This is a genomic window from candidate division KSB1 bacterium, from assembly GCA_022566355.1.
Taxonomy (GTDB): Bacteria; Zhuqueibacterota; JdFR-76; order JdFR-76; family DREG01; genus JADFJB01.
In genome coordinates, this window is the sequence record JADFJB010000003.1 from 1 (window position 1) to 57,671 (window position 57,671).

Here is a 57,671-nt window from a genome sequence, read left to right on the forward strand (position 1 = left end):
ATGCAACATAGTGAGGTTTTAATTCATTATCAACAGTTGTTTCATTGTGCACTTTGAGAGATTTTACACCCATCTCGTTCAAAGTTTTCATAAGAATATGATCCATCCCACAGTTATTCGGGAGTGAGCGAGTTTTGGATTTGCTTTGATTTCTCAGGGCCTGTCCGAGTAGATGATTTCGTCTCACAACTTCTTCTAAATTTTGGATTCGTTGGATTAGCTGAGATTGTAAATCAAGGGAATGTTCGCCTACTTTTAACCGGGCTATCAATTCAATTCTATTGAATGGTTTAGTCATATAATCATTTGCTCCGGCTTTTAACCCGGCTATTACATCATTCTTAGCAGTTTTAGCAGTCAATAAAATAATATAAGTGCGAATAATCTCATTGGTGGCCCTAAGTTTTTTACATAATTCTACCCCGCTAATTCCAGGCATCATCCAATCAAATATTGCTAGTTTGGGAGGATCTTCTTGCTGCAATATCTCCCAGGCCTGGTTACCGTTGATAGCCAGAATGGTGTCGTACCCAACTTTATTTAAAATAATCTTTAAAAATTGGCCAGTGATCGCGTCATCTTCTGCGATTAATATTTTCATGCATCACGCTTTCATTATTAAGGATTCTTTACGAGTAATTTAATGATCCTCTTTGATCATGGAATATATTTAATCATTTTATTAATCGGTTGAATTGTTGAAAAGAATTATAAGTTTATAATTTAATTTATATAAAATATTTGAAATCGATTAAATTATAATGCTGATGGCATAATTATTGAGATTATTATTTGATTAAATTACAAATTTCTAAATACATTTAAGGCTGGTCAATTGATGAAAAACCTTGATTTTTTCTCCGGCAGTTTTATTTTTCTATAAGTAAGTAACGTTTCTATATACTTCTTCAATATTAACTTACATTTAATTATTAATGATTGTTTAATTAGGAGATATTAACATGAATACCCTCATAAAATTCATTCCCAAAATGTACCTATTCATTTTAATCTCATTTTTAATCTCAAACGGAATTGTCCTGATTTCTTCAAAACTAAGCTATGCAGATGATTCTAAATCTGACCCCAACACAACTGTTAAACCTGAATTATTCCAGGGATTAAAATATCGTATGATCGGACCTCACCGGGGTGGTCGCGTTACCGCGGTGACAGGCGTTCCCGGTAATCCCACAATCCTCTATTTTGGCGGAACCGGTGGAGGCGTTTGGAAAACTACCACATACGGACGGAATTATAAAAATGTATCAGATGGATATTTCTCTGTTGGTTCAATCGGAGCCATTGGAGCAGCAAAGTCAAACCCGGATGTTTTATACGTCGGGACAGGTTCAGCCTGTATCCGCAGTAATGTTTCTACAGGACGAGGAGTTTATAAATCTGAAGATGGCGCAAAAACATGGTCATTTATCGGGTTGCCTGAAGCCGGTCAAATTGGCAAGTTAGTAATTGATCCAAATGATCCAAATTTAGTTTATATAGCTGCATTAGGTCATGCTTTCGGACCTAATCCGGAAAGAGGCATTTATCGCTCGAAAGATGGAGGGACAAATTGGGAACGGGTGTTGTTCATTTCGGATAGCACCGGCGCTGTGGATTTATCTATGAATCCAAGTAACCCTCTGGAAATCTATGCTGTAATGTGGCGTGCCGAACGGAAACCCTGGACCATTATCAGCGGCGCTTTAGAAGGCGGACTTTACAAAACGACTAATGGTGGAGACACATGGCTAAAACTTACAACCGGATTGCCAGGTGGATTAATCGGAAAAATTGCCGTTTCCGTCTCACCTGCAAATCCACAAAGAGTTTATGTATTGGTTGAAGCGCCTGATGATGAAGGCGGACTATATCGTTCGGATGATGCCGGTTTGAGTTTCCAGTTTATTAATCCCCAAAAAAGTCTGACATACCGTCCTTTTTATTATACGCATATTACTGCAGATCCCAATGATGAAAATACCGTTTACATTAACAATGAAGGATTCTTCAAATCAGTCGATGGCGGCAGGACGTTTGACCGCATTCGTACGCCCCATGGAGACAACCACGATATGTGGATTCACCCTGAAGATTCTAATTTTCTTTTCCAGGCTAATGATGGCGGTGTGAATGTTAGTTTCGATGGAGGGAAAACATGGTCTGAGCAATATAACCAGGCTACGGCAGAACTGTACCATGTTGTTGTGGATAACCAGTTCCCGTATTGGGTTTATGGCGAACAGCAGGACAATAGTACGATCATGGTACCAAGCATTCCACCAACCTCAAACCGGCCAATCTCACCGAAACAGTTCTGGCGTGCAGTTGCTGGTTGTGAGACCGGCCCGATAGCTATTCATCCGTTGGATCCAAACATCGTTTATGGTGGCTGCAAAGGGCGATTCAGTCGTTATAATCACGCGACTGGACAAGAAATGCAATACTGGGTCTATCCACATTTTAACTATGGTCATGCTGCCAGTGAAATGCCGTATCGGTTTCAACGGACTTCACCCATTGAACTTTCGCCCCATAATCCCCAGGTGATTTATCATACTTCGCAATATGTTCACAAAACCAAGGATGAAGGTCGAACCTGGGAGACCATCAGCCCCGATCTTACTGCCAATGATCCCACTAAACAAGTTTTTTCCGGAGGGCCTATCACACGTGATATTACCGGTGAGGAAATTTACAGCACGATATATGCTTTCAGAGAATCGCTATTCGAGGAAGGCGTGCTCTGGGTGGGTTCGAATGATGGTTTATTTCACATATCCCGTGATGGAGGAAAAAACTGGAAAAATATTACGCCCAAGGGTCTTCTCCCAGGCGGCAGGGTTCAAACCATCGATCCATCCCCTCATGAACCGGGAAGGGCTTTAGCTGCTGTTTATCGTTATATGTTAGATGACTGGTCTCCATACATCTTTCTTACCAACAACTATGGGGAAGATTGGCAACTGTTAACTGATGGTACAAATGGAATTCCCTCAAATGAGCCAACTCGTGTTGTGCGAGAAGATCCAAATCGGAAGGGTTTACTGTATGTCGGCACTGAGTTCGGCATGTTTGTGTCATTTGATGATGGCGAGCACTGGCAGTCGTTTCAGCTCAACCTTCCAGCCACACCCATTACCGATATCAAAGTTCACCATAAAGACCTTGTGCTTTCAACCATGGGCAGATCGTTTTGGATTATGGATAATTTGAGCACACTGCATCAAATTGATAACAAAATAGCCGAAGCCAAAGCATTCCTTTTTAAACCACGAGATGCGTATCGAACCCGATGGTCGAATAGAAGGGCAGGAGATGACGGAGCGTCTCCTGAATATCCTCCGAACGGCGCCATGATTGATTACTATCTGGCCGAAAAGGCAAGTGAAGGAATCATACTTGAAGTCCTGGATACTAATAACAATATCATACAAACCTATTCAAGTCCGGTTGAAACAGCCACTGGAACGGATTCGGGTGAAGTTGAAATGTCAACAAATATAAGATTTGGCGGAAGATCAACCAAGCTCACCAATAAACCGGGTATGCATCGCTTTGTCTGGAACCTTCGTTATACTGGCCCGGTTTCGTTACAGAGAAATCAATTTGGTGGCCAGGGACCATTTGCAGTCCCCGGTAGTTACCGAGTTCGATTGCGAGTGGGGGATTGGAGTCAAGAACAGAATTTAATAGTCATGATAGATCCGAGAGTGGCAAAAGACAATGTTACCATTGCTGATCTGCAGGAGCAGTTTGATTTGAATATTCGCATCCGAGATAGCATTTCTCAAACGAATAACGGTGTGATTCAAATCCGTTCTGTTAGAAGCCAGCTGGACAGCATAAAAAGTAGTTCTCAAGAAGACAGCCGGTTGGCCGCTAAGTTGGGTGCAACTGCTGACAGGCTAACGGCAATTGAAGAAGAGCTGGTACAAACAAAAGAAGGTAAGGTTGGCGCCCAGCTCAAACCAAAGCTGTATAGACAATTAACCTATCTAAATGGCATGACAACACGTGCGGACCAAAAGCTCGGAAAAGATGCTTTCTTGCGGTTTGATGACATCGAAAAAATTTTAAAAGGACATTTATCAGAATTACAAAAAATCCTGAATGAAGATGTTGCAGAGCTTAATAAACTTTTAAAGAATTCCGGCAAAGAGATAATTGATGTGGATGGGGATTAAATAATTGCGAACAAAGAACATTCTGAGCGGAGTCGAAGCATGTTGTCTATATATATATAACCCACCCTTACGACTCAGCTCAGGTGGTTATGAAATATAATGAACAATCATTGTTAGATAATCATGATGATTAAAAGTTAAGAATCCAAATGTAGTGTGAAAACGATATCAGCCACTGATTAACACAGCGCGGCCTTGGGCCATAACCAAATTATTTAGCCATGGATTTTCACTGATGGACACGGATAAAATCCGTTTAGAAAAAAAAATTATATCATACCATTCAATTTGAAGTTTGTGGAAATGTTTTAAGTTGAAAAAGTGAAATTTAAAGTTCCATTTATGAGTCTACTCTAAAAACCGATTCAATCGCTTTTCTAAAAAAAATTGATACATGAAAACAAATACTTCTGAGAGCGATGGAATCGGTATCCCTCCTTTTTAGAATGAACTCATTTATTAAATCCGTGTTTTATCCGTGCGAATCCGTGGCTATATTATTGTTTTTATTTTAAAGCCGTGTTGTTTGTTGATCGTTGTGTATGATCTTGGCCAACCAAAACTTTGCTAAAAAACACAATGTTATCGCCTTGTAGTACAGACTTAATACTGATCAAAAAAAGACGATATTTATTCGATTATATTGTGTTAGGTCATTCATTTCAATTTTTCATAATTACTCCAAAAGTTTATTAGCCTGACCCATTCATAAACCTTATAATTGGTATCCAAGAAAAGATCATTTCACCCTATTTTCATGCTTAACTTTCTGCTTTTTCATATGTATGTAAATAGATCCCGTCGCGCGACGGGATGACATAATTGGAAGTTTTAAGCTCAAAAACATGATTCATGAATTATCCAGGTTAGGACATTTCGTTGAACACCCGGGAAAAAACTTAAAAAAATGTCAGAATAAATTTAATGAATTGCATTCCTCAAATAAGATATTACATTAAAACTCGTAAGATCAATAGACCTCGTCTAATTTAATGGTTGATGAGAGCGTATGAATAATCGGCATTTTCAATTGATCATCCTTATTGCTTCATTTTATTCCATTCTAACTTACCCTCTGACAGTAAGTGGGCAAAAATTACCGAGAACATGGAAAGCAAACTACCTGGAAAATATATTTGTTGATGAGGAAGATATTTCAATCGCAACAAATAGGTTTATGCAAGCAGTTCCAAGTTTGTTTGAGCAATCCCAGCACAATAGACGCATTTTAAATCGTTTGTTTATAGACATAATCGATATTCTAAATGAAAGCGAATATCAATTGTGGTGGCAATTATCCGGTAATTTGGAAAAAATGCAATTCATTTCTTCTTTTTGGAGACGGCGCGATCCAACCAGATCGACTCTATCCAATGAGCGACTTTTCGAACATTACCAGCGATTATTGATTGCGCGCAAAAGTTATGGTAATTCTTCAGATCGAACTTATGATCATCGCGGTAGTATTTTTGTCCGTTATGGCGAAGCGGATGAATTATTTAATGAAACCCAAATGGCAACAAGTAGTGCCCGTACACAATCGCAAATATTTGATACTGGATTCCGGCCTTCGGTAGAAACCTGGTTTTATTATTCTTTTAAACCAGCTGTAGCATTTGACTTTTTTGAAGATGTAAATGGGTATATCCTTATTAACCAAATTGATTTTGGTTTACAAACACTTACAGATGAAGACGGAAAGATCAACAAACAAAGAGCATATGTTGAAATTGTTAAAAGGCGGAAGTTACTTTCACCATCTTACCAGGCGGCTGATTTTGAGTTTAGGACTTTGAAAAGGTTTGGAAATTGGTCACAAGATGATGGTTTTAGACAAATGGGTTTCTTGATTGGCGTGGAATCGTTTAAGAATAAAAAGAAGAGAGAGGAGTTAAAACACGTCGTTAGCCGAATCTTATCGGATTTACCTTTTGTGCAACATATTTCTTACTTTGAAAATGATAATAACACGGGAACTTATGTAGTCACTTATGGGCTAGAACAAAAAGCTATTGAATCCTATCTTGAGTTACCCAATCAAAATGTGTTAATGAGCACTTTGGTGATAAATTCAAAAAAAATTAATGTTGCAAAACAAAATTCTGTTGTTCCCATCAAATTTTCAGATTTAATATCTGAGAGTACTTATGGAACTTTCGACTTTGAGTTGAGCAAAGGTGACTATTATTTTCTTTCAGAGGCAATTAACAACCCAACCCATCAGCATGGTCAACAAGAATTTATTTTTAATAAGAATAAGAGAGATCAAGGACTTGCAATCAGTTCTGTCCTGCTAGCAGAAAATATTCTTCCGGAGGCGGATTCAATGTCTATCCCAACTTACAAACGTATTATCCGTTCGTCCCTGGCAATTGAGCCGACACCCTTTAGAAAGTTTTCATTAACCGACCCGATATTTGTTTATTTTGAAATTTATGGCCTCAAGAAAGACGGCTCAGGTTCTACTGATTTTCAGATTGAATACAAAGTAAAGGAGGCTAAAAAAGGAGGAATAACAGGTTTCTTCAAAAAAGGTGGTAAAAGTACTACAATCTCGAACCGGCAATCTGGCTCTACTTCAACAGATATATCATATTCACAACTCGACCTTGGGAAGATTGGGAAAGGAAATTTCGAATTAACCGTTCATGTTCGGGATATGGTGGCAGGGAAATCTAAGGATGCTAAAATATCATTCAGCCTGGAGTAAAGATAAAGGCTTAGAATTTATTTATTTTTTGCACAAAGACTTTTTTGAGGTGCGGATATAAAGGTATGTAAACCATGAAAAATAACTTATATCAATTTCTACAGTGGTTGTTAATAGTTCTCATAACACTTCTTATCATTGCTGTCTTTGCTAACTATACAATTGGGTTCTTTACTCAAATAAATAAATTTTTTCTTCTTGTAATGCTTGTACCAATCCTAAAAAAAATAATATCTAATAAGAAACTTCAACAAGTACTAAATAACGATTAAATTGCCCTCTGTCTGTCCCTCGCGCCATTTTCTAATGGCTTCTCACCCCTTGGTTATGAGGCTGGGCAGAGGCAGGTAATTTAAAGGGAAAATAAGTATGGCATCCAAAAATGTTTCATAATAATGCCCATCACCACCCCCTAATCATCCTACACATCAAACTACTGCTATTCCACCAACCGATTATATTTTTTCAGAGCTTCTTTCAAGCGATCTTGGGGTAATGCATAAACCGTATTTCCATTGATACCGGTCATAGTTTCTGCTGCGACCAGGCAATTTAAAATGGCTTCTTCCACTGCTTGAATAGTGGCTTCGAACAACGATGATATTCGATCGTTCGGTAACATTTTTAGATCTTGAACCTCCCTGCGATGCGCCGCGCCTGGATTTGCAGTGGAGAAAGCGATGAAAATATCTCCCGATGTATTACCGCCCTGGCCGCCCACTTTGCCGATTCCTATAGGTACCCGGCGAGCTAATCGCTTTAATTGATGCGGCAGTAATGGCGCGTCCGTAGCGACAACGACAATGATCGATCCGGTCTCCCGGGGCCATGTAAATTCGCCGCGTAAATCGCTAATCTCTTTGCCAACCGGAACGCCGGCAACCGTAAAAGTATTTCTGCCGCCATGATTTGCCTGTACCAAAACCCCGACAGTATACCCGCCTTGCCGTTGCGATAAAACCCTCGAAGCTGTTCCTATTCCCCCCTTAAAACCATGGCAAACCATACCCGTGCCGCCGCCGACATTGCCTTCAGCAACCGGGCCGCTCTTGGTATTATTTAAAGCGGTGAACACATGTTCGGCCTTTACATGAAAACCATTGATATCGTTTAAGCCACCATCGTAGGTTTCTGCGACAACCGGTAATGCCCAAAAGATATCGGAGAATATTGGGTCGCTTATTTTATTTTTATGCTGCCAGCTAATCACGGCATCCCGGACCACACCGACGCTATGAGTATTGGTAATCATGATCGGTCCTTCTAAAAAACCCGACTCTTCCACCCAGGTGGTACCGGTCATTTCGCCATTACCATTGAGAGAGTACCAACCAGCAAATACCGGATCCCACTTTTTACCGCGGGGCAGGATGGCCGTTACCCCGGTTCTGACCGGCCCTTTACCAACAATTAGTTTGCCTTCACCTGAAATCAACGTGACATGCCCGACTTCAATTCCTGCAACATCTGTTATTGCATTGAGTTTGCCCGGATTGCCATCTAACGGAATACCCAGGTCTCTTGCCCTGGGTTTATCACTTCCAAAAACACAAGTCGCTGTCAGAATGCAGAGTAAAACGAAACCGAATATCAAATGTGAGAATCTATTTGTATACTCTTTTTGAATGACTATCATATGCAGCACCTCAATTAAATTATTTTTTTCATCTTTTGATCAAGCTTTTGTGTAAGCAAGAAGTATTTCAACCAGGTCATCTAGTTCTTTTTTCGTATCAAAAACGTTTGGTGAAATGCGTAAGGTATTCAAGCCTTGCGAGGAAAACGGCCTGACAATGATGCCGTGGTTTTTAAACAGTTCTTGAGATAGTTCTGAACTTTTCTTATTGATAACTTCTACAGCATAAATGGATGACGATAATTCCCAGTTTCTTGGAGAGCGCCATTGCAACTGGGGATGATTATCAATGACTTCTACAAAGTATTCCCAAAGCTTTTCGTAGTGCTTCAATTTAGCTTTCATCCCCAATTTTTGTTGGAAATCTATAGCATCCCCAAGAGCAAGAACTTCGGCAAGATTTCTGGTGCCGTAGTCTTCAAAAATACGCACGGTTCCTTTCCAGCGATTTTGTCCCCAGGTCACCCACATCGGTTTTACATGTAGTTGTTGCTCCTTTTTCATAAAAAGCATACCGGTGCCCTTTGGAGATTGTACCCACTTATGAGGACTGCAAGCGTAAAAATCAACATCCATATCCCGCATATCTGTCTGGACCATCCCGACAGCTTGAGCGCCATCTACAGCGATAAACTCCACACCTTTGCTTCGAGCCAGTTCAGTCAACTCTCGTACCGGATGGTTTAACCCGACAATATTGTCTATGTGTGGGAAAACCAGCACCCTGGTTCGATTTGTGATGTTGCGGTCGTATAAATCGAGGACATCTTGTTTAGATAGTTCTGATGAAGACGTAACAGGGAAATCGAATTTATTAACCTGAAATCCTTTATCCTTGGCCTGGTGAAACCAGCAAACACTTGCGCCTGCATGGTTCATTGAACTGAAAACAACCTCGTCGCCCTTGCCTAGTGGAAGACCATTTGCTAATATATTAAATCCCTCGGTAGTGTTATGGGTTAAGGCCACTTCACCGGGCGAGCAATTCAGAATTTGAGCAGCTTTTTTTCGGGTCTCCTCGCGCGATTCTTCCCAGGCGCCGCCCCACATATACAGCCAGGGATTGGATTCGCAAAGTTCCAAGTATTTTTGACGGGCTTTTTGTACTGCGCTTGGAATCGTGCCTATGGATGCATGATTAAAATATTGTACATCAGGACTCAATTGATAGGCTGAACGAAGATGGGTAAAGTCTCCGTTAATTTTTGAATTAAAATTGTCAAGGTCAGCTGCAAATGTTTGCTTTATTTGTGACATTTGATTTGTAATTAAAATTCCAGCAGCCCCGATCGAACTTCCTTTTAAAAAATTTCTGCGGTTCATTATAACTCCCGTTAACTATTTACTCGGTTTCTTGGTCTATTATTTCCTTTAGCAGTTTGATATGTGCAGGTCTCGTTCCACAACATCCTCCCACTACTGTTGCACCTGAATCCAGCCATTTCATAACATGTTCGCTATATTGCATTGGATTTAGATCATAACGTAATGGTATAAATCCATCAGTTTCTTTATCCCCATTAAGCTTCCAATCCTGGGCAATGGGTTTAAAAATATTTGCATAACCGCCGCACCACCTGGTATCCAAAGATGCTAAATGAGGAATAGCGGATGTTATACTCTCAGGCGAAGAACAATTCACCAGGAACCCGCAGACCGGAAGGTCTTGCAACGTTTCTGCAGCTTCTAAAATTGTCTCACCACTGCGTAAATTGCCGGACCTGTCTTCATGCAGAGTCCAGGATACCCAAACAGGTTTTCCGGTACTGCATGCAGCTTCTGCTGAAGCTCGAGCTTCCGTAGCTGAGGAGATGGTTTCACATAAAAATAAATCCACATAAGGGGCCATTAATTCTGCCTGTTCCTGATAAACAGGTGTTATTTTGTCCGGATCGCCAACTAGATCAGGTCGAAAACTTCCTCGCAATGGCGCCAAAGAACCTGCTATCAAAACTTGTTGTCCGGTTGATGTCCTGGCTTGTCGTGCCAATTTGCAGGCTAATTGAATCAATTCCTCAAACAAAGATTCAATTCCAATTTCAGCTAAATCTGCACGTTTGACCCCATAGGTATTGGTAGTTATGATATCGGCCCCGGCAAAAATGTAATCGATGTGGATCTGGCGAACCACCTCCGGTGCCACCAGCAAAGCATTGGCAGACCAGATAGTTTTTGGTACTTCTACGCCACGAAATCTAAGCTCACGTCCAACACCGCCATCAAGCAATATGGTACGATTGGGAAGAAATGGTTGTGGTATAGATTTGTTCATTTCCTATTTTCAACCTTTAAAAACAACAGAAAAGATTTGATTCGTTCAGATAGTTAAATTGAGCTTATTCAATTTTACGAAATATTTAATACAAAAATCAAGTTGAAAATTAAAAAAATGGATTTTTTTTCGGCTATTTACTTTGCAGATGAAATTGGGAAACTTACTCCAGCATACCAATTTCTACCAGGCGCCGGCTCAAAAAACCGATTTCCGAAGGCATTGGGTACGATGGAGTCATTATATTTATTATCGAATATATTGTTGATCCCTAATAATAAATGAACTGAAAAATCGTGTAATTTCCGTTGAAGCCCAAAGTGAGTATCAACTAAAAAATAAGATGAATTTATAAAAGATTGCCTTGATAAATCGCTGCCAACAGGTGGTCCATTCAAATCATTAGCAAAGAAATTGTCATTCCATTTAAAATTGATTGCTGAGTAAAATCCTGAATCGTGTTCATAATTGAATCCGGCAAAAAATCGATGTGGCGGGATGCCTGGAACCTTGTTGTCAGACAATTGTAAATTATCAGGAGAAGATTCTACAACAAAGTCTTTAAAAATAAAGTTCATGTATGAATAGGATAAAATGATTTTAGTCCCGGTGATTGGCGTCCAGGTAGATTTTAATTCAAATCCTTTATTGGTTGCTTTACCGGCATTCCGAAAGAAAATTTCTTCACTGGCAGGATCTTGAACCTGGAACGGAATGAGCATATTGGTAATTTGTAGAGCGTATAATGCCAGATCGTAGTTGATTTTGTGGTCAGCCCAAACTCCTTTTAGTCCAACTTCAAGGCTTTTGATATCTTCCGGCTCCAATGCAGGATTAAATCCACCTGCACCAGATGGTCGATTACTCAATTCCGTAGTTGTTGGAGTTTGAAAAGCGGTTGAATAATTTATGTAAAAACTGGACAAAGGATCAAAGCGGTAGGTGAATCCGATCATTGGACTAATTTGATCCATGTTTCTTTCACCGGAATCATCGACATTGTCCTCTAGAAAATTATCTTTAACTTTGAATTTATAATAATCGTAGCGAGTCCCAATGGTAAAAAATAAATTCTGCCGGAAAACAAATTCTAAATGAATAAAAGGCCCAATACCAAGGACCTCCTCTTTTTGTTCGAGTAACTTGGATCCGAAACGAACCTGGTTAAAAATTTCTTTTTCTTCTAACGATGGATAAAGATTATCAGGCAAACCCAAATTAATAAACTCGGAGCGATCATCGCTTTGGCTTTCAAAATCAGCTCCGCCAGTCAATCTGATAGTGATTCCATTTAGATGCGAGCTCTTGCTGAAGACTCCACGTAACCCACCGGCATGCCTTGAAAGATCGATAATTCTACCCGGGATAAGATTGAAAAGCGATCGTGACAATCCATACATTGTTAGTTCGAATTTTTCCTTTTTTTGGCCATACAACAATGAAACACCACCCTGGATTTGACGAATTTCCTTTCCAGCTCCTTGGTTTTTGACAAATGTTCTTGCTTGCTGAGGAGTTGATTCCGCTGCAGATTTTGATAAGGAACTTGGATTTAACAGGTATGGAGAATCATAATAATTGAAAACTGTTCTAACCCGAAAATGTTTCGATACATTATGATGACCAACGATGTTGACTGAATTCATTTTCGCAGAAGAATGTTCCCGAAAACCATCCAATTTAAGATTGTAAAAATTGACCAGGAAATTATGGCGCTTAAAATTTAAAGAAGATTTTGCCTGTAATTTTTGGTAGCCATAAGAGCCGATAGTGAGTTTGGGTGTGAATAACAATCTTTGTTCAGATGCAAATTCGGTGTGAAAAATGAGCACTCCACCTGAAGCATTTCCATATAGTGCGGAATTGGGTCCGCGTAATACTTCAAGAGACCCAATTGAGCTGATGTCCAGGTTGTTTAATTGTGATTGTCCATCCGGCATGGTCAATGGGATGTCATCCAGAATAATCTTAATCCCACGAACCCCGAATGAAGCACGGCTGCCAATTCCCCTGATGGAAATACGGTCGCCCTGAGATAAATTATTTCGATTATTGACAATGATTCCAGGAACTTCACGCAAAGATTCTTCTAAGGAAAGCTGTAATTTACCACGTTGAATACTTTTTTTGGAGAGAACATCAATTGCATATGGGACTTCATAAATCGGACGTGAAGTACGAACTGCAGTCACTGTTACCGGTTTGAGTTTATATTCAATCTGATCCTTCCTGAGAGAGTCTTGCTGAGTTTGGGCGAGTAATACTGAAATAACAAAGATATTAATTAAGATCGAAATTATTAAAAATGAATACAATCGACGAATTCGGAGAAGTTTGTTCTTAAGCGTTTTAAAAAAATTATTTTTCAAAATTAGTTCAGTTTCCACAGGGTCAAATTTGTTTTGTCTTTAATCAAAATATGATTATCAAATAGTACCGGGTGCGCCCAGGTTTGAGAGTCGGCAACTGTATATTCTCTAATAATATCCAGCTTCTCACGGCTTGGTTTTGCAATGATTAATTTTCCTTCATTTTGTAAACTCAGTAGAAATTCACCAACCCGAATTAAAGCAGCATTTTCACCCACACGACCCTGGCTTTGCCATAACACCTCACCGGATTTTGCATCAACCATTGCATATGATCCTTTACGACGATCTGAAAACAGGACAATAATATCACCGAACAAAACCGGAGAACTCATATAGGTCCAGGTATCTTTGTTCTTCCATACTTCTTCCACCGACCAAGTGTCATTTTTCTTTTCGATTTTCACCCTCATTAATGCTTTCTGCAAGCCGGAAAGGATCAGGTCGTTTTCATAAAAAAGGGGTGTCTGAATATTTTGAAACCATGGCGTTTGAAATGGAATTTGCCATAGCAGCTTACCATTTTCAAATGCAAGTCCTATGATATTTTTTTGAGATAAAGTGATAATTTGCTTTACCCCGGCAATTGTTGCAATAAGTGGAGAGGAGTAACCCGGTCCGTCATTATCCCATTGCCATTTGATGTCGCCGCTTTTTATGTCAATAGCCATTAAGGCGCCTTTTTGACCACCCACATGTGCAATGGCTAAACCGTCATTGACCAGTGGAGACATAGCAGTACCGAAAACAGGCGCCGTTTTACTGAATTGCTCAGTAAACCTTCTTTGCCAGGTCAATGCTCCATTGGTAATATCGAAGCATGAAAGCACTCCATTGATACCAAGGGTAATGATTTTACCCTCTGCAATCACCGGCGTTGATTTTGGTCCTTTACCGTGGCCAAATGCGGCGGGATTCAGCGTGTAAGGCGCCGAATAAGATTTTTGCCAAATGATGGAGGCATCTTTCGGATTGATGCAGAGAAGAACTTCCTCGGTGTTTTGCCGGGTAAAGACAAATATTTTACCATTTGAGTAAATGGGTGAGGAGTGGCCTTCACCAACTTCAATTTGCCAGGCTTGTCGTAATTGCTGGGGCCAATTACTCGGAATTTGAGAAATGGCTGCAACGCCATCTCGATTTGAACCACGCCATTGTGACCAATCCTGGGCAAAAACCGGTTGGAATAAAAGAATGGTTATTCCAACAAAAAATAAAAACTTATGAATTTTCATGTTAATCCTTTTATTGGGTTGATTTTAATATTTTAATCGGAAAAATATTTAAAATCAAGTTAGAATGTAAGAAGTTTAGTTATAATAAGGAACAAATTTCCAGGAAAGAAATTTCTTTTGGATGAAGTATCACGTCGAAATGATCATTCCAAAACACGTATAATCTTTCATTTGATGATTACAAACCTCCCTACTTGTCTATCCCCGTTAATTGTTTCAACGGAAAAAATATATAAACCACTGGAAATTGCGCGGCCGGTCCTTGAAAATAAGTCCCATCTAACTCTGGAATAAAATGGATCGTTGTGTTTTAATGTATGCACGAGATCGCCATCCAAAGTGAAGATTCGAATTGTACTTTTATCAGGAACATTGACAAAGTCAATGGCGCGATTATGGACACCGATCCCTTCAGGTGTCATCGAAAAGATTTTAAAGCCATCTCCGGAAACATAAGGATTTGGCTCAACCCATACTTTTGCAAAACCTTCTAAAAGTTGAGGTGATACATTTACTTTGGTTAGATTTGTGAGAAGATCTGATTCCAATGATTCTATCCCAAGTTCGGTAGCGCCACGATCAAAAGAAATGACGGAATAATAAAACAGTGATCCATTTGGGACATGGTCTACATAATTAAAGGAAAGACCTGTATTGTTTCCAATTGAATTATTTGGTAAGTCGTATTCTGCCAGTAGTTCAAATGTACCGGTTTTGCCGGTTTTGCTCCTAAGAACTCGAAAGCCTTCGAAATCTATTCTCTCGTCTTCTTCTGTGTTTGGGTTATCCGAATAAAACGGGTCAATGAAGTTTAGGGGTAAACTTTGATCTGTTGCATCATATCCGGAATTGTTTGGATCAGCAGCCGACCAGTCCAGGGTTACAGTGCGATCGCCAGGGATAACTTTCAAAGGAGGGGAGAGTGGGGGAATGAGTCCGGTGAAATCCGGGACATCGTCTCCGGTGTCAATTATGCCATCGTTGTTGAGGTCTAACCCGGCAAAACCGTCGTTATCCGTATCGACACCAGGAGTGTCAAAAAAACTGTTTGCTATGATTGCGTTTTTACCAAGATCCTCAAAAGCAGCCGGATCGTAAGAATTCAATCCTCTAGCAACATCCGGATCGCCACTACCGCCAATAATTGCAATAGTAAACAGAATTGAATCACCTGGAGCGAATATCTTAACTGTTTGGCCAAACATGGAGTCGTTCTGTTCTGTAATCGTGGAATCCCTGGTTCCCATTGGACCGACTGAAAGTAAAAATCTCGAAGGATCATTGGCAATAAATCCAAACGGACCCATAGGTACGGGAATCCTGGAGTCAAATTGATTATCGTCTGTATCGTATTGATTCCAGTCGATGGAGCCATTGCTCATAAGAATGTATTTTTCAGGATCATCTACCGGTGTGCCAATGGGATCTCCGGAATTGGGATCGCCGGTAAGGACATTGGGTGTTATGGGGCCCCAATCTTCCTTAGAGTTTATATCAGAGTCACTCATCCACCAGTTAAAGGCAAGCGGAGCTGCACGCGAAGTCGGCCGTAAAATTCTAAACCCGACTACGCCTGCCATACACCCTTCACCACCATCGGTTTCGACAACCCAGGCTGTATTGACGACATCACCAAAAGAATTGACAGCCATAAATCCAGTAGCATCACTTTGATCGCCAGCATTCCCCCTACAACCCATATCGTTGTCAGCGAAAATACCTGCATAAAAATTCCTGATATAGTTATTACCGACATTTATTATCACCAGGTCGAAAAAGACAATATCTTCGGCAAATGATAATGAAAACTGGTAACTTTTTTCGATTATTTCCAAACCAAGGGAACGTTGGTGTTTGGGTGGAGAAAATGAAAAGTTGGCTACATTCAAAAAAGTATCTGTATAAACAGCTATAAAATCTTCCTCCGAGACCGCAGATGGATGGTAGAATTCACTACTAGTAAGTGAAGAGCGAACTTCGATTGCCGAACGACTGTCCGGGTAATGAGGAAAGGTCTCAGCGAAATCTACAACACTCCAGGCTGAAGTGCCTTCGGAGACCAGGGTATCCAGATCACCGGAATCATTCAAATCCGGCCCATTTGTTCCGTCCGATGGCACAATTCCGCCGAACCAAAATCCACCACGATTTATGTATCTGGGCAGGCCTTGAATATCGGTACCTGGCCAAAGTACACCTGCTGACTGGTTCCCGCCAATTTGACCATAATTCGTAATCGTTACCCAAAGCTTGCCGGTCTTGTGAATTTTTGAATCGCTAAAATAGTTAGAAAATTGGGCAGGAAGTTCTCTGGTTACGCAAACAGTAGAGATCAGTAATAATGAATAGCATACGATCGCTTTCATATAAAATTCCCCAAAAAAGGTTAAAAAAATGGCTCCATCAAATAAATAAAAGATGGAGCCATTTGAGACTAAGGATTATTAAATCTAAAAGCCTAATAATACGGAGAATCTTACCAAGTCATCAAAGTTTGTCATTTTGGTCCAGGATACATCGAATCGGCCGTTAACTCCGCTTACATCGAGATTAATGCCTGCGCCAAAGGATAATGATTCGGCAAAACCGGATCCATCTTCAATCTTGATACCATCATCGTCCAGTATATCATTATTTTCTTCGTCAATTTTAAAGCCAGTGCGAAGGAAAATCAGGTCATGATAACCATATTCGAGGCCGACGCTCTGGTACCTGAGGTTATCGTTAGGTTGATTTAATTGGCCTGTTAGCCACAATTTACTGTCATCGGAATACATTAAGTCGACTGCCACACCAAACCTGAAAGTTAATGGCATAGGAAAGGATTGGCTTTCGAAGCCCACATCACTTTCGCTACCGAAAGTAATATCAGGTCCAAAATTTGAAATTGACATCCCCAAACGTGCGTGTCGATAGCCAGCAAAGTATATGGTGCCAATATCAAATGCAACCGTTCGTGAGTCGAAACCAGCTAAATCCTGGGCAATAAATTTTGCAGTGCCGCCTATGGCAAATCTATCCGTTAAGCTTTTGGAATAGGTTAGCCCGATGGCAATTTCAGTGGCGCTAAAGTTCTCACCTGTGGGTCCCTGGAAAGCTACCGTCACCGGAATGTCCCCGGTGGTCAACGCGATGAAACTCAAGGCGAATGTTCCCATGGAATTGGTCGGCAGTATAAAACTACCAAAGTAATGTGCCAAACCTGCGGGCAAGTTAGTATGATTGAAAAAGGCTTGCCTATTCTCAATTAAAGCTAAAACTCCAGGATTATAGAATGCGCCGCTGGCATCATCTACAAGAGCAACAAATGTTTCACCCATACCGGTTGCCCTGGCGCTTACTCCAAGCTGCAGAAATTGAGCCGCTGCAGTTCCAGTCCTAGATGCACCGCCCAAAACTGTTATGGCACCTTGATTATTATCTTGAGCCAAAAGTGAGAATGGAAAAAATGAAACCAGCAACACCAGGGCTAAGAAAACTCGAATTGATTTTTTTATTGTTTTCATAAAGGACTCCCTACCTTATCGATAGTTAAAAGTTTTTTATTCATTTAATTTCTCATGGTTTATTATTTTATTACAACAAACCTACCGACTTTTTGATCTCCATTATCAGATTCGACTGAATAGAGGTAAATGCCGCTTGCAATCGGTCTGGTGTTTCTTGAAAGTAAGTTCCACCGAGCTCGGGATGACATAGGATCGTCATGCCGGATGGTATCGACCAAATCACCATCCACGGTAAATATTCGAATGGTGCATTTTGCCGGGACATTTACAAAATCGATAACGCGGAAGTTTTCGACTGCAACATTATTCGGTAATCCAAAATCCTCAAAACCGGAACGCTCTATATAAGGATTAGGCTCAGTCCAGATCTCTTGATCACCAAAACCTCCTGAAGTCTCTGCTGCTGGTGAGGCGGCTATTTTAATTCCATTTATTAGTGGGCTCGAGGCTAAGGTTTCGATTCCAAATGAGGGGGCGCCGCGATCAAAAGAAACTACTGCATAAGTGTATTCCAAACCATTTGGAACGTGGTCAACATAAGTGAAAGATAAACCTGTGTTGCGGCCTAAGTCATTATCCGGTAAATCATATTCTGCTAATATTTCAAAGGTTCCTAAAATACCGGTTGCACTTCTTAATACGCGGAATCCTTCGAAGTCCTTACTTTCATCTTCGGGTGTATTCGGATCATCTGAAACAAATGGATCTTTAAAGTTCAATGGCAAATTAGGATCGTTTGCATCGTAGCCCGGGCTTGAGGGATCTGCTTCCGACCAATCCAGGGTTATTGTATGGTCGCCAGGGGTAACCTTGAGTGGTGGTGATGGCGGAGGTGGCGGACCTGTAAAATCAGGAACCCCGTCCCCGGTATCGATAACGCCGTCACCGTCCAAATCGTCACCGAAATAGCCATCTCCGTCGGTGTCGACGCCCGGGTTATCAAACATAATTCCTGCCATAAAGGCATTTCGACCTAAATCTACAAAAGATGCCGGGTCGAATGAGCCCAATGCTTGTGATATGGCAGCATCACCTTCACCGCCAATAATAGCATAGGTGAATAAAACAGTATCACCAGGGGCAAAGATCTTAACTGTCTGACCAAACATTGGATCGCTCGGGTCAGATATGGTTTCTTCCGTAGCTCCAAGAGGACCGAAAGAAATTAAAAATCGTGAGTTATCATTGGGATCGACACCAGCCGGAATATTTGGATTAAACTCCAGTGTCTCCGGATCGAATTGAGGATCATCAAAGGATCCATTACTCATGAAGACGTATTTTTCAACGTCAACTTCCGGGGTGCCGACTTGCTCTCCATCATTTGGATCACCGGTATAAACGTTAGGTGTTATCGGTCCCCAGTCGTTTTTTGTGCTGATGTCGGAATCACTCATCCACCAGTTAAAAGAAACCTGGCCTTCTTCTGCTGTTGGCCGTAAAACCCGAACCCCTACAACACCGGGCATGCAACCATCATCTCCATCAGGCTCCACAACCCAGGAAGTATTTACTCTATCACCAGTGGAATTAAATTGCATAAATCCTGTGGCGTCATCTCTTTGGGACGCGTTTCCTATACAGCCCATGTCATTGTCGGCAAAAAATCCAGCATAAGCATTCCTGATACGGTTATTCCCGATATTTATGATCACCAGGTCGAAAAAGACAATATCCTCGGCAAAAGATAGGGAAAACTGGTAACTTTTTTCGATTATTTCCAAACCGAGTGCACGTTGGTGTTTGGGTGGAGCAAATGGAAAGCCGGCAGCATTTAAAAAAGTATCTGAATATACCGCTATAAAGTCTTCTTCCGAGACCGCATCCGGATGGAAGAATGGACTACTCACAAGCGAAGAGCGAACTTCGATTGCCGAGCGATCGTCAGGATAATGAGGAAAGGTCTCAGCAAAATCTACAACACTCCAGGCTGAAGTGCCCTCGGAAACCAGGGTATCTAAATCACCGGGGTCATTTAAATCGGGGCCGCTGGTTGCATCGGATGGTACAATACCGCCGAACCACAATGCGCCGCGATTGATATACCGTGCCTGTCGGCCTACGAGGTCGGTACCAGGCCAGAACACACCACCCGTTGAATTCGTACCAAACTGACCAAAATTGGTGACCATGACCCATATTTTCCCATTTCTATGCTGTCTTGAATCGGCAAAATAATTTGCAAATTGTGCGAACAGGTTTCCGCTGGATAAGAATAATAACACCATAAGGAAACCTATGCCGCGACTAATCAATTTCGTTTTCATAATTGCTCCTTTATTAAACACCTAATTTTTTGCATTATGCTTATCTGAATTAAAATTAAAACCGCAAGCCAAATCCAAATAGAATTTGCCTGGGTGGGCCTAATTGATTCGGTTGTAGATCCCGAGGGGTACCGTCTCCCTCAATATTACCGTGGGGAAAGGTTTTGGTTTCTAAAACATTTGTTTCCGGATTTTCAATTGTGCAAGTGATACAACGGTGAGCGTCATCGCCTTGTAAGAAGAGAACATTTCTTCTATTAAACAGGTTGTTGACATCCAAATAGAATGTTGCAAAAATATCAGACATGAGTTTGAAGTCCTTTCGAAAACGAAGATCCAACTCGCTGAAATAGGACAGCCGCTCGTTATTTACGATTCTACTAGGGTCGAGTTCGCTATCAAGAGTAAAAGGCTGACCACTGCCGTAGCGCCAAAATAAAGTCAGTGAGGCACGATCGATCGTCGTTCCAAACAGATCGATACCTCGGCCGGCAGGTAATTCAAACCGGATATTGGCATTAATGGTATGACGTTGATCCCAACTCGAATTAATTTCATTTATGTTTGAGTAGGGTATAGTAGAGTTTGTTAAGTTAAACGTTGATGATCGTGCGGTGGCCCACATGAGAGTATAATTAATATTGGCGGCATAATAATTACTAAATCGTTTTATGAGATCAAATTCGAATCCGCGGTCCTGACCATAGTCTTTGTTCACTAAAATGCGAAACGGAGCCGCTTCCGGACCAAAAATTTCCGAGTTGATTTGGTTGCGGATATCTTTATAAAATCCGGTTACGCCAATTTTGAGATCATCTGTTAGTTGGTGATCGAAACCGATTTCATAAGAAATGGTTTCTTCTGCCTCGAGGTCGGGATTACCAAAAGTGTTTAGCTGGTTCTGGAATACACGAAAACGATTTTGCCGGCGGTACAATTCACTCAAGGTAGGTATTTGTACGAACCGTCCATAGAAGAAGTATAACCTGCTGCGATCTGTGATTGGATGTGATAAACCAAGCCGGGGTGAAAAGTAATTTTTAGTGTTAATGCGCTTTTTTTCAGAATCTTCGGTTAAAAAGGCTTCACCCTGTTCAAATACCTGGGCGCCAGCATCAAAACGATCGAATCGAAAGCCGATATTAGCAATTAATGATTCGAATTCGATTTTATCCTGAATATAAACAGCGCCTGAATTGGGGTAGCGGATATAAAAATCCCGCAATGAACCGGAGGTGATATATGGGCCATTGTCCGGTGGATTTACACGGCGGGAAGGCACTTTACTATCGGCATCGCTAATTTGCTGCTGCTGCAATATACTATAGTCCCAATTAAAGCCAATTTTTACTTCGTTATGCCTGTTAAACTGGGTAAGGTAATCGACTTTTAAAGAATATTTTCGGGTATCATGTTGTGACCAATCATCTCCATACCCAACTGCATTAAAAGCAGTACGGGGGTCTAATCTCCCTAATTTTTCATCTGCAGAGTCTATGGCATCCAGGAATCCATCAGGATTTCCACTGTTGGTCGTGCCAAAATCTGCTCCCAGTCCGTCTAAAAGACGATTGTTCATTGCATCGGGCAGTAATCTGATGCCATTTCTCATACCCGGATAGGTTTCTCTGAAATTGTCTAATAAGGCAATCTTTACTTGATAAAACGTTTTAGGGCTTAGAGTATGGCTCCAGCTAAAAACGGTATTGGAATTCCTGCCCTCCGTTTGAGTCGTGCGTTCCGGCAGCCATTTCCAGGTGTTGTGATTATGGCTATCCCGCCAGAATTGCGAGCCGGTAAAACTAAGGCTGGTATTAATCTGGTTATTCACCCGGTAACTTACGCGGGCGCTATAGTTTAAATCATTCCTGAATCTGCCACCCCAATCGATACCCAGAAAATTTTGTTGGAACGGATGATCCACCTGCCTGGGATTTACTAAGGTGAGATCACCGCTAGGCGCTTCACCGGGTTCTTCAATCTTACCTTCTTCAAAGGTGAATTGTTCATCGAATGTAGTTAGTTGACCGCTTTGATCCTCGTTAGGGAGGTATCCATCCGTGCTAAAAGCCGTTCCTGAGATAAAAAAGTTCACCTTACCTTGCAAGCCGGTAAAACCCAATGCCGGTAAAATCCTATTGGTGATTGGCTCCGGACCGCCCAAATTGAATTCTGTTCGATCTGAGTTAAACGAATTGCTGCGAACGCCAGGTCCTATTCCCTTAAAATAATCTGTAGATAACACGTCCAGGGGATTTTCAGCGCCGGAAAGTACATCTGATGGGAAGCGGCCGCTGCCAGTAATATGGTCGGTAAAATGTGCAATTCTACCGGATAACTTTGGGCCACCGCCCCGGGTAATAATGTTTACTACTCCTGATTGTGTATTGCCATATTCCGCTTGGAAACCACCCGTTAAAAGCTCGATTTCCTGCACAGCATATTTACCAATGCTTACGATTTCACTATTAAACAGAGGATCGTTCACTGACATTCCGTCTACAAGGTATACAACCTCACCGGAACGACCGCCGCGAGCATGAATTTCTTCACCCTCGCCGACGATGCCAGGCATCAATGAGATGGCGTCGGTGACGGTTGAGACGTTAGGAAGATCTTCGATTTCGGCTGCAGTTATTCGAGTAGAAGAAGACGTCATATCTTTAATAACGAGGGGTCGTTCGGAGACGATCGTCACGGCTTCACCTAATAATGTAGTGATTTCAAGGTTAAAATTAATAGTGGTCGTCAAATCCGCCGAAACTTGTACATTGGTTGTCCGAACTTTTTTGTAACCAATCACACTGGAAACAACCGTATACGTACCCGGCCGCATCTTCAAGATCGTATAATAACCGTTTATATCTGTTGCTGCACCCTGGGTTGTACCTTCGATAATGACATTAGCGCCAGGTATTGGGTCGCCTGTTTGTCCATCAACAACCCGGCCGGCAATTTTACCTGTTTCACCGAAATTGGCGGCTTGTACAAAGCCGATACTAAAAACAACGGTGAAACAGAGTAAAAACCCGCTAACTTTAAATAGTGTTTTAAGTTTCATAGCTAGGTCTCCTTTTTTTTAGTGATATTTTTATTGTCCCATTTCTCTCATAATTTCTTGTGCCAATGCCGTTGAATTGCGCAGGCTGGCTTTTACGTTGGAATTTTCAAATAACGGAAAAGTCATAAAAACCACTTCTGTATTTGTGCCGCCTACCGGGAAGCGTAATGCAACATTCCCTATTTCATCTTGCAGACCACCTTTGCCGATATAAATAATTTCTGCATCTGGACCAGGAAAGAATTCGTCAACATCACCAGACTGAACGTCTATAGTAACCCGTGGAAAGTTGACCGGATCACCCAATGTATTATCTGCAAAACTAAATTTAAGATCGCCGTCAAAATCGCCTGCACGGCTCCATCTTATTGTGGGATCGATTAGTGTGTCACCTGTCGCACCAGCCACATGTAGATAGACTACTTCAAATTCCGTTGGATCGGGCGGATTACTGTGATTATTACCCGGTCCTGCGGGAGATGAAAAGATTTCCATAATTCCCTGGCCCATAATCCAGAGCTTTCCACCGCCATCCGCAAATTCGGAAAGTTGAACCGGAGCTTCCGGGTAAGCATCGCCAATTTCGTGCCACATGGAAGATCCACTTCCATATAACACAGCTACCTGGAATGGAGTTAAATCAGCAGTTACTGGGATTCCTTGCTCGGCGATATCCCAGGTATCGAAGGCAAAACCTTCGAGAATAGCGGCATAGAAACCATCTTCATCGATTTCATCCAAGACGCTGCCCTGGGGATTATCATCGACAATAAGGACAGTAGGGAGTTTTACTTCATATTCTATCTCGGTGGTTGAGACCTCGCCATCATTGTCCTGGGCTTCCAATGTAAAGGTATAAGTATCGGGCGCAGCAGGTACAACGAATCCGGCTGTCGTTCCTAAAGCAAATTCACCAAAAGCTCCACCCTCTGTGCTGCGCCAGCGATAGCCGGTAATTGAACCGAATTTGTCCGGATCTGTACCGCTCCATTGAAACTTTGCGGTTTGACCGGGAGCATAAGCCGGGGTTGCACCGCTGCCGCCCGAAGAGGCGCTGCCGCGGGCGCCGGAAATGAGGACTTGTGGAGGTCCTGTATTGGCGCCAACATTGAATGTCCTGGAGACTGTGGCTGTCTCACTTCCGCCGGTTGCAGTTACCGTAAATGTATAACTACCCGAAGGCTGCCCATTATATGTTTTTGATATTTCATTTGTAGATACAAGTGAAGCATCAACCCCTGATAATTGAATCTGAAAGCTTACACTTGCTCCCCCACCACGTGCTCGCCATTCGAAGGAGAAGCGCGAATTATTTAATATGGTTCCGCCCTCTGCGGGACCTGCAATAATCTCGACTATAAGCGCCTGGGTAAAGGCTGTTATGGTTTTATCATCCTTGGCGCAGGAAAACAAAAGCGCCAAAGATAGTATGAAGTAAGGAGCGCTTCTCTTAATTATTGTTTTTAACATATTAGAATCTCCTAAAATTTAAGTCCTTCATATCATATTTTAAAATGTTTACAGTTCTCCAAAAAAATTTCTCAGGATATATTCAAAATTACTTGCAGCGCCGGCGTAGTTCTGTCCATAGATTCGGCCGGCGATGTATACAAAATTACTTTTCGTTTCATCAGTACCGGGTGTGGGCAGCGTAACTTCACTCCTGCTGGTATATACCAGGTTCGGATGTGCCCAGACACTTAAACCGCGCACAAAACTGAATGGTGAGGTACCACCCTCTTCCATGGTCGTAGCGCTGCTGCGATGAGCAAATAACATAGTATGAGTAAATGAAGACTTGGTGTAGCTGGACATACCGTCCCAATCGGTTACGGTGCCATCGTCACTGGAATTCAAGAATCCACCGCCCCCAGAGAATACTGCGGTTGCACTCATACTGCGTGTAAAAGGTGTCATCTCAACGAGTCCAGGAAAAACCGGAATATATTCTCTTATTCTTACCCTGCCGGAGGTAAACCCCTCCCGTCCGGAAATATTGGCATAAGAAATTAAGGCACTATCGAAAAAGTTGTCACCGTTTCGGGTTGCAAGGAGCACATTTCCTCCAGCTTGTAGATAAGCTAAAATGGGCGTTCCCTGCCAATCTGCCAGATCACCCTGAAAATTGTTACCCAGCCAGACCACAGACGAGTATTTTGCCAGAACATCCGGAGATATTGGACCCGATCCAATTGATGCAGGGACTGTAGTGGGAACATGTTGTCCCGGGAAGAGATCCCAGAAAGCTCCAACGGTAAGCTCTCCAAAATAAGCCTTTGCTGCATAACCATCATGGGGGAGGGGATCATAGCTACCCCAGGTGATGCCGTTAACAAGAAGGAAACCCTCGTCGAATGTTGGTAAAGCTACACTGATTTTGTTTGATTGTATGACGACAGCCCCACCCGCATCTCGCAATGCCAGGAAGACAGTATGTTCGCCTGCCGGCATATCGATGCTGGCAGAAACCGGATCGCTATAGGATAACCATTCAGTGCCGGAAAATGCGTACGATCCATCGGCGTTTAAGGTTTCATCGTTTAAAGAGTAGGAGTAGTTAGAAACAGCGCCGGTATAATAGGCTGTTTCTCCACGCCAGGTAAAAACTGCAGCTGCTCCCGCGAACCAGCCACCTCCATCCGTTGGACCAGTGGATTGTTGTAATATCGGAGAAAACCCACTGCCAACAAAAAAGCTTCGAGTGTCTGGTGTCTCATCTCGAGCGCCATAATTATCGATGGATTGCACGGCAAATACATGATTGCCTTCCGCAAACACATTGCCCAGGACAACGCTAAATTCTACACTGGCTTTGCCATCTGAGTCAGCCGCGATAATTGTCTCGGCTCCGCCATCGACGGTATAGGCAAATTCTATTACTTGGCCATTTTCGTCAGACCCGGATATTCCAAAAGTCACACCTCCACCTGTAGTGGCTCCATTCGCAGGGCCTGACACAATCGAGGTAATAGGCGATTTATTTGCCAGAATCTCAGCAAGGCTCAACTTGGCAACCGCTGGTGTAGGATCTTCCGCACCCTCGTTGTCTTTGGATTTGACTTCCACAGTGTGTTCATCTGTTGCTGAAGTGAATGTAATCGTTCCTGAAAAAAACTGTTTGACTGTCCAGTTGGAATAATCCCCGCCATCTAAGCGAACAGCAAAACTGTCCACTGACCCATCCAGATCGGTACCAGTATATTCTACCGTAAAAGAAAAATCTCCTAAATTAGTCACAACCCCAAGGGTATCTGTTTCCAGATCCACTTTTTTCAATATTTTTGACGTGATCGATGTTTCCGGAGCTTGATTTACTCCTTTCGCATCAAACTTTGTCGGTCCGTCACCACAGCTCCAAAGAAACAATAAACTTATAACCAGGAGCAATGGGAAAGCCTTCTTACCATCATGTAAGATTTCTTTAAGCATCTGCAGCCCTCCTCAAGGTTAGAGAATAATAAATATTATAGTTAATTATAATAATGTACTTTTAGAAATTGTATTTTACTAAGTAGAAATCCGAAAAAATCAGCTACAAGAACAACCAATACATAAAACTAATAATACTTGGGCAGAGTACGTTTCTGTTGTTAGGAAAGGAAACATTGAAATACGACTTGAATATTTTGAAGAATGATAATTGATTCACAGGATTTGTAGCAATTTTTTTGAATGACCACCTCCGAACTTTATTTCAATTATTAACTTATTGTAGTTATTGTAGAAAATTAAAACATGATTGTCAAGAAAAAAATTTCAATTATCAAATTTTTTTATTAATATATCTAACAAAGCACATCATATCTTACAATATGCAACCTTAAATCCATATTTGCACTGAGGTGAATTTGATTACGGTTCTGTGTTTAGTAATGTTCCAAGTTCTGTGTTTAGTAATGTTCCAAAAATTTATGATCTACAGAAAATATTTGTTTCTTCATTGCATTCTCGTTCAAGAAATATTACAATAAGGGTCTTAAAAATTTGGCTCATTTGTTCGTATACCTCGAAAAATGTTAAATCCGGAAAAGGTGTCATGACAAATTTAAATATAGGTGTTAGAGTAAAAAAGTTACGATCTGGAAAAAAATTAACATTACGACAGCTCTCTGGTCTTTCCGGTGTTTCTGCAACACAGATTTCTGAAATTGAACGCAACCTTACGGCTCCGACTGTCCCGACCCTTATGAAAATTGTATCAGCATTAGATACGGAGGCTAGTATATTTTTTGAAAAGAAAGATAATAAAACGATTTCGCTGGTTCGAAAAAATGACCGCCAGCAGTTAATAGACCGGAAGAATAACGTCTTTATTGAAAATATTACGACAGGGATAACCGATTCGAAAATAAAAGCGATCATCGCACATCCTCCTCCGGGCGCTGAAAATATTCCGGGTGGTTATCAGCATCCTGGAGAAGAGTTGATTTATGTAATCAAAGGAAAAATTGAAGTTCAATTAAATGACACAAGTTACACTCTCGAAGAAGGCGATAGTATTCATTTTCGGGGAGAAATCAGGCATATCATAAGAAATCCGACTAATCAGGATGTTGAAGTGCTTGCCATAATATCACCGCCAAATTATTAGAGGCCAGGCTTCAGATAAACAATTATTGGAAAACTGCTCGATCCGTTTGATTCTAACTAAGTAGTTAACTTGCTTTATTCATGAATTGCTTGTATAAGCAAAGTTTTCAAAAATTGCGATCATGAAGTAAAGTATCCAGGCTATCCGAGAACCGGGTTTTATTGCTTCTGAATGCTTAAAGCAGGAGTTCACTCTGTGGTTGATAACGTAAAAATATCCCCGATAAAAGTATTCGGGGATGACATATTGGTAGTTCTCAGATAGCCTGCTAAAAGCGTAGGATTTGCGAATAATCCAGGTTAATTAAGATTTCTCGTCGTAAACTCCGTTCGACTACGCTCACGACGCTGCCTCGAAATGACAATTGAGTTGATTATTATCACTAATTCATCACTGGGATAATAGAACTTCAAGTGAAAATAAACTTTCATCTAGATTCGAGCTTTTCGCTGCAACACTAATCAAAGTTGGAGAAGAAATATTAGTCAGATCAATATTCGTTTTGCTGCCTGCATCCAAAAGGCTATCGTACATGGGGTACTTGTTGAACGGATGGCAAGGAGATAAGTGATCCCATCTCCACTACCACCTACAGCATTCCAGGTACTATGATAATTGCCATCATCTTGCTTTTTGGGCTGACAAACCTGTATGAGAGGGGGAGCGCCCGCCAGACTAGCCAAATAGGCAGTATTAACCTGAACGACCTGCGAAAATAGTTAAAATTCATAAATTCGATTAAATCATTGGTGTTGATGGATTCTTGTCACAACCTAATATTGAAAAAGCTATAATGAAAATTAACTGGCGAGGAAAATTAAATTGTCCCATTTTGTCTCTCATTTTCAAAAATTATAAAATTAGTAATGTAGAATCTTAAGAAGAATTGTCAAGAAAATATATCGAGTTGAGCTTAGTAAAGTTGCATGGCTTGACTTTCCAAAAAAAAACACCTACCTTGTCCAAAATCTAAAATAATCTATTTATAATTACTCCAAGTCTTAATAAAAATCCAGAAGGAACTCATAAATATAAAATGGAACGTGGCGAAAGTGCTTCTTTGAAAAAAGCGATTGGTTTACCCCATGCTACTGCAATGGTTGTGGGAACGATTATAGGAGCATCTATTTTCGTTCAGCCATCGGAGATAACCACTCTGGTTCCTTCGCTACTTGGAATTTTCCTGGTTTGGATTATTTCAGGGGTGCTCACAATGTTTGGCGCTTTGGTGTGCGCCGAATTAGCTTCCATCTTTAGCCGTAGTGGGGGTGTCTATATTTATTTAAAAGAAGCATTTTCACCTGCTCTTGGATTTTTGTGGGGCTGGGCAATGTTTTGGGTAATGCATTCCGGAATTATCGCAGTTATCGCCGTAGTTTTCGCACGCTATGTTGCTTATTTCATACCTTTGGATCCCCTAGCCATTAAAGCGGTAGCGATAATAGTTATTATTGCTCTTTCTTTCATCAATTATATTGGTGTGAAACATGGTAGTATGCTGCAGACACTTTTTACTTTCGGGAAATTGGTTGCGATTCTTGCAATTATTATTTTGGGTTTTTCACTTGGGTCAGGTTTGACGACAAATTATCAAACAGAAGAAATGCTAACTTTTTCGGTGGGATTTGGCGATTTCGGTTTGGCATTGGTAGCCGGTCTTTTTGCTTTTGGTGGGTGGCACATGGTATCCTATAATGCTGGAGAAACCATTCAACCGCGAAAAACAATTCCACGGGCATTAATACTAGGGACAGCCATTGTAATCTTTTGTTATATCGCTTTAAATGCAGTGTACATGTATGTCCTTCCATTAGAGGTTGTGGCTTCCTCCACGCGGGTGGCAGCCGATGCTGCGGATGCCGTTATCGGAAGTGGTGGTGGTGCAGTCATGTCGGGATTGGTTGTTTTTTCAACATTTGGTGCGCTAAGCGGAATTATTTTAGCAGGACCCCGTGTCTATTACGCAATGGCCCGGGATGGTCTGGTTTTTAAGTGGATGGGAGAAATCCATCCCAAATATCGAACGCCGCATCGATCTATTCTCATTCAAGCCATCTGGTCATCAATACTGGTTAGTACCGGAACCTATCGAGTTCTTTTCACCAGGGTGATCTATACAGAGTGGATATTTTTCGGTCTTATGGCGATCGGTTTATTTGTCTTGCGAAAAAGATCAGATCTAAAAAGAGATTATTCAGTATGGGGATATCCCGTTGTTCCGGTGATATTTATTCTATCGGCATTTGCAATTGTTGCGAATCAAATTTATTCGGATTTAACCGAGTGTTTATTCGGTTTGTCGCTCGTTTTGATTGGCTTACCTGTTTATCATTTTTGGGCGAAGACCGGAATGACAAAGGAGGAGAACCATGAAAGTAATTGACTTCCATAATCACTATTATCCCCCGGAATACCTGCGAGCTTTACAAGAGGGTTCAAGTACCATCAAAGTCACATTCGATTCCGAGAATAACCCATTGCTCCATTATCCGGGTGACTACAATGTGGTTGTTCCAGGGCATAGAGACATTGCATTTAGAGAGACTGTCCTTGAAAAAGAGAAAATTGATAAACAAGTATTAACCTTTACCTCACCGGGAACCCACATTGAAAAAAACGATTTCTCTATTGAACTGGCCATGTTGGTAAACAATATGTTAGCCAGAATTAAAGATGAAAAATCTCACTGTTTCACCGCGCTAGCTACACTGCCATTAAATAATCCACAAGCTTCGGTAAAAGAATTCGAGAGAGCAACCAAAGAACTTGGTTTCGCGGGTTGTATGTTGTTTAGCAACGTAAACGGGACTGCTTTAAGTGATGACCGCTATTGGCCTTTGTATGAAAGTGCGAATGAAGCAAAAACAGTATTCTATATTCATCCAATACATCCTGTGGGTGTAGAGGCAATGTTGGATTATTGGCTTATGCCATTAATTGGCTTTACTTTTGATACGACTTTAGCTGCCGCGAAATTAGTGTTCAGCGGTGTTATTGAACGATTCCCCGAAATTCGCTGGGTGTTGGCGCATTTAGGCGGTGCAATTCCATATCTTGCAGAAAGACTCGACCGTGGTTTTTATGCATTTAAAGAGTGCCGGCAGAATATCAGCAAACCACCTAGTGAGTACTTGAAAAATTTTTATTTTGATACCGTTAATTTTGACACCAAAGCCTTGCAACTTGCGATCGATTTTGCCGGAACGGATCATATATTGGCAGGCAGTGATTACCCCCATAAAATAGGAAGCCTGGAACAAATGCTTCAAAGTATTAACGATTTGAAGATTTCATCTAAAGCCAAAGAGGATATTTTATGGAACAATACAGAGAGACTCCTGGGCTTATAAAACTGTAGAAAGTCATCAGCAAATAAATTATGACCGAAAGTAAATTTAACATACTTTACATCGATACTTCACAAACAGATCTGGAACTGTTTAAAGCACAATTCGAAAACGATTACAATATCACCACTGTGGATGATCCTGATGAAGCTAGGGAAATCTTAAAACTGACTGATATTCAACTGATGATTTCCGAACAGGAGTTACCGAGTACAACCGGGATTGAGTTTTTCGAAAGTTTAAATAATTCTAATCCGGATTTAATCAAAGTGATTTTGACCCATTTCAGAAATGCCGATCAAGTAATAACTGCGTTAAATACCTACCAGGTTCACAAATTCATCATAAAACCATACGATAAATTTGCAATAGAAGAGATTATCGATGATGCGTTACAAATCTATCTAAAAAAACAGAAAAATAGAAAAACCTTACTCGAACTTCGACATTTGTTGGATGAAATGAACCTGGTTTACGAGGTCTCGCTTAAAATTTCAGAGAAAAAGCCTCTGGGTAAGTTACTTACAGAAATTATGGAGAGCTGTAAAACTGTAATGAACGCCGAAGCCAGTTCTCTATTACTGTATGATCCTGAAGATGAGCAGTTGCATTTCCAGGTTGCAACCGGATCGAAAGGAATGCTGGTTAAAAAATACAGTGTATCAATGGGAGAGGGGATCGCCGGGTGGGTGGCAAAAAACCAGGAATCGCAATTGATCGAAGATTGCTATCAAGATCCCAGGTTTAATCGCGAATTTGATCTAAAAAGCGATTTCCATACACGTTCAATGATTTGCGTCCCGTTGGTTAGAAAAGAGAAATTACTCGGGGTCATTCAGGTGATCAATAAAATAGATGGCAAAGTATTTACAGAATCTGATTTACGCATCTTCTCGACTCTTGCATCTCAGTGTGCAATTTCAATAGAAAATGCGCAATTGATCGAATCGCAGATAGAAGCAGAGGCATTAGAGCGTGAATTACAAACCGCAAGGGAAATACAAAACCAATTACTGCCATCATCACTTCCGGAATTTGATGATTTGGATATAGCAACTCGATTAATACCGGCTCGATTAATAGGCGGTGATTATTACAATGTAATAAAAATCAATGACCATCAAAGTTTGCTTTTCATTTCTGATGTTAGTGGAAAAGGGATTCCTGCAGCTCTTATCGTTTCTACAATATATTCATGCCTTGAAACCTATCTCGATCTACGAAAAGAAGAATTTGATCTCCTTTCTTTAGTAACAAGTTTGAATAAAGCATTGATCAGTTCAACGCCTCTTGATAAATATGCAACCTGCTGGTTTGGTTTATATGATCATACCAAGAAGAAATTGATCAGTTTAAATGCCGGTCATAATCCACCCTATATTTTTCATAAAAAGGATAAGAAACCAATAGAATTAAACACGGGCGGTATTATTTTAGGAATTATGGAGTTCCTTTTTGAAACAGAAGAAATCGATATGCAACTGCACGATGTATTGGTATTTTTCACGGATGGTGTCACAGAAGCGCTGAACAAACAAGATGAAGAATATGGTGAGGCTCGTTTGATTGATGTGGTTAATAGAAATCAACATAAACCAGCAACTGAGATTATAAATGAAATCGAGGAAGATGTAAAGAAACATGTCTCTGGCGCCCCGCAAAGTGATGATTTTACTTGCGTGGTGGCGAAGATATTATAGATTTCTATAAATATTTTATTATTAACCTGGATAATTCATGAACCATGTTTTTAAGCTTAACATCCAATGTCATCCCGTCGTACAGGATGCTGCAGAGTGTCGTTCCCGAATGCTTTCAGGGTGCCCGCGTACTACCCAAAATGTCATCCTCTAATGTTTTCAGCCTGTCCGAGAACTCCAAAAATGTCACGCCCGAGTGCTTTTATCGGGGGTCTATGAGCCTGTCTTGCATATGCGAGTAAAATATTGCATGCTGAAAAAGTATATCCTGTAGAGAATTAGTGATGAAGATCTTAGCAAACGAAAATATTCCTGGCGGGGTAGTTCATGAGCTCCGATCAGTAGGATACGATGTTGCCTGGATAAGAGATAGCACCAGGTATTACAGATGCTGAAGTTTTAGATATTGCAGTAAATGAAAATCGTATTTTGATTACTTTTGATAAAGATTTTGGCGAATTAGTTTTTAATAAAAAATTAAAAGCTTCACCAAGTATTATTTTATTTCGAATTATTCCCTCATCACCGTCTAAAATTGCACAAACTGCAGTTTCTATCTTAAAAAGTCGAACTGATTGGGGTGGACATTTTTCTGTTATAGAAGAAAACCGCATAAGAATGACAAAATTACCAATGAATAAACTTTGATCTATTAAAAGTGAATATCTTAGTCGGTTCTCTCAATCCGGTAAAAATTGATGCTGTAAAAATTTCCTTCTCAACCTATTTTCCGGATATAACGGTTAGTGGTATTGAGGTTTTTTCAAATGTTGCGGGTCAACCGGTAGATTCGGATACCTTCCTTGGCGCCCAAAATCGTGCAAAAGCATTACAAAAAATAGATACTGAACAAAATCTTAAAGCCCGATTTTTTGTTGGAATCGAAGGAGGTATTCAGGAAATCTTTTCAAAATGGTTTGCTTTCGGTTGCATGTGTATTATGGATCGGGAAGGCAAAATTGGATTTGGCACCTCTCCCCAGTTTGAACTTCCTATGGTCATTGTCGAGCGTTTACTGAACGGTGAAGAACTCGGTGACGTTATAGATGATCTCACCGGATTGAAAAACACAAAACAAAAACAAGGGGCAATTGGATATTTAACACAGGGTGTTTTGGATCGCAAGAATATTTATGTCCAGGGATTACATATGGCTCTCATCCCATTTTTAAATCCAGGTCTTTTCAATTCCAAGTAATCGGTTATTTTCTGAAATTCGAAATTAGAATTTATTATTGGCAATGATGTTCTTTTTATAGATATTTAAAATTTATTAATTAGTGTCTGAACGAAAAGCATCCATTCTGTCATTCCCGCATGCTTTTAGCGGGAATCTACCTGCTTGAAATGATTAGATTTCGGCTCAAGCTTGTCCCTGCATGTTTTTAGCAGGGAAGATTACCGGAATAACACTAGTTGTCGAGTTTTCGTTCAGACACTAATTAAGAAACGAATTCAGTTCTATCGAAATATCAGGAGGTGAAAATGGCAGACCAGGTGTAATTCAGTATCCCACCTCGCAGTCTGGCTCGCGCAGATGTTGAATTTCAGAGAAAACGGAACTTTGATGGGAACATTACAAATTTCAAAAGGATCGTTGGTGTGGTTTCCGGCAAAAACGACTTATGGCCATAAGATGGAATGGGGTAAATTTGCGAAGATCATGCAACAGGAGACTGCATTGATTTGAGCAGAGATGACAAACCAAGAGATTGTGGTATGATTGAAGTCAAGAACTTAAGTAAAGTTTTCAAGGATCGAAAAAAAGGAGATGTTTGGGCCTTAAATGATGTGTCGTTTAGTATTGGGCAAGGGGAGATTTTCGCATTATTGGGGCCAAACGGTGCAGGCAAAACCACGACTTTACGAATTTTATCTACCCTAATCGAACCCACTTCCGGTGAAGCACATATTCAACAATTTTCAATTAAGAACAATAAAGAAGATATACGCAAACTCATTGGAGTTGTCTCCTATGAAACCGGTGTTTATGAAAAAATGACACCTAGGGAAATCGGGTTATTCTTTGGCAGGTTGAATGATCTTACAGATGAACAAATCGAAAAGAATCTTGAATACATTTTCCAATTGCTCCGCATGAAAGACTTTTGCGATCATCGTACGGATAATTTTTCTTCAGGCATGAAACAAAAGACTGTCATTATGCGAGCACTGGTGACTAATCCTCAAATTCTCATATTCGATGAACCAACCGCCGGACTTGATTTATTGACTGCAAAAAATGTGACGGATTATATCAGGCTCTTGAGAGATGATGGCAAAACCATTTTGTTTTCGACCCATATTTTATGGGAAGCCGAAAGATTGGCCGACAGGATTGCCATTATTCATAAAGGAAAAATTGTAGAAAATGGCACGCTTACTGAGCTGCGTCAAAAAACCGGAAAAACAGATATTGAAGAAATTTTCTTTTCTATTGTGGATTGAGCGTGGGGCAGCAAAAGTAAAAAGTAAAAAGTAAAAAGTAAAAAGGAAAAAGACAAAGGGCAAAAGGCAAATAGACATGAGACATGAGACAGGGTTATATAAATTAAAATGAGAAATAAAGCAATTCTGGTTTATTCAAGAGAGATGAAAGTGATGTTCCGGGATCGTAGGTTGATTTTGGGTGTGGTAATTGTGTCTTTGGTTGTGATGCCTTTTCTGATGGGACTAATTGGAAATTTAGATAAAATTGTCGGATCTGATGATACACCTGTTGATGTCTTGGTTTTTGTCAATGAACCGCCAGTTATTGATCTGTTGCAAGATTTGGATAATGTTAGAGTTTTAACCAGGGAAAATTTGATGCATGATTTATCCGAATCCTATTTGATTATAACAAAAGAAAACAAAACTTACAAAATCGAATATGATTCCATAGACAGAAGAATCGCAAGAGTGGCATTAGAAATCCGTAATCGATTTGAAAACTGGCGGGATAGAGCTGTTACGGAAGCACTTTCAAAAAATGGAATTTCTCCTGATATATTAAATCCTTTTTTGATCGAAATGGTAGATTCTTCTGATGAAGAACAAAAATCTGCCTTTGCATTAGGACTATTGGTGCCTTATTTGGTAATCATTTTATTGGTGGCAAATTCCATTCGGGCAATTTATATCGCAGTGGGAGAAAAACAACACAATACGATTGCTTCTCTTTTGGTGTCCACAACGCCACGTCATTCGATTGTAATTGGTAAGAGTCTCGCCATAATGACATTCTCGATTATTGCATCTGTTCTTCTCATTATTGGGATGGTGTTATTTGCAAATTTCGGATTTTCGATTTCCAGCTCGCTCTCCGATGTTCGGTATTCAATGTCTTTAGCACAAATGGGCGAATTGCTGGTCAATATTATGTCGGTTGCCTTGTTTGTATCTTCGGTAATTATGTTCTTAGGAACTTTGGCCAGAAACTCCAGGGAAGCCGGAATTTACACGTCGCCATTGATTTACATTTCGATTGTTTTAGCGGTGTTTTCGATGTCAAGTTCAAATTTTAGCACGAAGGTGTATGCCATTCCAATTTTGGGCAATGTTTTGGCGATGAGGGATTCTTTTCTCAATTCTCTTTCATGGATCGATCTTTTGCTGCCCATTTTATCCAATTTAGTTTTATTTTCATTGTTTCTCTGGGGCTCGATTAAATTATATAATAAAGAGACAGTTTTGTTTAGAAACTGAAAAGGAATGCATCCTTTTGAAAGGATGTAATCCATAATAAATAATAATTTACAAGGTGACAAAGGCACAAAGTAACAAAGGTACAATGAAAAGTAATAAAATGTGAAACGGCAAACAAAAAGATGAAGTTACAGAAAATTGGCTTAGTTTGGTTAGATTTAGTAGTAGATATCTAGTTAAATTTCAATATTATTATTGATATAACTCAGGATTTAACCTGGTTGATTTTTTAAAACAGTTTTAGGAAAACTAGTGGGAATCTCAAATCAAAAAAAACAGGAACGCCCAAGCGGCCTAACCATTATCGCCATTTGGTATATCTTTTTTGCAGTTTATAATTTAATTAGTGCATTTGGCTTTACCGCCGGCGTCTTTGGAATGTGGACAAGAGCAGAAGAATATACGGATCAATTAAACTTTGGTGTTCTTCTAACGACATTTGAAATATTGGCTACATTATTCTATGGCGGTGCAAGCGCAATTGTTGGTTTTGGCTTATGGACATTAAAGAGTTGGGCGTGGAATGCCGGAGTTATCTTTGGAATTTTAATGCTGCCTGGAATACCGGTCGGGACTTTTATTGGTGCGGTAACCGTGGTTTATTTATTAAAAAGTCAGCCCGCTAAGGAAGCGCTCACTAAAAAAACGAATCCCTAGATTCTATTAAATCCACGCTCCAGGTCATTGATTAAGTCTTCAACATCTTCAATTCCAACCGAAATACGAATTAGCCCATCGTTTAAACCGATTCTTTTTCTCTCATCCGTTGGAATCGACGCATGTGTCATCAGGGCAGGAAGTTCGATAAGTGATTCGACACCGCCCAAACTTTCTGCAATGGCATGATAATGCAAACTTTCCACAAATGTTTTAGCCATTTGCAAATCGCCATCCAATTCGAAAGAAAGCATTCCGCCAAATCCGTTCATTTGTGTTTTCGCTAGTTCATATTGGGGATGGTTTTCCAAGCCCGGGTAAAAAACCTTCAATACTTTTGGATGTGATTGCAGAAACCTGGCAATAGTTAATGCGTTTTTTTCATGCTGGCGCATGCGAATCGCCAGGGTTTTTAGTCCGCGTAAAATTAAATAGCTGTCAAATGGAGATAACACGAAACCTGCAGCATTTTGCATGAACTTCAATTTTTGGTGGATTTTATCATCCGAAAGCATAATTGCACCTCCGACCGAATCACAATGGCCATTCAGATATTTGGTAGTACTGTGCAACGAAATGGTAGCGCCAAGGGCAAGTGGCTGTTGAAAATATGAGCTCACAAAAGTGTTATCAACCACGACTATGATGTCATTTTGTTTGGCTATTTCCGAAATCTTTTGGATATCGCAGATTTTGAGTAAAGGATTGGTCGGTGTTTCCAGCCAGATTAATTTGGTATTGGGTTGGATAGCATTGGCTACTTCATCAGGATTACGAGCGTCTACAAAGGTTGATTCGATATTGAATTTGTCTTGAAAAACCTGGGTTAATAATCGTCGTGTACCTCCGTAAAGATCATCGAATGCAACAATATGATCGCCTGATTTTGTTAAGCTTAACAAAATCGCAGTTTCCGCACCCAATCCCGATGAAAAAGCCAATCCGTATTTAGCATTTTCCAGAGCTGCGAGTCTCAACTGTAATGCGGTGCGAGTGGGATTATCCGTTCGGCTATATTCATATCCGGCAGTAGGTTTGTCGACCTCTTTCCTGGCGAACGTTGAACTTAAATGGATCGGAATGGCAACATCCCCGGTGCCCCCATCACGAAAATTGGGTTCTTCACCAATATGAATTGCTCGAGTCTCGAATTTCATGGGATCACCTTCAATAAATACATATGGCACAATTTATAGTTATAAATTGTGAGAGATTTGGTTATCAAAAACAGTAGTTTCAATTAAAATAGGTATGTGGATTTTTTATGAGGTTGGATGGAAACATTACATATAGCCGTTTGTTTGCATCCAATTGTCATTGTATATTTTACTTAAATAACGATTCCCTGAATCCGGCAGGATGACCACAATATTCTTTGGCTCTGCTGATTTTTTTGCAACCTCAATTGCCGCCCAAAGATTACTGCCACTTGAACCACCTGCAAACAATCCTTCTTCACTCGACAACCTTCTTGTCATTTGAAAGGAACACTTATCATTCACTTGAATAATGTCATCAATCACTTCAAAATCAACTGCCTTCACCAGGTAATCCTCGCCAATTCCTTCTACTTGATAGACATGCGGTTGCGGAAGTGTGCCGGTTTTAAAATAATCATAAAATACTGAGCCAATTGGATCTACGGCAATAATCTGAATCTCAGGATTCTTTTCTTTTAAAAAGCGTCCTGCTCCACTCAAAGTTCCACCAGTACCAATTCCAGCAACTAAGATATCTAGATTTCCATCGGTTTGTTGCCAGATTTCGGGCCCTGTGGAGTAATAATGAGCATCGATATTTTTGGGATTGTTGTATTGATCCGGGTAATAGGAATTGGGAGTTTCCTGCGCGATTCTCCTCGCAACACTATAATAACTTTCCGGTGAATCCGCGGGAACATCTGTTGGAGTAACAACGACTTCAGCACCAAATGCCTGCATAAGATTCTTCTTTTCATCACTCATTTTATCCGGCATTGTGATGATGCATTTGTATCCTTTCACCGCTGCGATCATTGCCAGAGCACTGCCGGTATTGCCGGATGAATTCTCTACGATTGTTCCTCCGGGTTTAAGAAGTCCGTGTTTTTCGGCATCTTCTATCATATAGATTGCCATGCGATCCTTTATACTTCCGGATGGATTCACATATTCGACTTTAGCAAATATTTTACTTGATAGATTCTTAGTTATTTTTTGAATTTCTACAAGTGGTGTATTACCGATATGTTCCAGGACATCTTTTTTAATTTCCAAATATATTCCTTTTTATAAATTTTAAGGGCATTTAATATTATCGAGATTTTCAGGATATTATCAAGTATAAATAATTTTAATAGCTTTTTTTGAATCTTGAATTGAACGAAATTGAGGATTATTGAGTTTAGTCATTTAATTCAAAAAGATATTCGACAAAATCTCGTTGCTTTTCATGACACTTAGGTTTACTTTTAAAAAAAACCATGATAAATTTTAGGATATTTGATATGAATCCCAGAAAATCTCTCCAGTCTGTAAAAAATTCAATTTATTTGATTCTAATTTTTTGTTTGTCTATTCAATTCCAAACTGAGCTTGGAGCAACTCCTAATGAGGGCGGCAATATCAAATTTGGTGTTGCTTTTCTAATGGGATTTCCACAATCTGAATTTGCCGATAATGTTGAAAACAACGGGTATGGTCTCAATGTCAATTTTGATTATACATTTCCCCAAAGTCCTTTTGCTATCGGCTTGAGCGGAGGATTTTTAATTTATGGACAGGAAACCCGGCGTGAGCCTTTTAGCTTAACCATTCCGGATGTTACGGTTGAAGTAACAAGAAGCAATAATATTGTGCCGATTAATCTTTACTTCAGGGTTGTTCCCATCGCTGGCGCTGTATTACCATATGTAGAAGGTTTATTTGGCTTGAATTATCTTTTCACAGAAACATCCATAAAAGATGTTGATGCATTTGATGAGGACATTGCCTCATCCAAGAATTTGGAAGATGTGTCGTTTAGTTATGGGGTAGGCGGCGGTTTTATGTTTAGGGTTTATCAACAGAACAAAAACCAGGGACGGACCAGGTCTGATGATGATGACAATAAAGTGAGCTCTGTTTATATCAACCTGGGATTAAGCTATAGGAAAGGCGGAGAAGCGGAATATTTGACTAAAGGATCGATAACGATTGACGATGGCATTGTAACTTATGATGCTCGCGAATCCAAGACAGATATTATGATGCTAAAGATTGGAGTAGTAATAGCGTTTTAGAAAAAAACATTATTTAGCGATAGCTCGTTAATAATCCTAAGTAATGTAGGGGCGGTTATGATTTTTCCCATAGTAAATTAACATTGCACAATAGCACTGTCTCCAATTATTTTAAGAAAATGTAATAATCTACTTGTGTCCTTACTTTTGAAACCATATATTAACGGATTCAAATGAACAGACATAGAGCTTCTTCAAACGCTCAATTTGAATTTGATTCAAAATCAAGATTAACATTTTCATGTTATGAATTACAATTTACTAGTTTACAATATTTTCTATAGAAACTGTTAGGAAGGGATTTCTATGAAGAAACTTCGTATTGGTATTATCGATCTCGTTACCAAGGGACCTACAAAAGCATTGTGGGGGCGCGTTATGAACCCCAATTTTGCCAGCATTATGCCCCAGGTGCTTGCCAAGTGGTGTGAAGATAGTGGCCATGACGTGAAGCTCGTGTGTTATACCGGTTTTGAGAATTTGACCGAAGAGTTACCGGATAAAGTTGATATCGTTTTTATTGGCGCTTTTACGCAAGCTGCACAATTAGCCTATTCTTTGAGTAATCTATTTCGCTCAAAGGGAGCAATTACCGTACTGGGTGGTCCCCATGCCCGTTGTTATCCACAGGACGCACAAAAATACTTCGACTATGTTCTGGGATTTACAGATAAGTCAATCGTCAATGAAGTTTTACAAGATTGCTCACAAAATCGGCCAATGGGTGTTTATCTAGAGGCTTCGCAACAACCACAAACACTGCCCGGCGTAAAAGAGCGCTGGAAATATATAGAGCAGACGCTCGATAAAGCCCCATTTATCAAGATTGTTCCGATGATTGGAAGTTTGGGTTGTCCTTATACTTGCAGCTTTTGTATCGATTCGATAGTACCTTATCAAACCTTAGATTTTGATGTGATCAAGGAAGATTTGCGGTTTCTGTTAACTAAGTTTAAACGGCCGATCGTTGGATGGCATGATCCAAACTTTGGGATTCGGTTCGATGATTATATGGGTGCGATTGAAGAAGCCATACCCCCCGACAGTATTGATTTTATAGCGGAAAGCAGTTTGTCGCTTTTGTCTGAACCCCATATGCAAAGGTTACAAAAAAATGGATTTAAAGCACTTTTGCCTGGCATTGAATCCTGGTATGATATGGGAAACAAATCGAAAACCGGTAAATTGATGGGATTGGATAAACTCAATAAAATCTCGGATCATGTTAATATGCTATTAAGGTATGCTCCCTATATTCAGGCCAATTTTGTGCTCGGACTTGACGTTGACGAGGGACCGGATCCGTTTGAACTTACCAAACAATTTTTAGATAGGTCACCGGGCGCTTTCCCAGCGTATTCCCTGCTTTCGGCTTTTGGAAAAGCAGCGCCTCTCAACCTCGACTACCAGAGAGAAAACCGGGTCCTACCCTTCCCATTCATTTTTCTCAACAATAATCATGCAATGAATGTAAAACCGAAAAACTATGAATGGCCTGAATTCTACGATTACGTGATTGATGTTACCAGGCATGCATTTTCCTGGCCTCGGATTTATAAACGGTTCAAAGCTGCACGCGGCTATATTCCAAAATGGATGAACTTTGTCAGGGCAGTGTCGTCTGAAGGATTTGGCAGAATAAAATACTACTCGAAAGTACGCCAATTGCTGGACGAAGACCGGCAGTTTCGCAGCTATTTCGAACAAGAGACTACCGTTCTGCCAAAATTTTACATGGATCAGGTAAAAGTATCATTAGGCCCATTATTTGAATGGCTGCCGGAAGGCGCTTTGTTTCATGATCCCCATGCCTATCTGAAATCAGAAGAAGAATTGGCTGTTAGAAAAAGGGCTTAGTGGAATTATAAGTCGTTAGTAATTCCCTGTGCAAGTTATTGGTCTAAGAATTATGTAAATGGCCAACTAAATTTCAATCAATATGAATACTAAATATAACTGATTGAATTTGCAGAAAAGGAAATTAGGGGTGCGAGTAACCCATTGGAGAGGGCTGGGTACATGGTTGGTAAAAAAATATCACATTATCGAATTTCTGGTGGATAAGATAGGGTTATTGTAAATGAGCCAACCGATTGTACATCATCGTAAATCTATTAGATTGCAAGAATATGATTACGGGCAAGCAGGGGCTTATTATATAACAATTTGTACCTATGACAAAAAATGTATCTTCGGGACTATTACTGATGGACAAATGCTTCTGAGCGAATTTGGGCAAATTATGGAGGATTGCTGGAAAACAATTCCCAAGCATTTTGATTTTGTTCTGTTAGATGTGTATAGTATCATGCCAAATCATTTACATGGAATTTTAATAATAGTAGGCGACGCATGCGTCGCCCCTACTAAAATTACAAAATTCGATGAGACCAGCAGGACCTCAATCTCGGTCATTGGGTGCAATTATAGGTTCATTTAAATCTGCAACAACAAAACAAATTAATGAATTACGTGACACTCCTGGTTACCAAGTTTGGCAACGAAATTATTATGATCATATAATCCGTACAAAAAGATCTTTACAGCACATCCGGAAATATATCTTCAATAATCCACTAAACTGGAATTTGGATGAAGAAAACCCTGGGAAAGCTTAAATGATAGGTAAAACAATATCTCATTACAAAATCCTCGAAAAGCTCGGCAGTGGCGGCATGGGTGTGGTTTACAAAGCCCAGGACCTAAAACTCGACCGCTTCGTCGCCCTTAAATTTCTGCCGCCACACATCAGCGCAGATGGGGATGAAAAGAAACGTTTTATACACGAAGCCAAGGCGGCATCTGCTCTACAGCACAACAACATCTGCACCATCCATGAAATCGGAGAGACGGATGATGGGCAGATGTTCATTTGTATGGACTACTACGAAGGGGAAACCCTCAAGAAAAAGATCGAGCGCGGGCCTTTGAACCTGGAAGATGCAATCGATATTGCGATTCAAATTTCCCAGGGTTTGGCCAAGGCACATTCCAAAGAAATCACCCATCGAGATATCAAGCCCGCAAATATTCTCATCACGGAAGAAAAGCAAGTCAAGATCGTCGACTTCGGACTGGCGAAGCTAGCCGGTCGGACAGTGCTTACCAAAGAAGGGACGACCATAGGAACGGTTGCCTACATGTCGCCTGAGCAGGCACAAGGTACGGAAGTGGACCATCGCACCGATATTTGGGCATTAGGAGTAGTTTTGTATGAAATGCTTACTGGCAAGCAGCCGTTTGCAGGAGATTATGAACAGGCTGTGATGTATTCGATCATGAACGAAGACGCCGAGCCGATTACGGGTTTGCGGACCGGTGTGCCGATGGAATTGGAGCGGATTGTTAACAAGTGTCTGGAGAAAACTCCGGGGAATCGCTACCAATCGGTTAATGAACTTATTGTGGACTTGCGGCGGATAAGAAAAGTTGCTAATCCCGAGAACGTTGCTCCTGCAGCTTACAAGAAGTTAGAAACGGCGAGTTTTAAAAAGCGAGCATTTATCTGGATTGGAGTTAGTCTTGCTGTCATTTTCACGGCAATTGCTGGTTATTTGTTTCTTGCTAGAGAAGCAAGCAGTCCAGAACGTATCCCCATTGCAGTTGTGGACGTCATAAATGAGACTGGTGAGAAGGAACTAGATGGATTTATCCGGTCTGCTCATTACATCATTAGAGCAATCGCGGCGATTGTCTGTTCTCACTCGATCAAGACTATTTGACATTCTCAAGCAAATGGGCAAGCCGAACATCGAACAAATCGACGTGGAACTTGGGCGGGAGATTTGTAGGAAGGCAAACATTAACTTCCTGGCAATTGCCTCTATCAGAAAATTTGGCCGGGTTTATACACTTGACTTTAAGCTACTTGATACTAACAAGAACAGATATTTTCTGACCGCATCTGAAAACGGTGAAGGGCACGAGAGTATCCCTGATTTGATTGACAAACTGGCAAAAAGAATACGGCAAGGTTTTAAGGAGAAATCTAGCGAAATTCAGGCTGAAAGCCAAGCTGTTACAGAATTAACGACTTCAAATTTGGAGGCATATCGATATTATAATCTTGGCGAAACGCTCTTGAGTCAATTCAAATATAGAGAAGCTGCTGAAGAGTTCAAAAGAGCCGTCACCCTGGACTCGACATTTGCTCTTGCTCATTTCCGGTTGGCTTTTGCTAAACAGTATGGTGGTATGGGAGGGGACAAGGAAGCTATGCGGATGGCCATAAAATACATCGACAAAGTGCCTGAAAAAGAGCATTTTTTGATCAGGGCACAAGATGCATGGTTTAATAATAGACGGGAAAAGTCATACACACTGTATCAGGAAGTTTTGAAAATATATCCTCAGGAGAAGGAAGCACTCCTTCAAATTGCCGAATATATGTTGCACCATACTTTGGATCCAATTTCCGCACTACAATATTTTGAGAAATCGGTCGATGCAGATCCTGGCTATGGGGATGGCCTGGGACATCTAATTTATCTGAATCACGCTCTAAAAAGACACGATAAGGCAATCGAATATGCACTGCAGTTTGTTGATTTGCATCCGGGCGAGGCATCGTATCGCAGATTAGGAGAGACTTACTGCTTTGCTGGTCAATTTAGCAAGGCAGAAGAAGTATTGAATAGAGCCTTAGAACTATTCCCCCGAAGCCCAGGGCTAGTTATCACTAAGGCGAATATCCCAGTCTTTAAGGAGAGTTATGAGACTGCAAAAGCTCAGATCACTGTGTTTCTATTAGATGCCAATTCCATATCGGAGCGAAGAATGGGTTCTCGATACCTGGCCGACTTATATGCTTATCAGGGAAAATATAAAGAAATTGAAGCAGTGTTTGACAAGATTATCGGGTTGGACTCGATGTCAGATCCAGATGCCAGGCTAAGATTTGATTACGCGGAAAAGGCATGGTGGCTTGCAGTCGGAAGGGGCGATGGAAACGCTGCTAAAACGGAAATTGAGAAGGCAAAAAGGATCGGAGGCCAACAAATCTCCTGGTTCTTTATGTCTCTTTTGCGAACTTATTTGCTTTTGGGCGAATTTGATGCTGCCGATTCTAGTTATTCGGCTGCAATCGCTTTAGCTGGTGAGGAAATGCATCCTTTTAGGTCGCACCTGATTAATGGGTATAAATACAAATCTCGCCAGGAATTTGGCAAGGCTGCTGCCGAGTTTGAAAAGTGGATAGAAATTAGAGGCTCGTTTAACTTTTGGGACAAAGTATTTTATTTATACGAACTTGCAGGTTGTTATTTTAGCTTAGGCGATTACAAGAAAGCGATTGAAACCATCGCCAATATGCAAGGAATTTATATAACCTTTACGCCTAACAATAATTTACCTAGCTCACGTGGCGCCGTTTATCCGAGGGGCTTCCATCTTCTCGGCAAGATCTATGAGAAACAAGGTGAACCTAAGCGTGCCATCGAAAACTACGAAAAATTCCTCGAAATCTGGAAAAACGCCGACGAAGATTTGCCGGATTTGATCGATGCGAAGGCGAGGCTGGCGAGATTGAAGGAAAACTCGAAGTAATCAATTACTACTAACAAAAACCTATATAATAATTTCAACCAACAAAATAAAAGAAATCATTGGGAATTCTTTTTTGAGTATGTATATTAGAAAAAGAATCTTAAAATGATGTCCTTGTACTGGTAATATTCCATACAGATAAAAAAAGAAAATTTCTTTTTAGAAATAACCAGAGGTCATTATGAAAAAACTATCCCTTTTAATTGGCTTGATTTTTATCCCTATTTCAATATCAGCCCAGGATTCCCCTGGCAAGCGATTAGAGAAATCTCCAAGGCACCAGGAATGGGTAAAAATCAAACAGGGAGAACGGATTGTCCATGCGTTTTTAGTATACCCGGAAATTAAAGACAAAGCGCCGGCTGTTATTGTCATCCATGAAAACAGGGGATTAAACGATTGGGTATGCAGTGTTGCCGATCGGCTTGCTGAAGCCGGTTATATTGCGATTGCCCCCGACTTACTTTCCGGTATGGGACCGGATGGAGGAAAGACAAGTGATTTTCCCGACAGAAATGCCGCAAGGGATGCAATATATAGCCTGACTCCTGAGCAGGTCACTGCTGATTTAAATGCAACTGCAGACTATGTCAAAAAACTGCCTGCCGCCAATGGTACTTTGGCAGTATCCGGATTTTGTTGGGGAGGTTCCCAAACTTTTCGCTTCGCTACCAATCGTAAAGACTTATCTGCAGCCTATGTTTTCTACGGCAGCGCTCCCAAGAATAAAGAAGACCTTGCTAAAATCCAATGTCCTGTTTATGGTTTCTATGGCGGTAACGATGCCAGGGTAACATCAACCATTCCCAAAACTTCTGAATTAATGAAGGAAGTCAAAAAAACCTATGAGCCAGTTATTTATGACCAAGCCAGGCACGGATTCATGCGTGCAGGTGAAGCCGATGATGCATCGGAAGCCAATAAGAAAGCAGTGGCTGAAGGTTGGAAACGCTGGAAAGCACTTTTGAAAAGCTCTGAAGAAAAGTAAGAAAGTGAAACGCGAAGATTGTAGTTTGGAGTAGTTGAACTGTAAATCTTTAAGGTAATTGAATCGGAAATAACCGTTTAGTTGTAGTGGGGGTTTTCCTTATTATGCTTTGCGTATCAATGTGCGGTACGACGAAGATGTTTCATTTCGATCGCAGTCCCTTTATTCCCTATATGCCAATCGTTCTATTTAATAATGGTTGGATCGCTGCCGATTCTTGCTCGAAGGGAGTTCATGCCCTGGTGGAATTCGAAGTTCCAATTGATGAGGTTAATCCTGGATTTGGCAAATATGAAAAAGTGGGACTTTGGTTGGAATCTAGATTTCCTCACAAGGCAGAACACGTTCGAATTGCTGGGCCTTTACCCAGGCAAATCTTGAATTACCAATCTTATGATATTAGCAGGTTGATGAATAGAACCGGACAACCGGAGGAAGAGTACTGGGTTTATGTTATTCAAGCACAGTTTAACCTTGGATTACTACCGAAGCATGGAGATGCCATTTATCTATTGTATGAAAGCAGATTGATCAGTTTTCTGTGGAAGTAATTTTTATTGCTGAAAGATTTGGATTCAAATTTCGATCTGAGATTATTGTGAACTTTCGATTGATAAAAAAGTAACTTAAGAGATCCACCGCAAAACAGAGCGGATAACTATAAACGCAATATGGAAAAGGTTAACACCATGAGAGAATTTGTGGAATTCCTGGTTAAGCATTTGGTTGATCATCCGGATGAAATTCGGATTAATGAATTAGAAAGCGAACGTTCCATAATTTATGAATTGCATGTAGCTAAGAGTGATATGGGAAAAGTCCTCGGTAAAAAAGGCCGAACTGCTCATGCTATGCGTACTCTTATCAATGCGGCTGCTGGGGCAAGTACAAAAAAAAGAGTTATGCTGGAAATCATTGAGTAAAGTTAGTTAAAATATTTGGGGATTCATTTTGCGAGTAACTGTAATAAAAAAATTAATATTCTTAATTCTGAATTTCCAAATACTGGTTTCACTATCCTTTGCCCAAGAGGAAAATCCGGGCTGGTTCTCTCACAAACGGTTATCGTTTTCTCTCAATACCACCTATCATTTCAGCCCCTGGGATAATTACAATAATGCATTAGCAACAGTTACGAAATAGATTCGATTGGATAATTTTATTTATGAACCAACCGGTTTTTATAAAAAGATTAAACAGGGATGGCACACACTTTTGGGTGCATGATTACGAAACGCATGAGTTTTGTAAACTGGAGTTGGAGGGATTGTAGGACTAAACCTCAAATTCAAAAAATTAAATTTTCAAACCAAAGTTCGACCTAATTGAGATTTGTTTGGAATCTGTCTTTTGGTATTTGGAAATTAAGTAAATTATGAGTGTAAGGTATAAGTATTGTAAATAAGCTTATACCTTACACCCAATACCTAAAATTCCCTAGGAGGAAGTCATTTTCTGCAAGTTATCTAAAACTCCTTGAATGCGTTGTTTCTGATTTTCCGGCGCTTTATCCAGTGCGGTTTTGTAGTTCTTGACGGCATCCTTGGTTTTGCCTTTTTTGGCATAGGCTTCGCCAAGACTATCATAAGCATTCCATGAATCGGAATGTTTCTTAACATTAAGCTTGAAGATTTCTATAGCTTTGTCTACCTGGTCTGTTTGGAAATATAAATAACCGGCTGTGTTGAGGTCACTTTCAACACCGGTATTCTTGGCAAATTTCACAGCAGCGGCGATGGCTGTATTGGATTCTGCTGTTTTATTTGCTTGAACCAGCAACCTGGCCTTAACAGATAAATTATTGATGTTTTTGTCTCTATTGATAGAATTATCTGCCCAACTTAATGCTTCGTCGGTAGCCATATTATTTTGCAGGCAATAATTTGCGGCTTGCAGATATGCTTGCCAGCGGAATCCGGCCAATGATTTTAACTCACTTCGCATATTATTCAGAACGATCTTTGGTGTGTCCACTTCAATCTTGAATGGAATCTTTTTCTTTTCCCATTGGAGATATGCAGTAGCAGATGTATTAGAAATATCCTCGAAGCCATACTGCAGCCATTCCAGATGATCAACGTTCATAGGTGAAACGGTTACTCTTAAAGCGTCTGCATGTGGGTCATAGAAAAAGCTACCCCAGGCCATGTTATCTTTGCTAAATATGATTGTCATTTCATTTTCCGATGGCAGCATATGTAATCCATAGTTACCTGCTGCTAGGTTTTGCCCTTCAATAGAAACATCATGAGTAAAAGTAATCGTGGTATTTTCATTCGCTCCCGCACGCCAGGGGAAATCGATGCCATTATTGAAATTTTGACCTTTGGCCATACCATTTGGAACCAATGCACCCCAAATCGCTCTCCCTTTAACACCCGGTCGATGGTAAGTAATCGTCACATCAGTGATACCGATTCTTTGAGAAACTGATGCATAAGAACTGGCCCTCGGTGTAGTCAAGTTCTGCGCAATTAATGGCGCCGCGACCATGACTAAAGCTGCCAGAACCATGACAAAAGTGGTAAATCGTGATTGTTTCATTGAAACCTCCGTCTTGGTTAGTAATACAGTGAATTATTGCAAGGAATAAACATATTTGTGGTGACTAATATTCTAAAGGCTTAGTGTGAATATATAATTTTTCTGGATCGTATTTACAGCTATGAACAAAGCAATTACGCAAATAACTTCCAAAAGTTACCCAAAAGTTATTTATCTTATCATTTTATATTTGCAATTCTGATTTGATTTTTCTTGTTTAATAAATTATAGAAATGAACTGTTGGTAAATTTTGATATTTTAAAAAGTGAGGTATTATGAATAGTAAAATAAAAAACCAGGTCTATTTGTTTTTTGTGTTGATTGTCTCTGCATGCAGCTTTGCAATAGCGGACGAGAAAACAAATTCAACTCCAAGTGAGCAGTTTAAATCCTATTGGTACCAAGGTAAAGCTGAGCTTACGCGCTACAAACTCGACCAGGCGCGCTATGGAGAAATCCATACGGGAGATGCGGTATTGATTTTCGTGACCGAAGATTTCCTGAAATACGAACAGGTAAAAAAGGAATTTGGTGATAGTAAGAATTATACTTCTGTTCTCAAGTTGAACGCAACCCGGAAATTTTATACCGGAATTTATCCATATTCAACCATGGTTTCGGTATTCACACCAGTTGATTTGCATAACGATCCAAAAACATTAAAAGTCACGAGTTCTAACCAGGAATGGTGCGGCCAAACTTTTACGCAAATGAATCTTAGAGGCCGTAATTATGAAGTCCAACTTCACTCCTATTTCCAAAACGAAGCCGATCAGAACTTTAAGATAAAATCTGTTCTTTTGGAAGATGAAGTTTGGACCCGTATCCGAATATCGCCTGAATCTTTACCAAAAGGAGATATCGAAATAATTCCCGGGTTGTTATTTTCCCGGTTTCGTCATACAAAAAGTAAAGTGGAAAAGGCGTCAGCAAATTTAACAGATTTGACGGATAATTCTCTTTCCGATCATCCACTGCAGGTTTATACCATCGAATACAGTGAATTGAAACGCAGGCTCTCAATCACCTTCGAAAAGGATTTTCCCCATACGATCGTAGCCTGGGAAGAGACACAACCGAGTGGATTTGGCAGGAATGCAAAATCTTTAACAACACGAGCGCTACGCACCCATTCGATCTTTACAGATTATTGGTCTAAGAATGCTGTGGCCGATTCGACATTTAGAATTCAATTAGGTTTAGAGTGAAAAAGAAACAAAACGAACAACACTGAAAAAAATATAATATGATTGACGTGAGTTCGATATATTTAATGGTAATGAAAATATGCAAAATTACCAGTCTTCGACGAGTTTATCCTGAGCATGAAGGGCTCAGGCTGCTGAATTTAAGCCATGGTGAGCAGAGTCGAACCATGAATTCACTTATGTCGAACTCACGTTATAATTAGGAAATGATGAATTCTTCTAATAATCATGGCGATATGCCAGCCGAGGACTTTCGTAAATATGGCTACCAGTTAATCGATTGGATTGCAGATTTTTTTGCTGAAATCGATAAACACGCAGTCCTTCCGAATATTCAACCTGGTGATATTGTTAATAAATTACCCCATAGACCGCCGGTATCGTCCGAATCGATGGATAAGATTTTATCGGATATTGATAAAGTGATTATGCCCGGCATGACTCATTGGAATCATCCTAATTTCTTCGCTTACTTTTCTTCCAGTGGCTCGGCTCCCGGAGTGTTAGGAGAATTAATTGGCTCGGCTTTCAATATCAATGGCATGGTATGGCAATCCTGTCCATCATCGACCGAATTGGAAAAAGTGACAATGGATTGGCTGCGCCAATTATTGGGTCTTCCGGAAGAATATTGGGGCATCATTTACGACACGGCATCGACCAGTAATCTTCATGCAATCGCGGCTGCTCGGGAACAGTTGACTGATCTGAAACTCAGGGAAAAAGGAATGTGTGGCAGAACGGATGTACCGCGACTGAGAATTTATCTTTCCGAACATGCTCATTCTTCGGTGGATAAAGCTGCCATCACATTGGGTTTTGGCATGGATTCAATTTGCAAGATCCCTGTTGATGAAGCTTTCAGGATGAAGCCAGCATTATTGCAGGAAGCAATCCAGGCTGATCGCAGCAAAGGGTGGCGGCCGTTTTGTGTCGTGGCAACTATTGGGACGACATCAACCACGAGTGTAGATCCGACTTCTGAAATAGCCGATATTTGTGAGCGTGAAAATTTGTGGCTGCATGTCGATGCGGCATATGGCGGTTCCGCTGCAATCCTGCCGGAAAAACGGGATCTGTTTTATGGTTGGGAACGAGCCGATTCGATTGTGATGAATCCGCATAAATGGATGTTTGTACCAATCGACTTAAGTGCATTTTATACGAGAAAACCTGCGTTATTACGCCAGGCATTCAGCTTAGTGCCGGAATACCTGAAAACCGAACATGACGAAGTAACGGACAACTTTATGGATTACGGATTTCAACTTGGCCGACGATTTCGATCGTTAAAACTATGGTTTGTACTTCGTTACTTTGGTCAGGAAGGATTGGCTAGCCGGATTCGTTACCACCTGGAATTAGCCAAAGAATTCATCCAATGGGTGGAGGATCACCCCTCGTTTGAAGTCATGGCGCCGGCGCCATTTAGTACGGTCTGTTTTCGATTTCATCCTGAAGGAACGGATGATGAAAATAAACTCAATCAGCTAAATGAAAAACTATTACAGGCGATCAATGCAACGCATCAAATCTTCTTATCCCATACAAAACTTGGAGAAACTTATATTATTCGTTTTGCAATTTCGAATTTGAGAACCGAGAAAGAACATGTTGAAAGAGCTTGGAAACTTATCCAAACTGAAGCGCAAAAGTTGATTGATAGCTTCATGTATACAAGTTAAGCAAATGGGACTTCGCGTTTTATTGTGGATATTTTTCCTGGCTGTTTTGTGGGGGCCTTCATTTCTGTTCATTAAAGTAGCTGTTCTTGAAATCCCGCCGTTTACCTTAATGACTGCTCGAGTAGGAATCGCCTCGCTAATTTTATATATCATACTACGCGCGAGCGGTAAAAAACTGACGCTTAATCCAGCAACCTGGCGGTCTTTTGCATTTATGGCTGTATTTGCCAATGCACTTCCTTTCGTCCTGTTTGGCTGGGGAGAAATCCATGTTGACAGTGCCCTGGCCGCCGTGTTAAATGGAACAACGCCAATTTTTACTATCATTATTGCTCATTTTTTTATAAGTGATGATCGGTTGAATCTTGTAAAAATTATCGGAATTATCTTTGGATTCCTGGGAGTTGTCATTTTGTTTTTCCCATTTTTATCGAAAGGATTAACACTGGATACTCTCGGAGTTTTCGCCTTCATAGCCGCAGCTTTATGTTATGGAATATCCACAGTTTATGCCCGCAAGAAACTTCGGGGTTTACCGCCTTTAGTAGCGCCAACCGCTCAATTAATTTTGGCTACGATCTGTTTACTTCCATTTTCACTTATTATCGATCGACCATTTGAAATGAATTTTCCTTCCTGGAATGCAATCAATTCGGTATTGGCCTTGGCCATTTTTGGTTCTGCCATCGCATTTGCAACATTCTATCATATTCTGGAAATGACTTCTGCCACGAATCTATCCATGGTTACTTACTTGATTCCGGTGATCGGTGTAATTCTCGGAGTTGTTTTTCTGGATGAAAAATTGGGCTGGTATGTTTATGTTGGTTGTGCGATTATTGTGTTGGGCATTATGGTTGTAAATGGCGTGTTTAATCAGTTTCTGGGCAGGAAGGTTGAAAATGAAATCATTGCAGCTAAACCTTCAGAATAAAAGGCACAGGCCACAAAGAAATAAAATGTTAAAATAGTAGGTAAGTAAATCCAATGAAAATTGCAATGGCTGCGGATCACGCTGGGTATGAACTTAAAGAACAAATTAAAACTTATTTAATCGAAAAAGGACATGAGGTCAAAGATTTTGGCACGAATTCCTCTGAATCTGTCGATTATCCACTTTTCATACGGCCTGTTGCCGAAGCGGTTGTTAAAGGCGAGTTCGAACGAGGAATTATTCTGGGTGGCTCCGGCAATGGGGAAGCCATCGTTGCGAATCGACTGAAAGGGGTTCGGTGTACCCTATGCTGGAATTCGAAGTCGGCGAGGCTGGCCCGAGAGCATAACGATGCTAATATCTTGTCACTGGGCGCGCGGTTAATCAACCTTGAAACTGCAAAAAGTATTGTTGATATTTGGCTGACTACCGAATTCGTTGGGGGAAGGCATGAAAGAAGAATTAAACAAATTGATAATAATTAATTAGGTTTGACGATGGAGAATCTAGATCGAATAGCAAGCGTTTTAATATTGTCCGTTATCCAGGATTGTATTTTGACAACAATTTCAAATTGTATAAAAATGAAATCAATCAAAGAACCCTTTATCCCTTAGTGAACTTCGTTTCCTTCGTGGTGAAATAATACAAGTTCTCTCTATTTTCATTCACTTATGCTATACAGTGTAAAACTTTGTTTTTTGAACAAACTTTTTAACAGATGTTTCTTTTTTGACAGGATTAACAAGATATACTGGATTTTTATCCTGATTATCCTGTCTAAAAATGAACATTTAGATTAGTAAAATATATTTTTTGTTTGCAGCCTTGAGTTGCGCTGTGATTTAAGTTAAGTAAATCATCCATGTAATAATTATGAATTTGTTGGTTTGCTAATTGATTTTATGCACGGGAAAAGAATTATCTTGATCCTAAAATTTTAAATCTTTAAATTATTATCCTATGGCATATGTGGTGAGCAAAAAATTAGATTGTCGATGGTTATACGACCCACTTCCAATTATCCGCTTAAGTTGTGCTGTTCGACAATTAAATGCTGGAGAAATCATTGAAATGATATCAAATGATCCTGCAGCTTTGTATGATATGAAAGCATGGAGTAAATTAACCGGCCATACCGTACTAGAAACAACAAATCGCCCAGACCATACTTGTTTTTTAATTCAAAAAAAGATATAGGAGATTTTCATGGCTGAATATGAAATCAAAGAAACCTTGGATTGTAGTGGATTACTATGTTCAGAGCCGGTTATAAAAACAAGCAAAAAAATTAAAGAGTTAGAAGTAGGTGATGTATTTGAAATGATTTCCACCGACCCGGGTGCAATGCCCGATATGCAAGCATGGGCAAACCAGACCAAACATGAACTGCTGGAGTCTAGTGAGGATGGGTCGCTGTACCGTTTTGTAATCAAAAAAACTCATTGAATTTTAAATGGAGGCAAAACCATGTCAAAAGAAAATGGCACTCGTCGCCTTGCTTTAATCTCTAGTAAAGGAACTTTAGATTGGGCGTACCCACCATTTATTATGGCGAGCGCTGCCGGAGCGATGGATTGGGAGGTGGCAATTTTTTATACTTTTTATGGTTTACCGCTTTTAAAGAAAAAATTGGATGCAACAGTTACCCCGATTGGTAATCCTGCCATGCCCATGAAAATGCCTTTTGGCCCGAAAGGTTTTCAAAACATTGATTGGAATATCCCAAATCTTTTGATGAGCAATATTCCCGGTTTCGACAATGTTGCTACAAGTTTAATGAAACAGACCTTTAAGAAAAAAGGTGTTGCCACAATTGAAGAGCTGCGGGAAATGTGTATTGAGATGGACAACGTGCGCTTGATCGGTTGCCAGATGACGATGGATGTTTTCGGTTTTAAACGAGAAGATTTTATAGATAAATGTGAAATTGGTGGTGCGGCGACTTTTTTGGAATACGCCGCAGATGCGGATGTAAATCTATTTATTTAGGTATCACACTTTCTTTGATTAGGATATGATACAAAATAGTAGGGTATACAGATTTTCTTGGAGATGCTCACAGAAGGGTCGCTTTTTTCGCGAAGCTCAAGCAGCCGTATCTCTTAATCACGCTAACATTGCCGCGATTTATGAAGTTGATGAAAATCGATAACCAGGCTTTTATCGCAAAGAAGGAGGCAAAGAAGATATTCTCGGAAGGTTGAGAAACGATTAAGCGTTACATGCGTGTTGTAGAGCAACCTGATTGAAAGACAGAGAAAATGACCAAACAACAAGCACAAAAGACGGAGTGGACGGTCCGGGAACAGAAGGAACATCTGGATCGCCGTGCGAACTTCTTTATTCTTGATGTGCGCAACCGCGACGAGTTCTCCGTCTGGAAGATCGAGGGGTGGAAAACACCGCCCACATTGAACGTACCTTACTTCGAGATGTATGAGAAGGGCGGCAAGGACGACTTCATCGAGTCGATAATTGCCTATATCGAGATCGAGTTGCTTGGACAGTTACCCAAGGACCGACCGATCTTGGCCGTTTGTTCCAAGGGCAACACCTCGGCATACGTGGCCGAAGGCCTATGTCAGCTCGGTTACGACGCATTCAACCTACAGGGTGGCATGCAGGCATGGGGCAACTTCTACGAGATCAACCCAGTCACCGAAAGCCGCGAGTTGAGCGTCTACCAGATCAGCCGGCCAGCGCGTGGCTGCTTGAGTTACATCATCGTAAGCGATGGCCAAGCGGTGGTCATCGACCCGTTGCGCCATATCGAAACATACCTCGACATCGCGAGCGCGAAAGGATTCCAAATTGAACACATCATGGAGACCCACGGCCATGCCGATCATATTAGCGGTGGGTCAAAGCTGGCCAAACAGCTCAACCGACGGTACTACCTCCACCCTTACGACGGCATCCACCTCCTTGATATGCTACCAGCTCGCATTCCTTTCGAGTACCTGCGTGACGGTCAGGCGCTCTCGGTCGGCAAGGCGAAAATCCAAACCCTACATATCCCAGGTCACACACTTGGTAATGTGGCCTATCTTCTGAATGAAGCGTACTTGTTCACCGGTGACAGCATCTTTATCAACTCGATCGCCCGTCCGGATCTCGGTGGACGTGGGGAGACCTGGGCGGGGCTGCACTATCACTCCCTAAGAAGACTACTCGATTTTCCCGACACGACGTTTGTGCTACCGGGTCACTTCAGCACTCCACGCGAAGCCAACGTCGCCGGGCTTTTCATGGCTTCCTTGGGCGAGCTAAAGGAGAAGAACGAGGGCCTGCACATGGCCCAGAAGAGCGAAGATGCGTTTGTACAGTACATTTTGGGAAGCCTACCGGAGTTCCCGTCGCAGTACGTTGAGATCAAGCGGGTAAACGCGGGCCTGCTTCTCGTCGACGAAGTTAAGGCGAGTGAGCTTGAGCTAGGAAAAAACGTCTGCGCGTTGGCGCAAGCCTACGAAACAGAGTCGACTTGAGCACCGCATGAGTTGAGGAATCATAAGAAGGGATTAAGTATGAGAATGACATTCGACAAGGTTCTGGATGCACGCGGGCTCGCCTGCCCCATGATCGGATATTAAAACCAAGGCATATGCAACAATGGCCGAGGATTCTACTAAACTAATAGTATTTACATATAGTATTTACATAAAAAAATAGATGGTACCAGGCGTTGGGGGATAAATTCCATACAAGAGTTATTTTCGTGATACAAAGATTAAAAATCGATATTCTTTGATATTTGAGAGGATGCAAAGGCACAATTAGGAAAATTACGGGGACAATTATTAAATGATCGGCAAACCATCCTCCACTACAAATTTCTCTCCAAACGCGACGACCACAATTGAAACAATTGGGTAGTTTCAAATGCGACAAAATTATCTATTTACACAAATATACAAACAAAGTCAAAAAATCATTGATTTTTAACTTATCAATTTGTAAAATTCAATATCGTAGAAACGGAAATATCTCCTGACTAAAATCAAAAACTATCTTGTAATAACCATATCATGATCGGCAAGACAATATTTCACTAAAAAAATTCAAATATCGCGTGCTGGCCAAGGTATTTCAGATATTTTCAAGATACTTAAGCAGAGCTTGGTCAAAACAATGAAAACTAACCTGGATCGTTAAATGCAATTTGGATTCATTATCGACAACCGTAGATGTATTGGTTGCCACGCTTGTACTGTAGCATGTAAAGCAGAACATGATACTCCTCTGGGTGTCAATCGAACCTGGGTTAAATATATTGAGAA

Annotated in this window: 42 protein-coding genes and 2 pseudogenes (1 of these 44 running past the window's edge); 28 read left to right on the forward strand and 16 right to left on the reverse strand. The window is 40.7% G+C overall.

From position 1 onward, the window contains the following. The coding region (locus IIC38_01050) for a response regulator transcription factor (protein ID MCH8124543.1) at positions 1 to 601 on the reverse strand (601 nt) is incomplete at its 3' end. A 361-nt stretch (positions 602 to 962) separates the two neighbouring features. Here IIC38_01050 and IIC38_01055 point away from each other — a divergent pair. Together IIC38_01055 and IIC38_01060 are read left to right on the forward strand one after the other, a co-directional pair. Then, complete coding sequence (locus tag IIC38_01055) at positions 963 to 4,187, forward strand: hypothetical protein (protein MCH8124544.1); 3,225 nt, start codon at positions 963 to 965, stop codon at positions 4,185 to 4,187. Between the two features lie 1,009 nt (positions 4,188 to 5,196). Continuing rightward, on the forward strand, positions 5,197 to 6,897 hold the full coding sequence (locus IIC38_01060; GenBank protein ID MCH8124545.1) for a GWxTD domain-containing protein: 1,701 nt from the start codon (positions 5,197 to 5,199) through the stop codon (positions 6,895 to 6,897). Between the two features lie 439 nt (positions 6,898 to 7,336). Here IIC38_01060 and IIC38_01065 read toward each other — a convergent pair whose 3' ends face one another. The 11 genes from IIC38_01065 to IIC38_01115 all read right to left on the reverse strand — a co-directional run bounded on the left by IIC38_01065 (position 7,337) and on the right by IIC38_01115 (position 26,675). Continuing rightward, positions 7,337 to 8,533, reverse strand: coding sequence for a P1 family peptidase (locus IIC38_01065; GenBank protein MCH8124546.1), 1,197 nt, complete (start codon positions 8,531 to 8,533; stop codon positions 7,337 to 7,339). A gap of 39 nt (positions 8,534 to 8,572) precedes the next feature. After that, positions 8,573 to 9,856, reverse strand: a complete 1,284-nt coding sequence (locus IIC38_01070; GenBank protein ID MCH8124547.1) for an aminotransferase class V-fold PLP-dependent enzyme — start codon at positions 9,854 to 9,856, stop codon at positions 8,573 to 8,575. 19 nt (positions 9,857 to 9,875) lie between these two features. Further along, positions 9,876 to 10,805 carry a homocysteine S-methyltransferase family protein gene (locus tag IIC38_01075; protein ID MCH8124548.1) on the reverse strand — a complete coding sequence of 310 codons (930 nt, stop codon included), beginning with the start codon at positions 10,803 to 10,805 and terminating at the stop codon, positions 9,876 to 9,878. 137 nt (positions 10,806 to 10,942) lie between these two features. Continuing rightward, positions 10,943 to 13,174, reverse strand: a complete 2,232-nt coding sequence (locus tag IIC38_01080) for a TonB-dependent receptor (GenBank protein MCH8124549.1) — start codon at positions 13,172 to 13,174, stop codon at positions 10,943 to 10,945. A gap of 2 nt (positions 13,175 to 13,176) precedes the next feature. Further along, positions 13,177 to 14,409 carry a PQQ-like beta-propeller repeat protein gene (locus IIC38_01085; GenBank protein ID MCH8124550.1) on the reverse strand — a complete coding sequence of 411 codons (1,233 nt, stop codon included), beginning with the start codon at positions 14,407 to 14,409 and terminating at the stop codon, positions 13,177 to 13,179. Positions 14,410 to 14,576: 167 nt separating this feature from the next. After that, positions 14,577 to 16,775 carry a hypothetical protein gene (locus tag IIC38_01090; GenBank protein ID MCH8124551.1) on the reverse strand — a complete coding sequence of 733 codons (2,199 nt, stop codon included), beginning with the start codon at positions 16,773 to 16,775 and terminating at the stop codon, positions 14,577 to 14,579. An 84-nt stretch (positions 16,776 to 16,859) separates the two neighbouring features. Further along, complete coding sequence (locus IIC38_01095; protein ID MCH8124552.1) at positions 16,860 to 17,915, reverse strand: PorV/PorQ family protein; 1,056 nt, start codon at positions 17,913 to 17,915, stop codon at positions 16,860 to 16,862. Between the two features lie 62 nt (positions 17,916 to 17,977). Continuing rightward, positions 17,978 to 20,185 carry a hypothetical protein gene (locus tag IIC38_01100; GenBank protein ID MCH8124553.1) on the reverse strand — a complete coding sequence of 736 codons (2,208 nt, stop codon included), beginning with the start codon at positions 20,183 to 20,185 and terminating at the stop codon, positions 17,978 to 17,980. Positions 20,186 to 20,240: 55 nt separating this feature from the next. Continuing rightward, on the reverse strand, positions 20,241 to 23,246 hold the full coding sequence (locus IIC38_01105) for a TonB-dependent receptor (GenBank protein MCH8124554.1): 3,006 nt from the start codon (positions 23,244 to 23,246) through the stop codon (positions 20,241 to 20,243). A gap of 30 nt (positions 23,247 to 23,276) precedes the next feature. Then, positions 23,277 to 24,716 (reverse strand): hypothetical protein, encoded by a 1,440-nt coding sequence (locus IIC38_01110; protein MCH8124555.1) that lies wholly within the window; start codon positions 24,714 to 24,716, stop codon positions 23,277 to 23,279. A gap of 48 nt (positions 24,717 to 24,764) precedes the next feature. Continuing rightward, positions 24,765 to 26,675, reverse strand: a complete 1,911-nt coding sequence (locus IIC38_01115) for a hypothetical protein (protein ID MCH8124556.1) — start codon at positions 26,673 to 26,675, stop codon at positions 24,765 to 24,767. A 607-nt stretch (positions 26,676 to 27,282) separates the two neighbouring features. Here IIC38_01115 and IIC38_01120 point away from each other — a divergent pair. Further along, positions 27,283 to 27,837, forward strand: coding sequence for a cupin domain-containing protein (locus tag IIC38_01120; GenBank protein MCH8124557.1), 555 nt, complete (start codon positions 27,283 to 27,285; stop codon positions 27,835 to 27,837). Between the two features lie 485 nt (positions 27,838 to 28,322). On the opposite strand, the gene IIC38_01125 is transcribed toward IIC38_01120, so the two are convergent. Continuing rightward, positions 28,323 to 28,520 (reverse strand): hypothetical protein, encoded by a 198-nt coding sequence (locus tag IIC38_01125; protein ID MCH8124558.1) that lies wholly within the window; start codon positions 28,518 to 28,520, stop codon positions 28,323 to 28,325. 353 nt (positions 28,521 to 28,873) lie between these two features. Here IIC38_01125 and IIC38_01130 point away from each other — a divergent pair, with 353 nt between their 5' ends. From IIC38_01130 to IIC38_01165, 8 genes and pseudogenes are all read left to right on the forward strand, one after another. After that, positions 28,874 to 30,220 carry an amino acid permease gene (locus IIC38_01130; GenBank protein ID MCH8124559.1) on the forward strand — a complete coding sequence of 449 codons (1,347 nt, stop codon included), beginning with the start codon at positions 28,874 to 28,876 and terminating at the stop codon, positions 30,218 to 30,220. Next, complete coding sequence (locus tag IIC38_01135; protein ID MCH8124560.1) at positions 30,207 to 31,187, forward strand: amidohydrolase; 981 nt, start codon at positions 30,207 to 30,209, stop codon at positions 31,185 to 31,187. Before IIC38_01130 ends, IIC38_01135 begins: the two co-directional genes overlap by 14 nt. A 29-nt stretch (positions 31,188 to 31,216) precedes the next feature. Further along, positions 31,217 to 32,884 (forward strand): SpoIIE family protein phosphatase, encoded by a 1,668-nt coding sequence (locus IIC38_01140; GenBank protein ID MCH8124561.1) that lies wholly within the window; start codon positions 31,217 to 31,219, stop codon positions 32,882 to 32,884. Positions 32,885 to 33,168: 284 nt separating this feature from the next. Continuing rightward, positions 33,169 to 33,532: pseudogene (locus IIC38_01145) on the forward strand (DUF5615 family PIN-like protein). Between the two features lie 10 nt (positions 33,533 to 33,542). Beyond that, a complete protein-coding gene (yjjX, locus tag IIC38_01150) occupies positions 33,543 to 34,082 on the forward strand; it encodes an inosine/xanthosine triphosphatase (GenBank protein ID MCH8124562.1) in 540 nt (179 codons plus the stop codon). Positions 34,083 to 34,603: 521 nt separating this feature from the next. Beyond that, positions 34,604 to 35,332 carry an ATP-binding cassette domain-containing protein gene (locus tag IIC38_01155; GenBank protein MCH8124563.1) on the forward strand — a complete coding sequence of 243 codons (729 nt, stop codon included), beginning with the start codon at positions 34,604 to 34,606 and terminating at the stop codon, positions 35,330 to 35,332. Positions 35,333 to 35,440: 108 nt separating this feature from the next. Next, the gene (locus tag IIC38_01160) at positions 35,441 to 36,571 is read left to right on the forward strand and encodes an ABC transporter permease (protein MCH8124564.1); all 1,131 of its coding nucleotides are present in this window, start codon (positions 35,441 to 35,443) and stop codon (positions 36,569 to 36,571) included. Positions 36,572 to 36,823: 252 nt separating this feature from the next. Then, complete coding sequence (locus IIC38_01165) at positions 36,824 to 37,228, forward strand: hypothetical protein (GenBank protein ID MCH8124565.1); 405 nt, start codon at positions 36,824 to 36,826, stop codon at positions 37,226 to 37,228. On the opposite strand, the gene IIC38_01170 is transcribed toward IIC38_01165, so the two are convergent. Further along, the gene (locus IIC38_01170) at positions 37,225 to 38,385 is read right to left on the reverse strand and encodes a PLP-dependent transferase (GenBank protein MCH8124566.1); all 1,161 of its coding nucleotides are present in this window, start codon (positions 38,383 to 38,385) and stop codon (positions 37,225 to 37,227) included. The genes IIC38_01165 and IIC38_01170 overlap by 4 nt on opposite strands. Positions 38,386 to 38,511: 126 nt before the next feature. Then, complete coding sequence (locus IIC38_01175) at positions 38,512 to 39,483, reverse strand: cysteine synthase family protein (protein ID MCH8124567.1); 972 nt, start codon at positions 39,481 to 39,483, stop codon at positions 38,512 to 38,514. A 230-nt stretch (positions 39,484 to 39,713) separates the two neighbouring features. Here IIC38_01175 and IIC38_01180 point away from each other — a divergent pair, with 230 nt between their 5' ends. The 8 genes and pseudogenes from IIC38_01180 to IIC38_01215 all read left to right on the forward strand — a co-directional run bounded on the left by IIC38_01180 (position 39,714) and on the right by IIC38_01215 (position 47,942). Next, positions 39,714 to 40,487, forward strand: coding sequence for a hypothetical protein (locus IIC38_01180; protein MCH8124568.1), 774 nt, complete (start codon positions 39,714 to 39,716; stop codon positions 40,485 to 40,487). 306 nt (positions 40,488 to 40,793) lie between these two features. After that, positions 40,794 to 42,344: a radical SAM protein gene (locus IIC38_01185; protein ID MCH8124569.1), complete on the forward strand. Its 1,551-nt coding sequence runs from the start codon at positions 40,794 to 40,796 to the stop codon at positions 42,342 to 42,344. A gap of 223 nt (positions 42,345 to 42,567) precedes the next feature. Next, positions 42,568 to 43,105, forward strand: a pseudogene (locus tag IIC38_01190) (transposase). Beyond that, positions 43,106 to 44,209, forward strand: a complete 1,104-nt coding sequence (locus IIC38_01195; protein MCH8124570.1) for a serine/threonine protein kinase — start codon at positions 43,106 to 43,108, stop codon at positions 44,207 to 44,209. Further along, on the forward strand, positions 44,130 to 46,031 hold the full coding sequence (locus IIC38_01200; GenBank protein ID MCH8124571.1) for a tetratricopeptide repeat protein: 1,902 nt from the start codon (positions 44,130 to 44,132) through the stop codon (positions 46,029 to 46,031). Before IIC38_01195 ends, IIC38_01200 begins: the two co-directional genes overlap by 80 nt. 181 nt (positions 46,032 to 46,212) lie before the next feature. Beyond that, complete coding sequence (locus tag IIC38_01205; GenBank protein ID MCH8124572.1) at positions 46,213 to 47,019, forward strand: dienelactone hydrolase family protein; 807 nt, start codon at positions 46,213 to 46,215, stop codon at positions 47,017 to 47,019. A 119-nt stretch (positions 47,020 to 47,138) separates the two neighbouring features. Then, on the forward strand, positions 47,139 to 47,570 hold the full coding sequence (locus IIC38_01210) for a hypothetical protein (GenBank protein ID MCH8124573.1): 432 nt from the start codon (positions 47,139 to 47,141) through the stop codon (positions 47,568 to 47,570). A gap of 138 nt (positions 47,571 to 47,708) precedes the next feature. Next, the gene (locus IIC38_01215; GenBank protein MCH8124574.1) at positions 47,709 to 47,942 is read left to right on the forward strand and encodes a KH domain-containing protein; all 234 of its coding nucleotides are present in this window, start codon (positions 47,709 to 47,711) and stop codon (positions 47,940 to 47,942) included. Between the two features lie 514 nt (positions 47,943 to 48,456). On the opposite strand, the gene IIC38_01220 is transcribed toward IIC38_01215, so the two are convergent. Further along, the gene (locus tag IIC38_01220) at positions 48,457 to 49,563 is read right to left on the reverse strand and encodes a tetratricopeptide repeat protein (protein MCH8124575.1); all 1,107 of its coding nucleotides are present in this window, start codon (positions 49,561 to 49,563) and stop codon (positions 48,457 to 48,459) included. A gap of 276 nt (positions 49,564 to 49,839) precedes the next feature. Between IIC38_01220 and IIC38_01225 the strand changes: the two genes are divergently transcribed. The 9 genes from IIC38_01225 to nrfD form a co-directional block, all read left to right on the forward strand. After that, positions 49,840 to 50,772, forward strand: coding sequence for a hypothetical protein (locus IIC38_01225; protein MCH8124576.1), 933 nt, complete (start codon positions 49,840 to 49,842; stop codon positions 50,770 to 50,772). A 209-nt stretch (positions 50,773 to 50,981) separates the two neighbouring features. Then, positions 50,982 to 52,457 (forward strand): amino acid decarboxylase, encoded by a 1,476-nt coding sequence (locus tag IIC38_01230; GenBank protein ID MCH8124577.1) that lies wholly within the window; start codon positions 50,982 to 50,984, stop codon positions 52,455 to 52,457. A 4-nt stretch (positions 52,458 to 52,461) separates the two neighbouring features. Continuing rightward, the gene (locus IIC38_01235; GenBank protein ID MCH8124578.1) at positions 52,462 to 53,391 is read left to right on the forward strand and encodes an EamA family transporter; all 930 of its coding nucleotides are present in this window, start codon (positions 52,462 to 52,464) and stop codon (positions 53,389 to 53,391) included. Positions 53,392 to 53,444: 53 nt separating this feature from the next. Further along, the gene (rpiB, locus tag IIC38_01240) at positions 53,445 to 53,876 is read left to right on the forward strand and encodes a ribose 5-phosphate isomerase B (protein ID MCH8124579.1); all 432 of its coding nucleotides are present in this window, start codon (positions 53,445 to 53,447) and stop codon (positions 53,874 to 53,876) included. Positions 53,877 to 54,366: 490 nt separating this feature from the next. Further along, positions 54,367 to 54,591 (forward strand): sulfurtransferase TusA family protein, encoded by a 225-nt coding sequence (locus IIC38_01245; protein ID MCH8124580.1) that lies wholly within the window; start codon positions 54,367 to 54,369, stop codon positions 54,589 to 54,591. Positions 54,592 to 54,600: 9 nt separating this feature from the next. Beyond that, entirely contained in the window at positions 54,601 to 54,840 is a 240-nt protein-coding gene (locus IIC38_01250) for a sulfurtransferase TusA family protein (GenBank protein MCH8124581.1), read from the forward strand. A gap of 21 nt (positions 54,841 to 54,861) precedes the next feature. Then, positions 54,862 to 55,383: a DsrE/DsrF/DrsH-like family protein gene (locus IIC38_01255; GenBank protein MCH8124582.1), complete on the forward strand. Its 522-nt coding sequence runs from the start codon at positions 54,862 to 54,864 to the stop codon at positions 55,381 to 55,383. Positions 55,384 to 55,655: 272 nt separating this feature from the next. After that, the gene (locus IIC38_01260; GenBank protein MCH8124583.1) at positions 55,656 to 56,879 is read left to right on the forward strand and encodes an MBL fold metallo-hydrolase; all 1,224 of its coding nucleotides are present in this window, start codon (positions 55,656 to 55,658) and stop codon (positions 56,877 to 56,879) included. 667 nt (positions 56,880 to 57,546) lie between these two features. Beyond that, positions 57,547 to 57,671, forward strand: the 5' end (the start) of a protein-coding gene (nrfD, locus tag IIC38_01265; protein MCH8124584.1) for a polysulfide reductase NrfD. 1,546 nt of this gene lie beyond the right edge of the window; only the first 125 of its 1,671 coding nucleotides appear in the window; its start codon is at positions 57,547 to 57,549; its stop codon lies beyond the right edge, outside the window.

Bases quoted from the DNA above. Each gene is read 5' to 3' on its own strand.
- IIC38_01110 (MCH8124555.1), bottom strand. From the start codon at position 24,716: ATGTTAAAAACAATAATTAAGAGAAGCGCTCCTTACTTCATACTATCT.
- IIC38_01160 (MCH8124564.1), top strand. From the start codon at position 35,441: ATGAGAAATAAAGCAATTCTGGTTTATTCAAGAGAGATGAAAGTGATG.
- IIC38_01095 (MCH8124552.1), bottom strand. From the start codon at position 17,915: ATGAAAACAATAAAAAAATCAATTCGAGTTTTCTTAGCCCTGGTGTTG.
- IIC38_01250 (MCH8124581.1), top strand. From the start codon at position 54,601: ATGGCTGAATATGAAATCAAAGAAACCTTGGATTGTAGTGGATTACTA.
- IIC38_01135 (MCH8124560.1), top strand. From the start codon at position 30,207: ATGAAAGTAATTGACTTCCATAATCACTATTATCCCCCGGAATACCTG.
- IIC38_01195 (MCH8124570.1), top strand. From the start codon at position 43,106: ATGATAGGTAAAACAATATCTCATTACAAAATCCTCGAAAAGCTCGGC.
- IIC38_01055 (MCH8124544.1), top strand. From the start codon at position 963: ATGAATACCCTCATAAAATTCATTCCCAAAATGTACCTATTCATTTTA.
- IIC38_01170 (MCH8124566.1), bottom strand. From the start codon at position 38,385: ATGAAATTCGAGACTCGAGCAATTCATATTGGTGAAGAACCCAATTTT.
- rpiB (MCH8124579.1), top strand. From the start codon at position 53,445: ATGAAAATTGCAATGGCTGCGGATCACGCTGGGTATGAACTTAAAGAA.
- IIC38_01185 (MCH8124569.1), top strand. From the start codon at position 40,794: ATGAAGAAACTTCGTATTGGTATTATCGATCTCGTTACCAAGGGACCT.
- IIC38_01260 (MCH8124583.1), top strand. From the start codon at position 55,656: ATGACCAAACAACAAGCACAAAAGACGGAGTGGACGGTCCGGGAACAG.
- IIC38_01120 (MCH8124557.1), top strand. From the start codon at position 27,283: ATGACAAATTTAAATATAGGTGTTAGAGTAAAAAAGTTACGATCTGGA.
- IIC38_01180 (MCH8124568.1), top strand. From the start codon at position 39,714: ATGAATCCCAGAAAATCTCTCCAGTCTGTAAAAAATTCAATTTATTTG.
- IIC38_01115 (MCH8124556.1), bottom strand. From the start codon at position 26,675: ATGCTTAAAGAAATCTTACATGATGGTAAGAAGGCTTTCCCATTGCTC.
- IIC38_01255 (MCH8124582.1), top strand. From the start codon at position 54,862: ATGTCAAAAGAAAATGGCACTCGTCGCCTTGCTTTAATCTCTAGTAAA.
- IIC38_01230 (MCH8124577.1), top strand. From the start codon at position 50,982: ATGAATTCTTCTAATAATCATGGCGATATGCCAGCCGAGGACTTTCGT.
- IIC38_01105 (MCH8124554.1), bottom strand. From the start codon at position 23,246: ATGAAACTTAAAACACTATTTAAAGTTAGCGGGTTTTTACTCTGTTTC.
- IIC38_01210 (MCH8124573.1), top strand. From the start codon at position 47,139: ATGTGCGGTACGACGAAGATGTTTCATTTCGATCGCAGTCCCTTTATT.
- IIC38_01130 (MCH8124559.1), top strand. From the start codon at position 28,874: ATGGAACGTGGCGAAAGTGCTTCTTTGAAAAAAGCGATTGGTTTACCC.
- IIC38_01075 (MCH8124548.1), bottom strand. From the start codon at position 10,805: ATGAACAAATCTATACCACAACCATTTCTTCCCAATCGTACCATATTG.
- IIC38_01060 (MCH8124545.1), top strand. From the start codon at position 5,197: ATGAATAATCGGCATTTTCAATTGATCATCCTTATTGCTTCATTTTAT.
- IIC38_01200 (MCH8124571.1), top strand. From the start codon at position 44,130: ATGGATTTATCCGGTCTGCTCATTACATCATTAGAGCAATCGCGGCGA.
- IIC38_01205 (MCH8124572.1), top strand. From the start codon at position 46,213: ATGAAAAAACTATCCCTTTTAATTGGCTTGATTTTTATCCCTATTTCA.
- IIC38_01100 (MCH8124553.1), bottom strand. From the start codon at position 20,185: ATGAAAACGAAATTGATTAGTCGCGGCATAGGTTTCCTTATGGTGTTA.
- IIC38_01225 (MCH8124576.1), top strand. From the start codon at position 49,840: ATGAATAGTAAAATAAAAAACCAGGTCTATTTGTTTTTTGTGTTGATT.
- IIC38_01155 (MCH8124563.1), top strand. From the start codon at position 34,604: ATGATTGAAGTCAAGAACTTAAGTAAAGTTTTCAAGGATCGAAAAAAA.
- IIC38_01065 (MCH8124546.1), bottom strand. From the start codon at position 8,533: ATGATAGTCATTCAAAAAGAGTATACAAATAGATTCTCACATTTGATA.
- IIC38_01235 (MCH8124578.1), top strand. From the start codon at position 52,462: ATGGGACTTCGCGTTTTATTGTGGATATTTTTCCTGGCTGTTTTGTGG.
- IIC38_01220 (MCH8124575.1), bottom strand. From the start codon at position 49,563: ATGAAACAATCACGATTTACCACTTTTGTCATGGTTCTGGCAGCTTTA.
- IIC38_01090 (MCH8124551.1), bottom strand. From the start codon at position 16,775: ATGAAAGCGATCGTATGCTATTCATTATTACTGATCTCTACTGTTTGC.
- IIC38_01215 (MCH8124574.1), top strand. From the start codon at position 47,709: ATGAGAGAATTTGTGGAATTCCTGGTTAAGCATTTGGTTGATCATCCG.
- IIC38_01085 (MCH8124550.1), bottom strand. From the start codon at position 14,409: ATGAAAATTCATAAGTTTTTATTTTTTGTTGGAATAACCATTCTTTTA.
- IIC38_01070 (MCH8124547.1), bottom strand. From the start codon at position 9,856: ATGAACCGCAGAAATTTTTTAAAAGGAAGTTCGATCGGGGCTGCTGGA.
- IIC38_01140 (MCH8124561.1), top strand. From the start codon at position 31,217: ATGACCGAAAGTAAATTTAACATACTTTACATCGATACTTCACAAACA.